Here is a 57,671-nt window from a genome sequence, read left to right on the forward strand (position 1 = left end):
CAGTACTCGGAGAACCAGCGGATAGTACTGGGCGGCAACACTTTCCGGGTCCTCAATGAGCTGCTCGACCAGCCGTTGCCGGAGAACAGCGATCGATGGATCGCGAAGTTGCTCTCGAGCCCGACCACGGTCGTGTCGGACACCGCAACGGTTGGGCAGACCGAGTTCGAATCCGTCGAGGTCGTCGGGGGTGACGCGGTCGATGTGGTCGCACGCCTCAAGGCAGAGTCGGCACCGGCGCCACCGGTGCTGACCCGCTGTTCCGTGGACTGGGCGATTTCGACCTCGATCTGATCTCCGCCACGACCTTCGACGGGCGGATCCACGAACTCGTGTACCGACCGCACGCCCACGGGTGACGTGCGAATCCTCGTCCGCCGCCGACGACCTTCGCATGTGTGCGCCGTCACGAGGCGCCCCGGTGTAGTCTTCTCGCGAGGAAAGACATCCTTTAACGATCCGTCCGGTGAGGCGGAGAAGGAGGTCGGCTTTGACCAGCGCTGCCCCCAGGGTATTGCTCGATGCCGCCGATGTGTCCCGGACGATCGCTCGGGTCGCTCATCAGGTGATCGAGAAAACAGCCCTCGACTCCGCCGATGCCCCTCGTGTGGTGCTCATCGGGATCCCCACGCGCGGGACGACTCTCGCCAATCGACTCGGCGCGAAGATCAACGAATTCGCCGGCACCGACATCCCGGTCGGCTATCTCGACATCACGCTGTACCGCGATGACCTGCGCGCCAAACCGCACCGCCCGCTGGAACGGACGCTGGTGCCGGCCGGTGGCGTCGACAACGCCATCGTGATCCTGGTCGACGATGTGCTCTACTCCGGCCGGACGGTCCGCGCCGCCCTCGACGCGCTGCGCGATCTGGGTCGCCCGGCGGCCGTGCAGCTGGCGGTGCTCGTCGACCGCGGCCATCGCGAACTGCCACTGCGCGCCGACTACGTCGGCAAGAACATCCCGACCGCCCGTGACGAGACGGTGTCGGTGCATCTGGACGAACACGACGGTGTCGACGAGGTCGTGCTCAGCGGCCGCGGCGAGGCAGAGGGAGAACGTTGATGCGGCATCTGCTCTCCACGCAGGATCTCAGCAAGGATGAGGCGACCGAGATCCTCGACGAGGCGGAACGGTTCGAGCAGGCGCTCACCGGCCGCGAGGTGCGTAAGCTCCCGACGCTGCGCGGCCGCACCGTGATGACGGTCTTCTACGAGAACTCCACCCGCACCCGTGTCTCCTTCGAGGTGGCGGGCAAATGGATGAGTGCCGACGTCATCAACGTCAGCGCGTCGAGTTCCTCGGTCAATAAGGGGGAGTCGCTGCGTGACACCGCCAAGACGCTGCGCGCGGCGGGTGCCGACGCGCTGATCATCCGGCATCCGGCATCGGGTGCGCCCGCGCAGATCGCCGACTGGACCACCGACTCCGACGGCACCGGACCGGCGATCATCAACGCCGGTGACGGCACCCACGAACATCCCACCCAGGCGCTGCTCGACGCGCTGACCCTGCGGCAGCGCCTCGGCTCGCTGGAGGGCCGCCGCATCGCCATCGTCGGCGACGTCGTGCACTCGCGGGTGGCACGCTCCAACGCCCACCTGCTGTCGACACTCGGCGCCGAGGTCGTCCTCGTCGCACCGCCGACCCTGTTGCCGGTGGGTGTCGAGCAGTGGCCGGTCACCGTGTCCGGCAACCTCGACGCCGAACTCGCCGCGGTCGACGCGGTGATGATGCTGCGGGTGCAGGCCGAGCGCATGAACGGCGGCTTCTTCCCGAGCACGCGTGAGTATTCGGTCCGGTTCGGTCTCAGCGACCGGCGCATGAAGCTGTTGCACGACGACGCGATCGTGCTGCACCCCGGACCGATGCTGCGCGGCATGGAGATCGGATATTCCGTCGCCGACTCACCCCAGGCCGTCGTACTCGATCAGGTGCGCAACGGTGTCCACGTCCGGATGGCAGTGCTCTTCCGCCTGCTGGTCGGAACCGAATCGTCAGGAGCTCAACTGTGACCGGGTCCGTGCTGATCAGCGATGTCCGTCCCTACGGCGAAGGTGACGCCGTCGACGTGCTGGTCGTCGACGGGTCGATCGCCGAGATCGGCCCTGGACTGACCGCACCCGACGGCGCCGACACCGTCGACGGCCGGGGCGGGGTGCTGCTGCCCGGCTTCGTCGACCTGCACACCCATCTGCGCGAGCCGGGCCGCGAGGACACCGAGACCATCCGTAGCGGGTCGGCCGCCGCGGCCCTCGGCGGCTACACCGCGGTGTTCGCGATGGCCAACACCAACCCGGTCGCCGACAACTCGACCATCACCGACCACGTGTGGCGCACCGGGCAGGAGGTCGGCCTGGTCGACGTCCACCCGGTCGGTGCGATCACCGTCGGCCTGCAGGGCAAACAGCTCGCCGAGATGGGCATGATGAACGCCGGTGCCGCCGGGGTGCGGATGTTCAGCGACGACGGCAAATGCGTCGACGACCCGCTACTCATGCGCCGGGCACTCGAGTACGCGAAGGGCCTCGGCGTCCTGATCGCCCAACATGCCGAGGAGCCCCGGCTGACCGTCGGCGCCGTCGCCCACGAGGGCCCGAACGCCGCACGGCTGGGCCTGGCCGGGTGGCCACGGGCAGCCGAGGAGTCGATCGTCGTGCGCGACGCACTGCTGGCGCGCGACGCCGGCACCCGCGTGCACATCTGCCACGCGTCGACCGCGGGCACCGTCGAGCTGCTGCGCTGGGCCAAGGAGCAGGGCATCGCGATCACCGCGGAGGTCACCCCGCATCACCTGCTGCTCGACGATTCGCGGCTGGCCACCTACGACGCGGTCAACAAGGTCAATCCGCCGCTGCGCGAGGAATCGGACAAGCTGGCGCTGCGGCAGGCGCTGGCCGACGGGATCGTCGACTGCGTGGGCACCGATCACGCGCCGCACGCCTCGCAGGAGAAGTGCTGTGAATTCGCGCAGGCCCGACCGGGCATGCTCGGCCTGGAGACCGCGCTGCCGATCATCGTCGACACGATGGTCACACCGGGGCTGCTGGACTGGCGCGGAGTTGCTCGGGTGATGAGCGAACGGCCCGCACAGATCGTCGGCCTCACCGACCAGGGTCGCCCGATCGAGGTCGGCGAGCCGGGCAATCTCACCGTCGTCGACCCGGAGACCTCCTGGGTGGTACGCGGCGCGGAACTGGCCTCACTCTCGGACAACACGCCGTATGACGCGATGACGATGCCGGCGACCGTGGCCGCCACGGTGCTGCGCGGTGTCGTCACCGCCCGGCAGGGGAAGGTCACCCGGTGACCCGAATCGCGATCCGCATCGCCGCGCTGCTCGTCGTCTGCGCGGTGGCCGTCGTGGTGCTGGTCGCCGGTGCAGGCTGGACCGCGGGCAAGGCGATCGGCAATGTCGCCTTCATCGCGGTGATCGCACTGATCGTCGCCGGTCTGGGATCGATGGTCTACCTGCTGCTCACCGGGCGGGCCACGCGGGCGGCAGGGCAGACCGAGCAGGTCGGCGAATTCCCCGCCACCCCCGACGATCTCGGCGAACCGCGACTCCCGGCGGCCACCGGCCTCTACCTCGGCACCACCTTGGCGCCGAGCTGGCAGAACAAGATCACCGTCGGCGACATCGGCGACCGGGCCACCACCACGATGACCGCGTACCCGGCCGGGGTACTGCTGGACCGGCAGGGTGCCAGCGACATCTGGATCCCACAGACCTCGATCACCGCGGCGCGCACCGAACGCGGACATGCGGGCAAGGTGATGACCGCCGACGGCGTGCTGGTGATCCGGTGGCTGCTGCCCAACGGCACCGAGGTCGACACCGGCATCCGCGCCGACGACAAGACCATCTACACCGACTGGGTGCGAGTGATCGCCCCACCGGCCGACAATCCCGAAGAAAGTGGACAGGGGACGCATCGATGAACACAGCGGTACTGGTACTCGAGAACGGTCAGGTGTTCACCGGCCGCGCGTGGGGTGCCGTCGGCGAGACCCTGGGCGAAGCGGTGTTCTGCACCGCGATGACCGGATATCAGGAGACCCTGACCGATCCCAGCTATCACCGGCAGATCGTGGTCGCCACGGCGCCTCAGATCGGCAACACCGGTTGGAACACCGAAGACGGTGAGTCCACCGGCAGCGCGGGCAGTGCCGACGAGACCGGCGACAGCGGCAAGATCTGGGTCGCCGGGTATGCGGTGCGCAACCCCACCCGACGCGTCTCCAACTGGCGCGCGACCACCAGCCTCGACGACGAACTGGTGCGCCAGGGGATCGTCGGTATCGCCGGGATCGACACCCGCACCGTGGTGCGCATCCTGCGCGACCACGGTTCGATGAAGGCAGGCGTCTTCTCGGGTGCGGCCCTCGCCGACCATGACGAACTCATCTCCCGGGTGCGCAATCAGCCGAGTATGAAGGGGGCGAACCTCGCAGGCGAGGTGACCACCGACAGCGGCTATGTGGTCGAGCCGGCGGGCGAGACCCGGTTCACCGTCGCGGCCCTCGATCTCGGCATCAAGACGAACACCCCGCGCATGTTCGCCGAACGCGGTGTGCGCGTGCATGTGCTTCCGTCCTCGGTGGACCTGGCCACGATCCGCGACCTCGACGCCGACGGTGTCTTCCTGTCCAACGGTCCCGGTGACCCGGCCACCGCGGACGCGATGGTGAATCTGACCCGCGAGGTGCTCGGCGAGAACATCCCGCTGTTCGGCATCTGCTTCGGCAACCAGATCCTGGGCCGGGCGCTGGGCCGCAACACCTACAAGATGAAGTTCGGGCATCGCGGTATCAATATCCCGGTCATCGACCACGCCACCGGCAAGGTGTCGATTACCGCGCAGAACCACGGCTTCGCCCTCGAAGGCGAGGCGGGCGAGGAATTCGACACCGACTTCGGCCGGGCCCGCGTCAGCCATGTGTGCGCCAACGACGGCACCGTCGAGGGAGTGGAACTGCTCTCCGGCCGGGCCTTCTCCGTCCAGTACCACCCGGAAGCGGCGGCCGGCCCGCACGACGCCGCCTACCTGTTCGACAAATTCGTCACTCTCCTCGAGGGTGACCGCGCGCAAGGAACGAGGGCCTGATGCCACGCCGTACCGACATCTCCCACGTCCTGGTCATCGGCTCCGGGCCGATCGTGATCGGCCAGGCCTGTGAATTCGACTATTCGGGCACACAGGCCTGCCGGGTGCTCAAAGCCGAGGGTCTGCGCGTCAGCCTGGTCAACTCGAATCCGGCGACCATCATGACCGACCCCGAGTTCGCCGACGCCACCTACATCGAGCCGATCACGGCCGAGTATGTGGAGAAGGTCATCGAGGCCGAGCGCGACGCCGGACATCCGATCGACGCCGTGCTGGCCACTCTCGGCGGCCAGACCGCCTTGAACACCGCCGTCGCCCTGCACGATCGCGGATCGCTGGAGAAGTACGACATCGAACTGATCGGCGCCGACTTCGACGCCATCCAGCGCGGTGAGGACCGGCAGATGTTCAAGGACATCGTGGCCAAGGTCGGCGGCGAGAGTGCCCGCTCCCGCGTGTGCCACACCATGGACGAGGTGCGTGACACCGTCGCCGAACTCGGCTACCCGGTGGTCGTGCGTCCGTCGTTCACCATGGGTGGTCTCGGCTCGGGCATGGCCTACGACGAGGCCGACCTCGAACGGATCGCCGGTGGCGGCCTGGCCGCGTCGCCGACCGCGAACGTCCTCATCGAGGAGTCCATCCTCGGTTGGAAGGAATACGAACTCGAGCTGATGCGCGACAACCGCGACAACGTGGTGGTCGTCTGCTCGATCGAGAACCTCGATCCGGTCGGTGTGCACACCGGCGACTCGGTGACCGTCGCACCCGCGATGACTCTCACCGACCGCGAGTACCAGATCATGCGTGATCTCTCTATCGACATCCTGCGCGAGGTCGGCGTCGACACCGGCGGCTGCAACATCCAGTTCGCCCAGGACCCACGCGACGGCCGACTCGTCGTCATCGAGATGAATCCGCGCGTGTCGCGGTCGTCGGCGCTGGCGTCGAAGGCCACCGGCTTCCCGATCGCGAAGATCGCCGCGAAGCTGGCCATCGGGTACAGCCTCGACGAGATCGTCAACGACATCACCAAGGAAACCCCCGCCTGCTTCGAGCCGACACTGGACTACGTCGTCGTCAAGGCGCCGCGGTTCGCCTTCGAGAAGTTCCCCGGCGCCGACGACACGCTGACCACCACGATGAAGTCGGTCGGCGAGGCGATGAGCCTGGGCCGCAGCTTCTCCGAGGCGCTCGGCAAGGTGATGCGGTCGCTGGAGACCAAGGCGGCCGGCTTCTGGACCGAAGCCGACCGGCCCGATCCGTCGACCGTCGACCTCGACGCACTCCTGCAGACGCTGGCCACCCCGAAGGACGGCAGGCTGTACGGCCTGATGCTCGCCTTCGATGCGGGCGCCACCATCGAGCAGCTCTACGAGGCGACCGCCATCGACCCGTGGTTCCTCGCCGAGATCGCTGGGATCGGTGCACTCGGTGCCACCATCCGCGACGCCGACGAACTCGACGAGGCGCTGTTGCGCGAGGCCAAGAGCTCCGGCTTCTCGGATAAACAGCTGGCCGCTCTGCGCGCAGACTTCGACGACGAGGCCGCGGTGCGGGCGCACCGGCTCTCGCTCGGAGTGCGTCCGGTCTACAAGACGGTCGACACGTGTGCCGCCGAGTTCGAGGCCCGCACGCCGTACCACTATTCGAGCTATGAGCTCGACCCGGCGGCGACCAGCGAGATCGCGCCGCAGACCGAACGTCCCAAGGTGCTGATCCTGGGATCGGGGCCCAACCGCATCGGGCAGGGCATCGAGTTCGACTATTCGTGTGTGCATGCGGCGCTGACGCTGTCGGAGGCCGGCTATGAGACGGTCATGGTCAACTGCAACCCGGAGACTGTGTCCACCGACTATGACACCGCCGACCGCCTCTACTTCGAGCCGCTGACCTTCGAGGATGTGCTGGAGGTCTACCACGCGGAGTCCGAATCGGGGACCGTCGCCGGGGTGATCGTCCAGCTCGGTGGCCAGACCCCGCTCGGACTGGCCCACCGGCTGCAGGCGGCCGGGGTGCCGATCGTCGGGACCTCACCCGAGGCCATCGACCTGGCCGAGGACCGCGGAGAGTTCGGCAAGGTGCTGACCGAGGCGGGGCTGCCCGCGCCCGCCTTCGGCACGGCGACCAGCTTCGACGAGGCGCGCGACACCGCGGCCCGCATCGGCTACCCGGTGCTGGTGCGCCCGTCCTACGTGCTCGGCGGGCGCGGCATGGAGATCGTCTACGACGAGGACTCCCTGCGCGACTACATCTCCCGGGCCACCGAGCTGACCCCCGACCATCCGGTGCTCGTCGACCGCTTCCTGGAGGATGCGGTCGAGATCGACGTCGACGCCCTGTGCGACGGCGACGAGGTCTATATCGGCGGCGTGATGGAACATATCGAGGAGGCCGGAATCCATTCCGGCGACTCGGCGTGTGCGCTGCCGCCGGTCACGCTGGGCCGTTCGGACCTCGCGATGGTCCGTGCTTCCACCGAGAAGCTGGCCAAGGGGATCGGTGTGCGCGGACTGCTCAATGTGCAGTACGCGCTCAAGGACGACATCCTGTACGTCCTGGAGGCCAACCCGCGTGCCAGTCGAACGGTGCCGTTCGTGTCCAAGGCCACCGCGGTCTCGCTGGCCAAGGCATGCGCCCGGGTGATGCTCGGCGAGTCGATCGCCGAACTGCGCACCCAGGGTCTGCTGCAGGCGGAGGGCGACGGCGGTGACGCGCCGGTGCATGCGCCGATCTCGGTCAAGGAGGCGGTGCTCCCGTTCAACCGCTTCCGACGCGAGGACGGCACCGGGGTGGATTCGCTGCTGTCCCCGGAGATGAAGTCGACCGGTGAGGTGATGGGGATCGACGCCGATTTCGGCCGGGCCTTCGCCAAGTCGCAGACCGCCGCCTACGGTTCGCTGCCCACCTCCGGGGCGATCTTCGTCTCGGTCGCCAACAAGGACAAGCGTGCGCTGCTGTTCCCGGTGAAGCATCTCGCCGACCTCGGTTTCGAGATTCTGGCCACCGAGGGCACCGCAGATGTCTTGCGTCGCAACGGTATCGAATGCCGGACGGTGCGTAAGCACTTCGAGGCCGCACCCGACGAGCCGACTATCGTCGACCTGATCCGGGCTGGTGAGGTGGCGATGGTGATCAATACCCCGTACGGCAACAGCGGCCCCCGCGTGGACGGCTACGAGATCCGCAGCGCGGCGGTGTCCCAGAACATCCCGTGCATCACCACGGTCCAGGGCGCGAGTGCGGCGGTGCAGGGCATCGAGGCCGCATTGCGCGGGGATGTGTCCGTGCGGTCGTTGCAGCGTCGTCACGCGGCCCTGGTGAACGAGCGATGACCTCGTCGCCGGCACACGGCTTCGCCGCCCGCTATCGCGCCGTCGTCGGTGCGCGCGGCCGGTTGTGTGCCGGCATCGACCCCCATCCGCCGCTCCTGGAGCAGTGGGGGCTGCCGGTGTCCGCGGAGGGCGTCGCCCGGTTCGGGGAGATCTGTGTGGAGGCGCTCGGACCGACCGCCGCCGTGATCAAACCGCAGGTCGCCTTCTTCGAGGCGTTCGGCTCGGCCGGTATCGCGGCACTCGAGTCGGTGATCGCCGGTTGCCGGGCAGCCGGCGCGATCGTCATCGCCGACGCCAAACGCGGCGACATCGGTTCGACGATGGCCGCCTACACGACCGCCTGGCTCGACGACACCTCGCCGCTCTGTTCGGATGCGGTGACGGTGTCGCCGTATCTCGGTTTCGGCGCGCTGGCGCCCGCGCTCGACGCGGCCCAGGCCACCGACCGGGCGATCATCGTGCTGGCCCGCACCAGCAACCCCGAAGGCGCACCCGTGCAGTTGGCGCGGGGTGAGGATGGTCGGGTCGTCGGCCAGCACATCGTCGACGAGGCGGCGGCGGTCAATGCCGACGGCCGGGGGAGTGTCGGGGTCGTCGTCGGAGCCACCCGGGCCCACGGGCTGGACCTGTCCGCGCTGGCCGGACCGATTCTGGCGCCCGGACTCGGTGCCCAGGGTGCGACCGCGGCCGATCTGGCGGACGTCTTCGCCGACGCCGACACCTCGTGGCTGCTGCCGGCGAGTTCGCGCGGCGTGCTCGGCGCCGGTCCCGATGTCGCGGCGCTGACCGCGGCCTGCGAATCCACCCGCGACGAGATCGAGGCCGCCCTCGGCTGACAGGTGGGGCCTGTCGGGTGAGGATTGCGCGCGAGCCTACGGGTCGATCATCGGTGCGCTGGAGTAGTCGCCGGAGGACCCCGACGTCGACGTGCCGTAAGAGGCGAGGTAGTGCTCGTGCCATTGCGGCCACGCCATGAACTTCTCACCGGCATCGGCGCGGTAGCGGCGGTACTGGCGCTTTGCGGTGAGTGTCAGTGACCCTTGCGCCTCGGTGGCCGCGCGGCGCGCCAGGCGGATGGCTCGGTTGCGCTCGGCACGATCGAGTTCGGGTCCGGCGTCGGTGAAGATGGCCTTGCGTGCGTTGCCGAACATCGAGTTGCCTCCCCGTGAATTCGTGTGCTCCCCGTCGGGCACACCCTACTGTGCGTGCGGGACGTCAGGGCATCGCGAAGGCGTGGTTGGGCAGGGACTCGACGCGATCGGTGCCGACACGGTCGCCCAATGATGCGACGATCGTCTCCCGAACCAGCGGATCGGTGTGGTCGGCGTAGGCGACGACCAACTGCACCGCGGGCGGTTGTGGGGCCCCGGGTAACCGGATCAGGCCGTCGGGTACCCGGTCGAGAACGGGCACCAGCATGGTGCCGACCCCGCCGCGCACCGCGTCGAGTCCGGTGGCGAGATCGTTGATCTCGGCGGCCACATGCCACGAGCGGCCCACGCTGCTGTGCGAGTCGAAGCTCGGCTGGCGCAAGGTGCACGGCGGGGTGAACACGACGAGCGGGATGTCGTCGTCGGGTGCCGGCGGGTCGATCGCCGCCGACCACAGCCAGTCCAGACGGAAGCCGTCGGTACGCGCCATCAGCTCGGGCGCCACCCGGGTGGTGACCGCGACGTCGACGTCGCGGGCGTCGACCATCTGCCGGACGGTGGCGTTGCGGTCGAGCCGGAAGCGCACCTCGCGATCCGACAAGGTGGCGCGGAGTTCGGCCATCAGCGTCGGGAGGACCACCCCCGCGCAGTTCTGCGCGGCACCGATGGTCACGACCGAAGCGGAATCCTTATCGAATCGGTGGACCGCGGCATCGTGGGCCGCGAGGATCGCCCGGGCGTGGGCGAGGAGTTCCTCGCCACCCGGGGTGAAGGCGATCCGCCGGCCGTCCCGGGTCACCAGCGCGGTACCCGCCTCGCGTTCGAGTTTGCGAAGATGCTGGCTCACCGCCGATTGGGTGAGCGAAAGCGACTGCGCGGCGCGATGCACGCCGCCTGTCGTGGCGACGGCCACCAGCGAGCGCAGGGGAGTGATGTCGAAGGTACGCGGCACCCTCTCAGCGTAGGACTCCGGCAGCCAGCCTGCCAGAATGATCATGAATACTGAACGGTTACACGTAGGAAATTCATTAGACGCGGCAACGACGTGCACCCGACGATGGTGGACATGAGGCTTTCGCCGACGCTGGCAGCGTCTACCGCGTTCTTCTTCGCCCTCGGCTATCCGATCGGGGCCAGTGCCGTCCATGCTGCTACCCCAGGGCTGGTGCTGGTCGCCCGGTTCGGGCTGTCGGCGGTGATCCTGGCCGTGATCGCGATCGTCCGGGGCCTGAGCTGGCCGCGCGGGCGGCAGCTCGGCCACGCTGCGGTCGTGGGCTTCCTCTCGCAGGGGCTGCAGTTCGTCGGCTGCTACGAGGCGATGTCCCAAGGAGTGTCTCCAGTGCTCGTGGCCCTGGTCATCGCGATGAACCCGGTGGTGACGGCGGTGGCCGCGAGTCTGGTCCTGGGGGAGCGGCTGACGGTCCGTCGGGCGGTGTCGGTGTTCCTGGCGGTCGTCGCGGTGGCGACCGCGTTCGCGGGACGGGTGGTCGAGGTCGGCCACCTCGATCTCGCGGTGGTCTGGGTCGTCGTGGCCGTGCTCGGCCTGGCTCTCGGCGGGGTCTACCAGCAGCGGCACCTCACCACCGGCGATCCCATCGCGATCAACGCCGTCGGCGTCACGGTCGCCCTCATCCCGGCCGGCATCTTCGCCCTGGTGACCGAGCAGCACGTCGCCGATCCGCGGCAGGCCGTGATCAGCATCGCGGGTTTGGTGATCGCCAACTCGGTGATCGCGGCCAGTCTGTATCTCGCGGCCATCAAGCAGGCCGGTGCGTCGGCGGTGTCGCTGCTGTTCGGGGTGATCCCGTCGATCGCTGCGCTGTTGACGTGGGGCATCCTCGGTGAGCGCCCCGACGTCGGGGTCGTGATCGGGCTGGCCGTCGGAGCACTGGCATGTTTCATCGGGAACTCGCGGTCGGCCCGCGGCGCCGTGACCCCCTCACCCGAACCGGTGGCACCGCGGATGGATTCGCCCGAGGTCGTCACCTGTTCGGGGCCCGCGCAGGTGCGAACGACGGCCGCGACACGCGGAGACTGAAAAATTGTCGCTGACCACCATTTTCGTCGCCGACGAACACCACTGGTCACATCAGTTCCAGCCCGAACGGTCGGCTCGGCCGCGGTTTTAGTGCATCTACCTGGGAAAACAGTGGTTGTCGACGTCACCGGCCCGGGCATCGGGTGCGGTGAAGCCGCAGGACGCTACAGCACCGCGCTAGCAGCGTTTTCGCGGGGTGGCCCTCGAATTGCCTGCTCAGGTTGGGTACGGTCGACCGCGCGCCGTAATCCACACGGCCAAGCCGCTCGCCCCGGCGAGTGCGACAGACCTAGATTCAAACGAAATACGGAGGAACCCCGTGGCACTTCCCCAGTTGACGGACGAGCAGCGCGCTGCTGCATTGGAGAAGGCAGCTGCCGCTCGCCGTGCCCGCGCCGAGCTCAAGGAGCGCCTCAAGCGTGGCGGCACCGACCTCAAGCAGGTGCTCAAGGATGCCGAGAACGACGAGATCCTGGGCAAGATGAAGGTCTCGGCTCTGCTCGAGGCGCTGCCGAAGGTCGGCAAGGTCAAGGCGCAGGAAATCATGACCGAGCTGGAGATCGCTCCGACCCGTCGCCTGCGTGGGCTCGGCGACCGCCAGCGCAAGGCTTTGCTCGAGAAGTTCAGCTCCTGAGCGAGCAGCGCACCGAACGTGCGAGGGGTCGACTGGTAGTTCTGGTCGGCCCCTCGGCCGTCGGTAAGTCCACCGTGGTGGCCCGCCTGCGTGCGGCGCTGCCGCAGCTGTACTTCAGCGTGTCCGCGACCACCCGTGATCCGCGTCCGGGTGAAGTCGAGGGCCGCGACTACTACTTCGTCGACGCTGCCGAGTTCGATCGCATGATCGCCGACGACGAACTGCTCGAATGGGCGGAGATCCACGGCGGACTGCAGCGTTCGGGCACGCCGCTCGCGCCGGTCGAGCAGGCCCTGGAACAGGGTTTGCCGGTCCTCGTCGAGGTCGACCTGGTCGGGTCCCGCAACGTGGTGACCCGCCTTCCAGAGGCGATCAGCGTCTTTCTGGCGCCGCCGAGCTGGGAGGAACTGGTGGCCCGGCTGACCGGCCGAGGCACCGAATCCCCGGAGGCGATCGAGCGCCGACTGCAGACCGCGCGCACCGAAATGGCCGCACGTGACGAGTTCGACCACGTCATCGTGAACAGCGAAGTCGACCAGGCGGCCGATCAGTTGCTATCCTTGCTGGTCGGACCCTCCCAGCCCGCCACCGATCAATCGCACAACGCAGGAGTTTGAGTGAGCACCCAGACCAATTTCGACGTCACCGAGATCGCCGACGCACCGGCATACGACACCCCGCTGGGCATCACCAACCCGCCGATCGACGACCTGCTCGACCGCGCGTCGTCGAAGTATGCGCTGGTCATCTATGCGGCCAAGCGTGCCCGCCAGATCAACGACTACTACAACCAGCTCGGCGACGGCATCCTCGAATATGTCGGCCCGCTGGTCGAGCCGGGACTGCAGGAGAAGCCGCTGTCCATCGCCATGCGTGAGATCCACTCCGACCTGCTCGAGCACACCGAAGGCGAGTAGGAACCTCGGGCGGTCGGTCTCGAATGAGCAACTCGCGAGGTGCGCGTCGGCGCATCCTGATCGGTGTGGGTGGCGGGATCGCCGCCTACAAGGTCTGTTCGGTCATCCGGCACTACACCGAGGCGGGCCACGAGGTCCGGGTGGTGCCGACGCGTTCGGCATTGAGATTCGTCGGCGCGGCCACCTTCGAGGCGCTGAGTGGACATCCGGTGTCCACCGAGGTCTTCGACGACGTCGACGAGGTCGCGCATGTGCGTCTCGGCCAGGAAGCGGATCTGGTGATCATCGCGCCGGCCACCGCCGACCTGATGTCGCGCGCCGCGGCCGGACGAGCCGATGACCTGCTCACCGCGTCGCTGCTGACCGCGCGCTGTCCGGTGTTGTTCGTGCCTGCCATGCACACCGAGATGTGGGAGCATCCGGCCACCGCCGCCAATGTCGAGACGCTGCGCCGACACGGTGCGACTGTGATGACCCCGGCTTCTGGCCGGTTGACCGGTACCGATTCCGGCGCGGGCAGGTTACCCGATCCGCAGGAGATCGCACTGCTCGGCGAGCTGCTGCTCGAACAGGCCGACGCCCTGCCGCACGACCTCAGCGGCCTGCGTTTCGTGATCAGTGCCGGTGGCACCCGGGAGTCCATCGATCCGGTGCGGTTCCTGGGCAACCACAGTTCCGGGAAGCAGGGTTTCGCGCTGGCCCGGGTGGCCGCCCAGCGTGGCGCCCGGGTGACGCTGGTGGCCGGGTCCACCTCCGATCCCGGCGATCCGGCCGGCGTGGACATCGTGCGGGTGGGCGATGCCCGCGAACTGGCCGACGAGATGACCAAACGGGCCGCCGAATCCGACGTCGTGATCATGGCCGCCGCAGTCGCCGACTTCCGGCCGCTCGCCGTCGCCGATGCCAAGATCAAGAAAGGCGCCGACGGTCCGGCACCGATCGAACTCACCACCAACCCCGACATCCTGCGCGGACTGGTGCAGGCCCGCGATGCGGGGGATATCCCCGCGTCGACGGTGATCGTCGGGTTCGCCGCGGAGACCGGTGACGAGACCGGTGGTGTGCTCGACCACGGTCGCACCAAGCTGACCCGCAAGGGCTGCGATCTGCTGGTCGTGAACGCCGTGGGCGACGGCAAGGCCTTCGGCACCGAGGACAACGCAGGCTGGTTGCTCTCGGCCCAGGGGTCGGAGACGGCGCTGCCACTCGGATCGAAAACCCTCATGTCGAGTCGAATACTTGACGAAGTCCGCACTTTGGTGCCTGATAACAGGCAGCCGTGACTCTGCGAGTCACGTCACAAGGGCTGATCTGCTGTTCGTAGGTTTGCCTGTGTAGTTTGGTCTGGAACACGTTCACTTTTGGGTCCTGGGGAATCACGAGACCAGGGCTGGCACCTGTCTCTTGAGAGGATCCGATGTCCACCTCCGCGTCCCGCCTGTTCACCAGCGAATCCGTCACCGAGGGGCACCCCGACAAGATCTGTGACGCGATCAGCGACTCGGTTCTCGACGCCATCCTGAGCGCCGACCCGAAGGCACGTGTGGCCGTGGAGACCCTGGTCACCACCGGTCAGGTCCATGTCGCGGGTGAGGTCACCACCACCGCCTATGTCGACATCCCGGGCATCGTCCGCGAGAAGATCCTGGAGATCGGCTACGACTCGTCGACCAAGGGCTTCGACGGTGCGTCCTGCGGTGTCAATGTGGCCATCGGCGCCCAGTCGCCCGATATCGCCGGCGGTGTCTTCAACTCCCATGAGAGCCGCAGCGGCATCTCCGAGGACGAGATCGACAGCCAGGGCGCGGGCGACCAGGGCCTCATGTTCGGCTACGCCACCAACGAGACGCCCGAACTGATGCCGCTGCCGATCGCGCTGGCGCATCGCCTGTCGCGTCGCCTCACCGAGGTGCGCAAGAACGGCACGCTGCCGTACCTGCGCCCGGACGGCAAGACCCAGGTCACCATCGAATACGACGGCGACAAGCCGGTCCGCCTGGACACCGTGGTGCTGTCCACCCAGCATGCCGCGGACATCGATCTCGAGAACATGCTCGCCCCCGACATCCGCACCCATGTCGTCGAGACGGTGCTGGCCGAACTGGGCGAGGGGCTCCTGGACATCTCCGACTACCGGCTGCTGGTCAACCCGACCGGCAAGTTCGTGCTCGGCGGCCCGATGGGCGACGCCGGACTGACCGGCCGCAAGATCATCGTCGACACCTACGGCGGCATGGCGCGCCACGGCGGCGGTGCGTTCTCCGGCAAGGATCCGTCAAAGGTGGACCGCAGCGCCGCCTACGCGATGCGCTGGGTCGCCAAGAACGCGGTCGCCGCCGGCCTGGCCGACCGCATCGAGGTGCAGGTCGCCTACGCCATCGGCAAGGCCGCCCCGGTCGGCCTGTTCGTGGAGACCTTCGGCACCGAGAAGGTCGACCCGCAGATCATCCAGCGGGTCATCTCCGAGCACTTCGATCTGCGTCCGCTCGCGATCATCCGCGACCTGGATCTGCTGCGCCCGATCTATGCGCCCACCGCGGCCTACGGACACTTCGGCCGCACCGATGTGGACCTGCCGTGGGAGCGCACCGACCGGGCGGACAAGCTCCGGGCCGCCGCGGGCCTCTGACCGCGACATCCGAGGGTTCCGCGTCACCCAAGGGGACGCGCACTCCGGCATCGACCCGGCCGGTGGCCCAGGTGCTGCCACTGCTGGGGCTCACCCATCTCGATCGGCCCTTCGACTATCTCGTCGACGCCGACCAGGATGCGGTCGCGATACCGGGTGTGCGCGTACGCGTTCGGTTCGCGGGCAGGCTGGTCGACGGGTTCTTGCTCGACCGCATCGAGCGCAGTGACCACAAAGGCAAACTCGGCTGGCTGGACAAGGTGGTCTCGGCCGAGCCGGTGCTGACCCCGGAATTGGCGCGATTGTGCCGGTCGGTGGCCAACCGGTACGCGGGTACCACTTCGGATGTGGTGCGGCTGGCCATCCCGCCGCGCCATGCCCGCACCGAGAAGGAGATCACCCCCGAACCCGAGTCGGTGGTCGGGGAGTGCGACCGATCGGCGTGGCGTGCCTACGGTTCCGCCGATTCCTTCCTGGATTCGCTGGCGACCGGTCAGCCGCGGGCGATCTGGCAGGCGCTGCCGGGTGAGGACTGGCCGAAGCGGTTGGCCGAACTCGCGGCGCTGACCGCGGCCGCGGGTAGGGGCGCGATTATCGTCGTCCCGGACCAACGCGATCTCGATCGGCTGGAGGCGGCGTGTGCGCCGCTGCTCGGCGACCGCTGCGTTACGCTGGCCGCAGGTCTGGGGCCGACCGCGCGCTATCGGCGATGGCTGGCCGTGCGGCGCGGCGCGGCTCAGGTCGTCCTGGGTACGCGCAGTGCGATCTTCGCCCCGGTCGCCGACCTCGGCCTTGTCGTGGTGTGGGACGACGGCGACGACAGCCTCGCCGAACCCCGTGCGCCCTACCCGCATCCGCGGGAGGTCGGCGTGCTGCGGTCACATCTGGAGCAGGCTGCGCTGGTGGTGGGTGGGTTCGCCCGGACCGCCGAGGCACAGGCGCTCGTCGGTGCGGGGTGGGCGCACGATCTGGTCGCCGACCGCGCGGCGGTACGTGCGGCCGGCCCGCGTGTGCAGGCCATCTCCGACGATGACGTCGTGGTGGCCCGTGATCCGCTGGCCCGCTCGGCGCGGATTCCGGCGCTCGGTTTCGACGCCGCCCGCAAGGCGCTGGCCGCCGATCATCCGGTGTTGTTCAGTGTGCCGCGGCGCGGGTACATCCCGTCGTTGGCGTGTACGCGCTGTCGGGAACACGCGCGGTGCCGGGCCTGTCACGGTCCGCTCGAACTCGATGCCGCCGGCGCACTGTCGTGTCGGTGGTGTGGACGCGGGGAACGCACCTTCCGCTGCCCCAACTGCGGTGGCACCCAGGTTCGGGCACTGGTCACCGGCGCCCGCCGAACCGCCGAGGAACTCGGTCGGGCCTTCGCCGGGGTTCCGGTGGTGACCAGCGGAGGCACGAGCGTCGTCGACGAGATTCCCGGTGGTGCCCGCGTCGTGGTGGCTACCCCGGGTGCCGAACCGGTGGCCGACGGCGGCTACGGCGCCGCGATCCTGTTGGACACCTGGGCACAGCTGGACCGCGCCGATCTGCGTGTCGAGGAGAACGCCGTGCGGCGCTGGATGGCCGTCGGCGCCCTGGTGCGTCCGCATGCCGACGGCGGACGGATGGTCATCGTCGCCGATGCGGGGCTGCCGCCGGTGCAGGCGATCGTGCGTTGGGATCCGATCGGATTCGCCGGAATCCAGCTGGCACAGCGCGCCGAATTGGGATTTCCGCCCGCGGTCACCATGGCCTCGGTCGACGGTCCGCGCAGCGTCATCACCGATTTCGTCGACCATCTCGAACTGCCGGACGGGGCCGACGTACTAGGACCGGTGCCGTTGCCGCCGGGGGTACGACCGCCTGCTGGCAGTGCCGAATGGGAGGTCGCCGACGACGATGTCGATCGTGTGCTGCTGCGGGTGGACCGCGGCCATGGGCGGCTGTTGGCCGACGCGTTGATCGCCGGGCAGGTGCGGCGCAACACACATCGGGAGACCGGACCGATCCGCGTGCAGATGGACCCGCCTACGATCGGTTGATCGGTGTCGTCTGTGTCGACCCCGAAAGCCCTGCTCGACCGACAACCCTGCTCGACAGCAGCCATCAGGAGGATCCACCCGTGCACATCGTCTTCGCGGGCACACCGGAGGTCGCCGTCCCGTCGCTGCGGGCGCTGATCGACTCGCCCGATCACGAGGTGGTCGGCGTGATCACCCGACCCGACGCGGTGTCCGGGCGGGGCCGCAAGGTGATGCGGTCGCCGGTGGGACTGCTCGCCGACGAGCACGGCATAGAAGTGATCACCCCACGGCGGCTGCGGGATCCCGAGGTGACCGATGTGCTGCGCCGGTGGAATCCGGACTGCGCGGCGGTCGTCGCCTACGGTGGGCTGGTTCCACCGGAACTGCTCGAGCTGCCGACTCATGGCTGGATCAATCTGCACTTCTCGGTGCTGCCCGCCTGGCGTGGTGCGGCGCCGGTGCAGGCCGCGATCGCGGCGGGTGACGAGGTCACCGGCGCGAGTACGTTCCGCCTCGAAGAAGGATTGGACACCGGCCCCGTCTACGGCGTACTGACCGAGACCATCGCACCCACCGACACCAGTGGCGACGTCTTGGCACGCCTGGCCGAGGCCGGTGCCGGACTGCTGGTGCGCACTCTGGACGGCATCGCGGCAGCCGAATTGTCGCCGGTGCCGCAGCCGGCCGACGGCGTCAGCCACGCCGCCAAGATCACCGTCGAGGACGCGCGGGTGCGCTGGGAGTTGCCCGCGCATATCGTCGACCGGCTGATCCGGGCGCACACCCCGGCGCCCGGCGCGTGGACGGCACTCGACGACGCGCGCATCAAACTCGGTCCGGTGGTTCCGGTGTCGGCCGACGACCCGGCCCTGCCCGTCGCAGGTCTGGCACCCGGGGCGCTCGCGGTCACCAAGAAGGCGGTCTTCGTCGGGACCGGCACCACGCCTGTCCGGTTGGGTACCACCCAGCCGCCGGGTAAGAAGCCGATGCCCGCCGCCGACTGGGCGCGCGGCGCCCGCATCTCCGATGGGACGGTCCTGCAATGAGTTACGGAAACCAGCACCGCGGTGGTCGGGACAGCAACCGCCGGGACAACGATCGGCGTCCGCCGCGCCGCGGCGGTCCGGCCGATGGGCGTGGTGCGCAGGCGAAGTTCCGGCAGAAGGAGCAGGACGCACCGCGCACCGCGGCCCGCGACACCCTGCGTGCGGTCCGCGAACGTGACGCCTACGCGAATCTGGTGCTGCCGAAGATGTTGCGGGAGCGGCAGATCACCGGCCGCGACGCCGCCTTCGCGACCGAACTGACCTATGGCACGGCCCGCGCCCAGGGCACTCTGGACGCGATCATCGCGGCCGCCGCCGGACGTCCGGTCGGCGAGATCGACGGCAGCCTGCTCGACGTGCTGCGGCTAGGCGCCTACCAGTTGCTGCGGACTCGCACCGGATCGCATGCGGCGGTGTCCACTTCGGTGGACCTGGTGCGCGCCGAGAACGGTCAGGGTCCGGCCGGTTTCGTCAATGCGGTGCTGCGCAAGGTATCTCAGAAGTCCGAGGATCTGTGGGTCGATCAGCTCGCGCCGTCGATGGCCGATGACATGGTCGGCCACCTGGCCTTCCAGTACGCGCACCCGAGGTGGATCGCCGAGGTGTTCCTGGCCGCACTCGGTGGGTCCGTGGGACAGTTGCAGGCCGCGCTGGCCGCCGATGACGACCGTCCGCCGGTGCACCTGGTGGCCCGGCCCGGGCTGATCACCGCCGAGGAACTGGCGCTGACCAGTGGGGGAGACGAGGGCGCCTATTCGCCGTATTGCGTCTACCTGCCCGGCGGCGATCCCGGCGACGTCCCGGCGGTGCGTGAGGGATACGCCGGTGTACAGGACGAGGGCAGTCAGCTCGTCGCCCGTGCGGTCACCGTCGCCGAACTCGACGGCGACGACACCGGACGCTGGCTGGACATGTGCGCCGGCCCCGGCGGCAAGGCGGCGCTCATCGGTGCCCTGGCCGACATCGATGGCGCCCACCTCGACGCCATCGAGGTCTCCGAGCATCGCGCCGACCTGATCCGGAAGGTCGTCGCGGAGATGCCCGTCGAGGTCCGGGTCGCCGATGCCCGGGACGCCGGTCTGGAACCCGGCTTCGACCGGATCCTCCTCGACGCCCCCTGCTCGGGATTGGGCTCGTTGCGGCGCCGTCCCGAGGCCCGCTGGCGTCGCAGTCCCGCCGATGTTGTCGAACTCGTTGTGCTGCAACGAGAATTGCTGACCGAGGCGCTGCGGCTGGTCCGTCCCGGTGGCATCGTCGTGTACTCGACCTGCTCGCCGCATCCGGCCGAGACGCTCGAGGTCATCGCATCGGTGGTCGCCGACGTCGACGGCGCCCGACAGATCGATGCCCGGCCACTGGTCACCGTCGGTGCGCTGGGCGAGAGCAATCTCGGCGACGGCCCGCATGTGCAGCTCTGGCCGCATCTGCACGGCACCGACGCCATGTTCCTCGCGGCGGTTACCCGGGACTGATCCCGCGACTGGTCCGCACAATAGGTGGCGCCCTACACTTGTGAGCCATGTGTAAAGCCGGTACCGCGCCCATGATCGCCCCGTCCATCCTGTCTGCGGACTTCGCGAATCTCGCCGCCGAGGCGGCCGCGGTCGCGAACGCCGGTCCGACCCGTGCGGATTGGTTGCACGTCGATGTGATGGACGCCCATTTCGTGCCGAATCTGACGCTGGGACTGCCGGTGGTGGAGAGCATCCTGCGGTCGACCGACATCCCGATCGACTGCCATCTGATGATCGAGGATCCGGCCCGTTGGGCGCCGCCCTACGCCGAGGCCGGCGCCTACAACGTCACCTTCCACGCCGAGGCGACCGACGACCCGATCGGCGTCGCCCGCGACATCAAGGCGGCCGGCGCGAAGGCCGGTCTGTCGCTCAAGCCGGGCACCGCACTCGAGCCGTACCTGGAGATCCTCAAGAGCTTCGACACGCTGCTGATCATGAGCGTCGAACCGGGTTTCGGCGGGCAGAAGTTCATGCCCGAGGTGCTGGCGAAGGCGCGCGCCATCCGCAAGTACATCGACGCCGAGGAGTTGCAGCTGCTCGTGGAGATCGACGGCGGAATCAACGCCGACACCATCGAGGAGGCCGCCGAGGCCGGGATCGACTGCTTCGTCGCCGGTTCGGCGGTCTACGGCAAGGGCGATCCCGGCGATGCGATTGCCGCGCTGCGGGCGCAGGCCACTGCCGCCCAGGAACGCGTCGCGGGCTGACCGGATCGGACCCGGTGGACGAGCGCATGGACATCGATGACCTGATGCGTCGGGCCATCGACGCCTCGTGTGCCGCGCAGGGCATCAGCTCGCCGAATCCACCGGTCGGGGCGGTCATCGCCGATGCCGGTGGTGCGGTCGTCGGCATCGGGCACACCCAGCCGCCGGGCGGCCCGCACGCCGAGGTGATGGCGCTGCGGGCAGCCGGGGCAGCGGCCCACGGCGGTACCGCGATCGTCACCCTCGAACCGTGCAATCACACCGGGAGGACCGGGCCGTGTGCGCAGGCGCTCATCGAGGCCGGTGTCGCGCAGGTCTTTTACGGTGCGCCAGACCCGAATCCGAGTGCGGCGGGGGGCGCGGTCACCCTGCGGGCCGCGGGCGTCGAGGTGCACGGCGACGTCGCACTGGCCGCGGTCGAGGCCGGGCCCCTGCGGCCGTGGCTGCATCGGCAACGGACCGGACGTCCCTACGTCACCGTCAAACTCGCGGCCGGCGTCGACGGCCGGGTCGCGGCCCCCGACGGCACCAGTCAGTGGATCACCGGGCCCGCCGCCCGCGCCCACGCCCACGAACGCCGGTCCCGGATCGACGCGATCGTCGTCGGGACGGGCACCGCCCTCGCCGACGATCCGTCGCTGACCGCCCGTCGCCCCGACGGCACCCACCTCGACCATCAGCCGGTACGTGTGGTCGTCGGCCATACCGACATCCCCGACGGGGCGGCCGTCCGCGACGATGCGGCACCGTTCGTACAGGTACGTTCGCACGACCCGGCGGATGTGTTGGCCGCCCTCCCGGACGCACTGTGGGTCGTGGTGGAGGGCGGTCCGCAACTGATCGGAGCCTTCTTCGACGCCGGGCTCGTCGACGCGGTCGACACTTACCTCGCGCCGATGGTGCTCGGGGCGGGACGATCGGCCGTGGAGCGTACCCAGGTCACCACGCTGGCCGACGCCGACCGGTTCACCATCGGCGAGGTGCGCGTACTCGACGGCGGCGACGTCTTCCTCGGACTGACGCGCTGACCGATGCCGACTCATGGCCTTATCGGGTCTGTCCGGGTGGATCAAGCTCAGCGCGGTTGCACTCAGCGGGAGTTCAAGACGACCCTGCCGAACGCGCGTGCTAGCGTCGAAGTACCAGTTCTCGGGGCGGGGTGTAAGTCCCCACCGGCGGTAATGAGGGCGCGGGAGACATCCGCGTCGTTGAGCCCGCGAGCGCCTGCCAAGTCAGGGTCAGCAGATTCCGGTGTGATTCCGGAGCCGACGGTCATAGTCCGGATGCGAGAGAACAGGCGACACAACGCCGTCCTGTCTGCTCCGAGCGAGCAGGAGGATTGCGTGTTCACCGGAATCGTGGAAGAGCTCGGCGAGATCGCCGCCCGCGAAGAACTCCCGGATGCCGCTCGGATCACCGTCCGCGGCCCCCTCGTCACCAGCGATGCGTCCTACGGCGACTCGATCGCGGTCAACGGCGTCTGCCTGACCGTCGTCGAACAGGGTCCCGACACCTTCACCGTCGACGTCATGGCCGAAACCCTGCGTCGCAGTTCGCTGGCCGAACTCGGCGTCGGAAGCCGGGTCAACCTGGAACGCGCGATGCCCGCGACCGGCCGATTCGGGGGCCATATCGTGCAGGGCCACGTCGACGGAACGGGTGAGGTCATCTCGGTGTCGCCGTCGGAGCACTGGACAGTGGTAAGGATTGCGGTGCCCGCGGCGTTGACCCGCTATCTGGTGGAAAAAGGATCGATCACCGTCGACGGCGTGTCCCTGACCGTCGCCGCGGTGGGTGACGGCGATCCGTCGTGGTTCGAGATCTCACTGATCCCGACGACGCTGTCGGAGACGAATCTCGGTGCGGCGACGCCGGGTACCGTCGTCAACCTGGAAGTCGACGTCATCGCGAAGTATGTGGAGCGGATGCATCCCTCCACGCGCGGCGTCCTGGAAGCGAAGTGAGTGGTGATGAGTAAGAGTCTGGCGGATGCGACAGCCTCCGATGCGGCGGCTTCTGAGACTGCCGCTACCGAGTCGGGCACCGGGGTGGTGTTCGACAGCATCGAGCGTGCGATCGCCGACATCGCCGCAGGCAAGGCCGTGGTCGTCGTCGACGACGAGGACCGCGAGAACGAAGGCGACCTGATCTTCGCCGCGGAGATGGCGACCCCCGAACTCGTCGCGTTCATGGTGCGCTACACCTCGGGCTACCTCTGTGTGCCGCTCGACGGCGACACGTGTGACCGTCTCGGTCTGCCCCCGATGTACTCGATGAACCAGGACAAGCACGGCACGGCCTACACCGTGACCGTGGATGCCCGGGAGGGGGTCGGGACCGGTATCTCGGCCGCCGACCGCGCGACCACCATGCGCCTGCTCGCCGATCCCCAGGCCGGCGCCGACGACTTCACCCGGCCGGGCCATGTGGTGCCGCTGCGCGCGAAGGAGGGTGGCGTGCTGCGCCGCCCCGGCCACACCGAGGCGGCCGTCGACCTGTCCCGGCTGGCCGGACTGAACCCGGCAGGCGTGATCTGCGAGATCGTCAGCCAGAAGGACGTCGGGTCGATGGCTCAGACCGACGAACTGCGGGTCTTCGCCGACGAACACGATCTGGCGCTCATCTCGATCGCCGATCTGATCGCGTGGCGCCGTCGCAACGAGAAGCATGTGATCCGGGTGGCCGACGCGCGCATCCCGACTCGGCACGGTGCCTTCCGCGCGGTGGGCTACTCGACCGTCTACGACGATGTCGAACATGTGGCGCTGGTCCTCGGTGACATCACCGGACCAGACGGTGGCGGACACGACGTCCTCGTGCGTGTGCATTCGGAATGCCTGACCGGCGACGTCTTCGGTTCGTTGCGTTGCGACTGCGGTCCGCAACTCGACGCCGCGATGGAGATGGTCGCTGCCGAGGGGCGCGGCATCGTGCTCTACATGCGCGGCCACGAGGGGCGCGGTATCGGTCTGCTGCACAAGCTGCAGGCCTACCAGTTGCAGGACGCCGGTTCCGACACCGTCGACGCCAACCTGGAACTAGGCCTGCCCGCGGATTCGCGCGACTACGGTCTGGGTGCCCAGATCCTCGTCGACCTCGGTGTCTCGTCGATGCGGCTGCTGACGAACAACCCGGCCAAGCGTGTCGGCCTGGACGGCTACGGGCTGCAGATCGTGGAGCGTGTACCGATGCCGGTGCGCGCCAATGCCGAGAACCTGCGCTATCTGCGGACCAAGCGGGACCGGATGGGTCATGACCTGGTCGGGCTCGACGGGGAGTTCCCGGACGGCGACTTCCGCGAAGGTGACTTCGGGGCGCAGACCGGTCCGGCGGCCTCCGCCACCATCGCACCGGCCACCGGAGAGGGGAACCCCGCATGAGCGGCCACGGAGAACCGACGCTCGAACTGGCCGACGCGGGTGCGCTGAAGCTGGCGATCGTCGCGTCGCAGTGGCATGAGACGGTGTGCACCGCACTGCTCGACGGCGCGTTGCGGGCCGCACGGGAGAACGGTGTCACCGACCCGACGGTGGTTCAGGTCGCCGGTGCCATCGAACTGCCCGTCATCGTGCAGGCGCTGGCCCGCACCCATGACGCGGTGGTCGCGCTCGGCGTTGTCATCAAGGGTGAGACCCCGCATTTCGACTATGTCTGCGACGCGGTGACCGCCGGTCTGACCCGGGTTTCACTGGATGAGTCCACCCCGGTCGGCAACGGCGTCCTCACCGTACTCACCGAGGAACAGGCCATCGCGCGCGCCGGGCTGCCCGGATCGTCCGAGGACAAAGGCGCGCAGGCGACCACCGCGGCCCTGGCGTCCGCGCTGACGCTGCGTTCGCTCGCCGGTGACGTCGCCGTGGCTGGGCAGGCGTGAGCAGGAACCGCGTCGTCGTGCGTGGGGCGAGAGGCTCGCGGGCCGCCGGTGACGACGGCACTTGGGAACTCGTCTACCGGCCGACCCGGATGCGCTGGTATGCGGTCGCCGCGGCGATCGTCACGCTGGCTATCCACATCACCTTCGGTGCGCTGCTGACCATCCGCGACACCGGCGTCGCCCGCGTCGGCACACCCGATCAGATCGCCCTCGTGCTGGTCGGCGTGGTGATCTGCGGTGCCATCCTGCTGTTCCTGCGGCCGCGACTGAGGGTCGGTGCCGCCGGTGTCGAGGTGCGAAACCTGGTCAGCGAACGGATCTTCGGCTGGGACGAGGTGCGCGGGTTGACCTATCCCGACCGTGGTTTCGGCGGCCAGCTCGAACTTCCGCACGACGAGCATGTGCCGGTGCTGGCCGTGCAGGCCGGGGACGGCGATCGCGCTGTCGAGGCGATGAACCGGTATCGGGAGATCGAAGAGCGCTACCGCGGCTGATCTCCAGCGGGCTCGACGCGGTAGTGCTCGGGGTTGTCGGCGGCGGCGACTAACGTGGTGGGCGTGGCCGACCCGACAACCTACCGTCCCGCGCCCGGGACGATCCCCACCGATCCGGGTGTGTACCGGTTCCGTGATCAGCACGGTCGGGTCATCTACGTCGGCAAGGCGAAGAGCCTGCGGTCGCGGTTGACGTCCTATTTCGCCGACATCGCCTCGTTGCACCCGCGGACCCGTCAGATGGTGACCACCGCGGCGTCGGTGGAATGGACCGTCGTCGGCACCGAGGTCGAGGCACTCCAGTTGGAGTACAACTGGATCAAGGAATTCGATCCCCGGTTCAACGTCCGCTATCGCGACGACAAGACGTATCCGATGCTGGCGGTGACCCTCAACGAGGAGTATCCGCGGATCTTCGTCTATCGCGGACCCCGACGCCGTGGTGTGCGCTATTTCGGGCCGTACTCACATGCGTGGGCGATCCGCGAGACCGTCGATCTGCTGACCCGTGTCTTCCCGGCCCGCACCTGCTCGGCCGGGGTCTTCAAACGGCACCGCCAGATCGACCGGCCGTGTCTGCTCGGCTACATCGACAAATGTGCCGCGCCCTGTGTCGAACGGGTGGATGCGGCGGCGCACCGGGACATCGTCGACGACTTCTGCGACTTCCTGGCCGGTCGTACCGACCAGATGATCCGGCGGCTCGAACGCGACATGACCGCGGCCGCCGAGGAACTCGACTTCGAGCGGGCCGCACGACTCCGAGACGACATCAACGCGTTGCGGCGCGCGGTGGAGAAGCAGTCGGTGGTCCTCGGGGATGGCACCGACGCCGACGTCGTCGCGTTCGCCGGGGACGACCTGGAGATGTCGGTGCAGATCTTCCACGTCCGGGACGGGCGTGTCCGTGGACAGCGTGGCTGGGTGGTCGAACGTTCCGACCACGGGTCGGTCGGCGACATGGTCTCGGAGTTCCTCACCCAGTTCTACGGTGAGCAGGCGGATCTGGATTCCACGGTGGCCATCGCCGCCGACCGAGTGCACGGCGAGTCGGTGCCGCGCGAGGTCCTGGTCCCCGAACTGCCCTCCGACGCCGCCGAATTGGAGGAGTGGCTGTCGAGGCTGCGGGGGAGCCGGGTGCGGGTACGGGTGCCCCAGCGCGGGGACAAGAAGGCGCTGTTCGAAACGGTTGAACGCAACGCGGGCGAGGCGCTGACACAGCACAAACTGCGTCGCGCCGGCGACCTCACCACCCGCTCGGCGGCGCTGACCGAACTCCAGGAATCGTTGAGTCTGGACCAGGCGCCGCTGCGGATCGAGTGCATCGACGTCTCGCATGTGCAGGGCACCGATGTCGTCGCCTCGCTGGTCGTCTTCGAGGACGGGCTGCCACGCAAATCCGACTATCGGCATTACGCCATCCGGCACGCGGCCGGTGACGGCCGTTCCGACGACGTCGCCTCGATCGCCGAGGTCACCCGACGTCGGTTCCTGCGGCATCGGGCCGATCAGGAACCGGCCGGGATGTCCCCGGATCCGGTACACGCGAATCCGGTCTCCGCAGAACAGGATCGCGGAACCACGGTGACCGACAACATCGCACCGGCGATCCCCAAGAAGTTCGCCTACCCGCCCAACCTGTTCGTCGTCGACGGTGGCGCACCGCAGGTGCAGGCTGCGGCGGCGGTGCTCGACGAACTCGGGGTGACCGATGTGTCGGTGGTCGGACTCGCGAAACGTCTGGAAGAGGTGTGGATACCCGACGACGACGATCCGGTGATTCTGCCGCGGTCGAGCGAAGCGTTGTTCCTGCTGCAGCGTGTGCGCGATGAGGCACACCGGTTCGCGATCACCTTCCACCGCAGCAAACGCAGCAAACGCATGACGGAGTCGGTGCTCGACGGGGTGCCGGGACTCGGGCGGGCGCGCCGCACCGCACTCGTCACCCACTTCGGCTCGGTGGCGCGACTCCGTGAGGCATCCTTGGAGGACATCTCCGCGGTGCCCGGCATCGGCATCGCCACCGCCCGCGCGGTGGCGCAGGCGGTCCGGGGTGATGACGGTGAGGATGCCGACACCGGGAGCCCAGACACCGGGAGCCCAGACACAGGGAGCACAGACGACACCGAAACCGGCGGTGCGGACACCGCAGCATCCGCATCGCGGCCGACGGGAGAGTAGGGGAGACACGGGTGGTAGCCGATCCAGGGACAGGCGGAACCGGTCCGGCCGGCGCGGATGCGCGCGCGGCGCATGAGGATTCGGGTGGCGACGAGTTGGTTGTGTTGTTCGTCACCGGCATGTCCGGCGCCGGGCGTTCGACCGCGGCCAACATTCTCGAGGACGACGGATGGTATGTCGCCGACAATGTGCCGCCCTCGCTCATCTCGTCGATGGTCGAGATGGTGGGTAACGCCGATCCGTCGGTGAGCAAGCTGGCGCTGGTGGTGCGGGCGTCGGCCCCCGGGCTGGCCAACGAACTCGAGGGATTGCGTGACGGTCTGGAGCGGGGCGGAATCGTCACCAAACTGCTCTACCTCGATGCCACCGACCAGGCACTGGTCCGTCGTTTCGAGCAGGTGCGTCGCCGACATCCGTTGCAGGGACGGGAAACCCTGGTGGAAGGGATTGCGCGGGAACGCGCGATCCTGGCCCCGATCAAGAATGTCGCGGACCTCGTCGTGGAGACGTCTGCGCTGACCGTGGCGAAACTGCGTGACGTGGTGGAGGGCGCCTATCCGAACACGGGCAACCGCCTGTCGATCGCGGTGCAGTCCTTCGGATTCAAGTACGGACTGCCCATCGATTCCGACCTGGTCGCCGATGTCCGCTTCCTGCCGAATCCGTACTGGGTCGACGAGTTACGCGAGCACAACGGCCTCGAGGCACCGGTGCGCGACTATGTTCTCGGGCAGGACGATGCCCCCTCGTTCCTCGATCACTACACCGCCCTCATCGGCATCGTCGGTCGTGGCTACCTGCGAGAGGGTAAGCGCTACATGACGATCAGCGTCGGCTGTACCGGCGGCAAACACCGCAGTGTGGCGATCTCCGAGGAACTCGCACGCCGACTGCGCGAACGGACCGCGGCCGACGGCTCGGCCCACTACGACGTCCGGGTCCTGCATCGCGATCTGGGGCGCGAGTGAGCGGGCCACGGATCGTCTCGCTGGGTGGTGGGCACGGGCTGTTCGCGACGCTGACCGCGATGCGCTACCTGAGCGAGGATGTCACCGCGGTGGTGACCGTCGCCGATGACGGCGGTTCCTCGGGCCGGCTGCGTGCCGAACTCGACATGATCCCGCCGGGTGACCTGCGGATGGCGATGGTGGCATTGATGGCCGCTCCCGCTGTGTTGGAAGAGTTTGCCGAACAAGGAGATTCCGGGTCGGAGGCGGCTCGCCGGCACAGTCTGTGGGCGCAGGCAATGCAGCATCGTCTGGGCGGGCGTGGCGCCCTCGCCGGTCATCCGATCGGCAATCTGCTGCTCGCCGGGCTGGCCGAGATGCTCGGCGACACGGTCGCGGCGCTCGACGAACTGCGGGTGGCCTTCGGGATCGTCGGACGGGTGCTCCCGATGTCGACGGTGCCGCTGGAGATCGAGGCCGACGTCTCCGGTCTGGAGTCCGATCCCCGGATCAGCCGCAACATCCGCGGACAGGTCGCGGTGGCCACTACTCCGGGCAAGGTCCGGCGGGTGCGGGTGCTGCCCGCGGACCCGCCCGCCTGCGCCGATGCGATCGCCGCGATCGAAGCGGCCGACCTGGTCACGCTGGGGCCAGGGTCGTGGTTCTCCAGTGTCATCCCGCACGTCTTGGTGCCGGAGCAGCGAAAAGCGCTGCAGCGTACCAATGCTCGTAAGGTGCTGATCGTCAATCTCGCGCCCGAGCCGGGGGAGACACCGGGGTTCTCGGTCGAGCGGCACCTGCATGTACTACACGCCCATGCCGATCGGGTGAGTGTCGATCACGTCCTCGTCGACGCCGCCTCGGTGCCCGCCGGACGTGAGCGCGATCACCTCGTCCGGGCTGCCGACCTCTTCGGTGCGGAGCTGATCGTCGGGGACGTCGCGGTGCCGGGCAGACAGACCCACGACCCGGCGAAAGTTGCCGCCCTGGTGAAGGAACTGTGCGAACGTGAATCGACCCGATAGGCTTGCCGGGCGACGGGGGCCGATCATCGGCCCCCGCAAATGACAAGTCGCCACGGGTGCTGCCCATGTTTGGCAGGCTTGGTGGATCGGGGTCGCCTTGGACGTTTCGTGTGGAATCGCCCAGGATCTCGCGAGAGTGAGGAGGACCCCAGGTGAAAGGAGGACCGGGACCGGTGGCGATGACCGCGGCGGTGAAAGATGAACTCAGTCGCCTGGTGGTGACGCAGGTGAGTTGTCGGAGGGCCGAGGTGTCGGCGCTACTGCGCTTTGCCGGTGGTCTGCATATCGTGGCCGGACGCGTCGTCGTCGAGGCCGAGGTCGATATGGGCAATGTCGCGCGGCGGCTACGACGCGAGATCCACGACCTGTACGGCTACGGCTCCGACGTCCACGTGTTGCGTGGCGGCGGACTCCGCAAGTCCGCCCGCTACATCGTGCGCGTCACCAAAGATGGTGAGGGGCTCGCCCGGCAGACCGGTCTGCTGGATCTGCGGGGTCGCCCGGTTCGCGGACTGCCCGCCCAGGTGGTCGGTGGCAGTGTCGCCGACGCCGAGGCCGCCTGGCGTGGTGCGTTCCTGGCGCACGGGTCGCTGACCGAGCCGGGCCGGTCGTCGGCGCTGGAGGTCAGCTGCCCGGGACCGGAGGCCGCGTTGGCACTCGTCGGTGCGGCACGTCGGCTCGGGGTGACCGCCAAAGCTCGCGAGGTCCGCGGTGCCGACCGTGTCGTGATCCGCGACGGTGAGGCCATCGGTGCATTGCTCACACGTATGGGTGCCCACGACACCCGCCTGGTCTGGGAGGAACGGCGCATGCGCCGCGAGGTGCGGGCGACGGCCAACCGGCTCGCCAACTTCGACGACGCCAACCTGCGCCGCTCGGCGCGCGCCGCGGTCGCGGCGGCGGCCCGGGTCGAACGCGCGCTGGAGATCCTGGGTGACGAGGTACCCGACCATCTGATCGCCGCCGGACAGCTGCGCATCACCCATCGACAGGCATCGTTGGAGGAACTCGGCCAGCTCGCCGACCCGCCGATGACCAAGGATGCGGTGGCCGGACGCATTCGGCGGCTGCTGTCGATGGCAGATAAGAAGGCGCGGACCGAGGGGATTCCGGACACCGAGTCGGCGGTCACCTCGGAACTGCTCGACGAGGCCTGAGGTCCCCGGGCCTGCGCCTATCCGGACCTCGATATGCCGGTCCGGGATCGGCCTACTAGGCTGGGCGTTGGCGTGCGCGCGACACCCGGTCCACAACGTGGTAAGCGGGCACAACGACTCGGCCACACGGCTTGACGATGAAACCGTTTAAGGAGCACAAACAGTGACTGTTCGGGTAGGCGTTAACGGATTCGGCCGGATCGGCCGTAACTTCTTCCGTGCCGTCGAGGCGCAGAAGGCCTTGGGCACCACCGATATCGAGATCGTCGCGGTCAACGACCTGACCGACAACGCCTCGCTGGCACACCTGCTGAAGTTCGACTCGATCCTCGGTCGCCTGCCGCAGGACGTCTCGCTGGAGGGCGAGGACACCATCGTCGTCGGCGACCAGAAGATCAAGGCACTCGAGGTCAAGGAAGGTCCCGCCTCGATTCCGTGGGGCGACCTGGGCGTCGACGTCGTCGTCGAATCGACCGGCATCTTCACCGCACGCGCCAAGGCCCAGGGTCACCTGGATGCCGGCGCCAAGAAGGTCATCATCTCGGCTCCGGCCTCCGATGAGGACATCACCATCGTGATGGGCGTCAACGACGACAAGTACGACGGCAGCCAGAACATCATCTCGAATGCCTCGTGCACCACGAACTGCCTCGGCCCGCTGGCCAAGGTCCTCAACGACGAGTTCGGCATCGTCAAGGGCCTGATGACCACGATCCACGCCTACACCCAGGATCAGAACCTGCAGGACGGCCCGCACAAGGACCTGCGTCGTGCCCGCGCCGCCGCCATCAACATCGTGCCCACCTCGACCGGTGCCGCCAAGGCCATCGGCCTGGTGCTGCCGGAGCTGAAGGGCAAGCTCGACGGTTACGCCCTGCGGGTGCCGATCCCCACCGGTTCGGTCACCGACCTCACCGCGAACCTGGCCAAGAAGGCCACCGCCGAGGAGATCAACGCGGCGCTCAAGGCTGCTGCCGAGGGGCCGCTCAAGGGCATCCTCAAGTACTACGACGCTCCGATCGTCTCGTCTGACATCGTCACCGACCCGCACAGCTCGCTCTTCGATGCCGGCCTGACCAAGGTCATCGACGATCAGGCCAAGGTCGTCTCCTGGTACGACAACGAGTGGGGCTACTCCAACCGTCTGGTCGACCTCATCGGCCTGGTCTCCAAGTCGCTCTGACGCGCCTGCTACGCGAGGAGAGAACGCAACAATGGGTGTACCCACACTGAATGACCTTCTGGCCGAAGGCGTTTCGGGGCGCGGTGTGCTGGTCCGATCGGATTTCAACGTGCCGCTCGACGGCACCGAGATCACCGATCCGGGCCGCATTCTGGCCTCCGTGCCGACCCTGTCCGCGCTGATCGACGCGGGTGCGAAGGTGATCATCACCGCGCATCTGGGCCGACCCAAGGGCGAACCGGATCCGAAGTTCTCGCTGGCCCCGGTCGCCGCGCGACTGGGTGCCGAACTGGGCCGCAACGTGCAGCTGGCCGGCGATGTCGTCGGTACCGATGCACTGGCCCGGGCCGAGGGCCTGACCGACGGCGATGTCCTCCTGCTGGAGAACATCCGCTTCGATCCGCGCGAGACCTCCAAGGACGAGGCCGAGCGTGAGTCGCTGGCCAAGGCTCTGGTGGAACTGGTCGGCGACGACGGCGCCTTCGTGTCCGACGGCTTCGGTGTGGTGCACCGCAAGCAGGCCTCGGTCTACGACGTCGCGAAGCTGCTGCCGCATTACGCGGGCAAGCTGGTCGAGGCCGAGGTCGACGTGCTCTCCAAGCTCACCACCGAGGTCGCACGGCCCTATGCCGTCGTCCTCGGTGGGTCGAAGGTGTCCGACAAACTCGGCGTGATCGAGGCACTGGCTCCCAAGGTCGACACGCTGGTCATCGGCGGCGGCATGGCCTTCACCTTCTTGGCCGCACAGGGCCATTCGGTGGGAACCTCGCTGCTGCAGGAAGACCAGATCGACGTCTGTAAAGACCTGCTCGATCGGTTCGGCGACGTCATCCACCTGCCGCAGGACGTCATCGTCGCGGACAAGTTCGCCGCCGACGCACAGGCGGAGACCGTGACCGTCGACGCGATCCCCGACGGCTGGATGGGTCTGGACATCGGTCCCGAGTCGGTCAAGCGGTTCGCGGCAGTGCTGTCCGGCGCGCAGACCATCTTCTGGAACGGCCCGTCGGGTGTGTTCGAGTTCGAGAAGTTCGCCGCCGGTACCCGCGGTGTGGCCGAAGCGATCGCCGCGACCACCGGCAACGGGGCGTTCACCGTCGTCGGTGGTGGTGACTCGGCAGCCGCCGTGCGCACCCTGGGGCTGCCGGATTCGGACTTCTCACACATCTCGACCGGCGGCGGCGCGTCGCTGGAATACCTCGAGGGCAAGGAACTGCCCGGGCTGAAAGTGCTGGAGAGTTGATGGCGAGTGCACGTAAGCCCCTGATCGCGGGCAACTGGAAGATGAATCTGAATCACCTCGAGGCCATCGCCCTGGTGCAGAAGATCGCTTTCGCGCTGCCCGCGAAGTACTTCGACAAGGTCGACGTGACGGTGATCCCGCCGTTCACCGACATCCGCAGCGTGCAGACCGTCGTCGACGGGGACAAACTGCTGCTCACCTACGGTGCGCAGGATCTGTCCGCGCACGATTCGGGTGCGTACACCGGCGAGATCAGCGGTGCTTTCCTGGCCAAGCTGGGCTGCACCTTCGTCGTCGTCGGCCACTCCGAGCGGCGCACGCTGCACGGGGAGACCGACGAGGTCGTGCTGGCCAAGACCAAGGCGGCACTCAAACACGGCCTCACGCCGATCGTGTGCATCGGCGAAGGACTCGACATCCGTGAGTCCGGTGAGCACGTCGCCTACAACGTGGCCCAGCTCAAGGGTTCGCTCGCCGGTCTGACCACCGAGGAGATCGCCAAGCTGGTCGTCGCGTACGAGCCGGTGTGGGCGATCGGCACCGGCCGGGTGGCCAGTGCTCAGGATGCGCAGGAGGTGTGCGCGGCCGTGCGCGGCGCACTCGCCGAACTCGCCGACGAGGCCACCGCCGCGTCGGTGCGGGTGCTCTACGGCGGCTCGGTGAACGCCAAGAACGTCGGCGACATCGTCGGCCAGACCGACGTCGACGGTGCACTCGTCGGCGGTGCATCCCTCAAGTCCGACGAATTCGCCACCCTGTCCGCGATCGCTGCGGGCGGGCCGCTGCCCTGATCGCGCGATACCACGCGTACACTGTGGCAGGTTGATCTCCGGGTGACCGGCGATCGGCCTGCCATCAGTGTGAACGGCAACAGACTTCCAACCAGAACAGGACCTTCGACCAGTGTCAGTGGAAACCGGCCTTGATATCGGATTGATCGTGACCAGTGTGCTGACGATCGTGTTGGTCTTGCTGCACCGCGGCAAGGGCGGCGGCCTGTCGTCGCTGTTCGGCGGCGGCGTGCAGTCGAGCCTGTCCGGGTCGAGTGTCGTCGAACGCAACCTGGACCGCCTGACCGTCTTCGTCGGTTTGATCTGGTTCATCCTGATCATCGGCGTCGGCGTCAACATCAAGCTTTCCTGATACCTGCCGGCGTGTGCGCCGGCGAGACGTTCCGCACGAGACCCGGTGGCCGATGGCCGCCGGGTCTCGTCGTGTGTGAGCAGGTAGGCGTCCGCTCCGAGATGCCGGGGCATGGTGAAACCGGGATACTGGACCAATGGGTAACAGCGATGCTTCACGAGGTGCTCCCGGCTGGCGTCCATCGATCTCGATCGTCGACCACCTCGTCGTCGACGACGAGGGGCGGGTGTTGACCGAACCGTTGCGCCAGGACATCCGCGTACTCGGCGGCATCCTCGGCGATGTGATTCGCGAACACTCCGGTGAGGAGGTGTTCGACCTCGTCGAGCAGGCCCGGGTGGCGGCGTTCCGCATTCGCCGGAACGAACTCGACCGCGGTGAACTCGCCGACATCTTCACCGGCGTGCCCATCGAGGTGGCGATGCCGGTCATCCGGGCCTTCTCGACCTTCGCGCTGCTGGCCAATTTGGCCGAGGACATCCACCGGGAACGCCGCCGCGCGATCCATGTGCGCGCCGGCGACCCGCCGCAGGACAGCAGTCTGGCCGCGACATACGCGAAGCTCGCCGCCGCGGGTCTGCGTGACGACGAGGTCGGCGCAGCCCTGGCCGACGCGACGGTCGTACCGGTGATCACCGCGCATCCGACCGAGACCCGGCGCCGCAGTGTGTTCGAGGCGCAGAACCGGATCACCGAGCTGATGCGCCTGCGGGCACGCACCGAACTGACCCCGGACGAGGAGTCCGCCACTCTGGAAGCGATTCGGCGGCAGATACTGACGCTGTGGCAGACCGCGTTGATCCGCCTCGAACGGATGACCATCTCCGACGAGATCCGGTCCGGACTGCGCTATTACGACGCCGCCTTCTTCGACGTCATCCCGAAGATCAACACCGGGGTGCGGTCGGCGTTGCGGACCGCCTACCCCGATGCCGGACTCGCCGACGATCCGATGATCCGGATGGGGTCGTGGATCGGTGGTGACCGGGATGGCAACCCGTTCGTCACCGACGAGATCGTCACGCTGGCCACCACTTTGGCCGCGCGGACCGCGATCGGCCATCACCTGGACGAGCTGAAGAAGCTGGCCGAGGAACTGAGTATGTCGAGCAGGCTGATGGTGCCGGGCAGCGAGCTCGCCGAGCTGACCGGACTCGAGCCGGATGACCCCAAGGCCGACGAGCCGTTCCGGGTTGCGCTGCGCCAGATCAGGTCTCGGCTGGTGGCCACCGCGACGCAGATGTTCGGCGAGGAGGTGATGAAGTCGTCGGATCTGTTCACCGTCGACGGTGCACAGCCCTACGCCGACGCAGGCGAACTGCTCGCCGCCCTCGACGTCGTCGACGCCGCATTGCGTGCCGGTGGCGACGACATCATCGCCGACGACCGGCTGCTGCTGTTGCGTGAGTCGGTACGTACTTTCGGCTTCAACCTGTCCGGGCTGGATCTGCGCCAGAACTCCGACATGCATGAGGACGTGGTCGCCGAACTGCTGGCCTGGGCCGGGGTCCATCCGGATTACCGCTCGCTCGACGAGGCCGAACGCGTTGCCATCCTGTCCGCCGAATTGCAGGCCCGCAGGCCGTTGACCCCGCTCGACGCGAATCTGAGCGAACTCGCGGTCAAGGAACTGAACATCGTGCGAGCCGCGGCGCGGGCGGTGGCGGCCTTCGGTCGGCAGGCGGTACCGAACTACATCATCAGCATGTGCACCTCGGTCAGCGACATGCTCGAGCCGATGATCCTGCTGAAGGAGGCGGGACTCCTCGAAATCGACACCGCCACCGGCACTCTGACGTCGACGGTGCGGATCGTGCCGCTGTTCGAGACCATCGAGGACCTCCAACAGGGGGCCGCCACCCTGCTCGCAGTGCTGGATCTGCCGTTCTACCGAGGGCTGGTGGATGCGCAGGCGGGGATGCAGGAGGTGATGCTCGGCTACTCCGACTCCAACAAGGACGGCGGCTATATGGCGGCCAACTGGGCGCTCTACCGAGGTGAACTCGACCTGGTCGAGGCGGCCCGCAAGGCTGGGATCCGGCTACGGCTGTTCCATGGGCGCGGTGGCACCGTCGGTCGTGGTGGCGGACCGAGCTACGACGCGATCCTGGCGCAACCACCGGGTGCGGTGCGCGGCTCGCTGCGGATCACCGAGCAGGGCGAGATCATCGCCGCGAAGTATGCCGAACCTGTCAGTGCGGAACGGAATCTGGAGACGTTGCTCGCCGCGACGATCGAATCCTCGCTGCTCGACGTCGAGGGACTCGGCACCGACTCCGAAGACGCCTATACGGTGATGGACGAGATCGCCGCACTCGCCCGAGCGGCATATAGCCGCCTCGTACACGAGACGCCCGGCTTCGTCGAATACTTCACCACCTCGACGCCGCTGTCGGAGATCGGCGCACTCAACATCGGGAGCCGGCCGGCGTCGCGGAAACAGACCGAGAAGATCTCCGACCTACGCGCCATCCCGTGGGTACTGTCGTGGACGCAATCGCGGGTGATGCTGCCCGGGTGGTACGGCACCGGATCGGCCTTCGCCGAGTGGGTGGGGGATTCCGACGAGCGGTTGCAACTGCTGCACCGCTACTACGCGGACTGGCCGTTCTTCCGCACCGTGATGTCCAACATGGCACAGGTCCTGGCCAAGTCGGATATGGGCCTGGCCCACCGATACGCCCAGCTGGTCCCGGATGAAGCGTTGCGCGACAAGGTGTTCGGGATGATCGTCGACGAACATGATCGCACCATCGCGATGTATTCGAAGATCACCGGCACCGATGATCTGCTCGCCGACAACGCGGCACTGAAACGGTCGGTGTACAACCGTTTCCCGTACCTGGAGCCGCTGAATCTACTGCAGGTGGAACTGCTACGCCGGTTCCGCGCCGGTGACGACGCTCCGCGTCTGCGTCGCGGGATCCAGCTCACCATGAACGGTCTGGCCACCGCGCTGCGCAACAGCGGGTAGGGTTCCGCGACCGCGTCTGGCCGTCGATCGCCGTCGGGTGGACCGAATCGCCGGTCGATACCGCGCAACCGAGGTAGTGTTTCTCGCGACTGCGACGTGGGAGGCGGTCGCGAGGGTCGTGGGTGGTCGCGGTCGTGACAGACAGGATTCTCCATGACCATCCGGCGGAGTAGGGCAATCCACGCGGCGACGATAGGTGCGGCTGCGGCATTGACGATCGTCTCGACCTCGGTGCTGCCGACCGGCGTGGCGGAGGCGGCCGGTCGGGGACTGGCCCTCACCGGGGTTTCGAGCGGCAACTGTTCGGCCACGATCACGCTGACGAACTACACGAATTCCCGTGCTTACCAGCCGGATTGGTGGTTTGAGCAGGAGAATGACGCGGCCATGGTGAATGCGGTGACGATTCCGCCGACGATGACCCCGCCATGGCGTGAGGTGTCCGGTATCCCGTGGCCGATGGCCCGGTGGGTCGGCAGCCCGCCGTTGCACTCCGAGGTGGCCGACGGCGTGCCGGTCTGGCCGGGTAACCCCTACAACTCGGCGGCTCAACCCGACGGACACGTGACGTCGGCGACCATCAAACTCAAGGAACAGGCCAACGCGCCCGCCGTTCCGAAGAGCGGGTCGTACACGATCTACTTCCGGCTCCGGTCGGGTCCGGTGACCGCGGATCGGTTGCCGACGCCGCAGCGGCTAGAGGTGCCCGGCTGCACATCCAAGGGCAACGGATCAATCGATTGGGGTTCGCTGAAACTGAGCTGATGGCCGGATCGGCGCAGTGCGAGCAGGCTTCAGGCCAGCTGGGCGGCGGCGGCCTCGTCGAGGAACCACAGTGTTTCCTCGGTGCCTTGCGCCCCGGCGCACGGCCAATCGGCCGGGGAGGCGCCCTGGTGGGCGGCGGCGACCGCCTCGGCCTTGTCGGCACCGGCCACCAGGAACCACACGGCACGTGAGCGGTTGACCACCGGCAGGGTGAGCGTGATCCGTCGGGGCGGAGGCTTGGGCGAATCCTGGACCGCCACCACCGACCGGGTTGCCTCGGCGGTCGCATCGGTATGCGGGAACAGCGAATTGATGTGGCCTTCACCGCCCATCCCGAGCAGATGCAGATCGAATCGGGGTGCGACACCGTCGGCGGACCGCGCCGCCAGCACCGCCGCGTAATCGGCGGCCGCAGCGTCGATGTCGTCGCCGAAGGGGCCGTCGGAAGGGGACATCGGGTGCACTCGGTCCGGGTCGAGCGGTACCTGGTCGAGTAGCGCGGTGCGGGCCTGCCCGTAGTTGCGTTCCGGGTCGTCGGCGGGCACGAAACGATCATCGCCCCAATACAGTTCGACCGCCGACCAGTCGATCCCGCCGCTGTCGGCGGCCAGCGCCGCCAGGATCGCGATCCCGTTGCTGCCGCCCGTCAGCACCACGTGTGCGACGCCTCGCTCTGCCTGAGCGCGGGTCACCAGATCGACGAACCGCGTCGCCGCCGTCGACACCAGCTCCGATTTGTCGTCGAAGACCAGGGTTTCGCTGGGCATCAGGCGGCTCCTTCGATGATGACTTCGGTGACACCGCGCAGCGCGTCGGCATAGATCTCGTCGACGTCGAGGCGACGGAGTTCCTCGACCAGGCACAGGGCGAGGTCGCGGCGGCTCATCCCGACCCGGCCGTCGGGTTTGCCAGGCGCGCTCAGGACGGCGTTGTTGTTCTCGTCGACGGCGAGCACCGTCGGCCCCTCATCGCGGTACAGCCGCACCTCGAAACTGCCGGTCCGTCGTGTGGTCGGCACCCGCAGTGCACTGCGCAGCCAGCCTGCGAGCAGGTCGACGGAGGGGGAGTGGTTGGGGCCGGACACCTCGACGGCGGTGATCGGGGTGTGTGGTGGGCGGTCCACAGCCGACGCCAGGATCGCCCGCCAGTGCGTGATCTGCGTCCAGGCGATGTCCGTGTCGCCCGGCGCGTAGGTGGCCAGCCGTTGTGCCAGCACGGATTCGGGAGATGAAGCGCGGGTCGCGTCGAGAATGCGTCGGCGACCGAGGCGTCCGAGCTGGTCGGCCGCCGGATGGTCGGGTGCGGTGCCCGGCCACCAGGTCACCACCGGTGTGTCTGGCAGCAGGAACGGGGTGACGACGCTGTGGGGGTGGTCGGCGAGCTTGCCGTACAGCGACAAGATCACGACCTCGGACGCGCCGGCGTCGCCGCCCACCCGGATCTCGGCGTCGAGCCGATCCCGGTCGGTCCGGTCACCGCGCGCCACCACGATGACGCGACTGGGATGCTCGCGGCTGGCGTGGATCGCGGCCTCGATGGCCCCTTCGGTCGGTTCGCCGTGATCGGCGCAGACAATGAGGGTGAGCACCCGGCCCAGACTGACCGCGCCGCCGGTGCCGCGCATCTTGACCAGCTTCTTCGCGATCTGTTTGGTCGAGGTCTCGGGCAGTTCGACGATCATCAGCGGATCTCCTGTCGAGGTGTGCGGGGGCCGACCGCCATCACGGCCGCCGCCAGCTGCGTCCGGTGCGGGCCATCATCTCGTCGGCCGACTTCGGGCCCCACGTACCCGACTCGTAGGTGTCCGGCGTGCCGTTCGCCGCCCACGAGTTCAGCACCGGATCGAGGATCTCCCAGGACAATTCGACTTCCTCGTTCACCGGGAACAGCGACGGCTCACCGAGCAGAACGTCGAGGATGAGACGTTCGTAGGCCTCCGGCGACGCCTCCGTGAAGGCGCTGCCGTAGCTGAAGTCCATGTTGACGTCACGCACCTCCATGCTGGAGGCGGGCACCTTGGACCCGAACCGCAGCGTGATGCCCTCATCCGGCTGTACCCGGATCACCAGCGCGTTCTGACTCAGTTCCTCGGTCATCGTCTTGTCGAACGGCAGATGCGGTGCTCGTTTGAAGACCAGCGCGATCTCGGTGACCCGGCGTCCCAGCCGTTTTCCGGTACGCAGATAGAACGGGACCCCGGCCCAGCGCCGGGAGTCGACCTCCAGGGCGATGGCGGCGAAGGTTTCCGTCGTCGAATCGGCGGAGAACCCGGCCTCCTCCTTGAGCCCGGCGACCCGCTCGCTGCCCTGCCAGCCGGGACCGTACTGACCGCGTGCCGCATTCGCCTCGATCGGCAGGATGTTGCGGGTCGCGGCCAGTACCTTGATCTTCTCGGCCTGCAACTGCTTGGGCTCGAACGAGATGGGCTCCTCCATCGCGACCAGGGCCATCAGCTGCAGCAGATGGTTCTGGATGACGTCGCGAGCCGCGCCGATGCCGTCGTAGTAGCCGGCACGGCCGCCCAGACCGATGTCCTCGGCCATGGTGATCTGCACGTGGTCGACGTAGTGGCTGCTCCACAGTGGGTCGAACAACTGGTTCGCGAAACGCAGCGCCAGGATGTTCTGCACCGTCTCCTTGCCGAGGTAATGGTCGATGCGGAACACCGACGACTCCGGGAAGACGCTGTTGACGACGGCGTTGAGCTTGCGGGCCGAGGCCAGATCGTGACCGAAGGGTTTCTCGATCACCACCCGCCGCCAGCTGTCCCCGTCGGCGGTGGCCAGCCCCGACCGCCGTAACTGCTCGCACACGGTGGGGAAGGCGTTCGGCGGGATCGACAGATAGAAGGCGTGATTGCCGTCGGTGCCGCGCTCGGCGTCGAGGGCGGCCAGACTGTCGCGGAGCCGGTCGAAGGAGGCGTCGTCGTCGAAGGAACCCTGGACGAAACGGAAACCCTCGGCCAGTCGCTCCCACACATCCTCGCGGAACCCGGTGCGGGAATGGTCCCGGACCGCGTCGTGGACGACGTTGGCGAAATCCTCGTCGGTCCAGTCGCGTCGACCGAACCCGACCAGCGCGAAGGACGGCGGCAGCAAGCCGCGATTGGCGAGGTCGTACACCGCGGGCATCAGCTTCTTGCGGGCCAGGTCGCCGGTCACACCGAAGATGATCAGGCTCGACGGACCGGCGATCCGCGGTAGCCGCTTGTCGCGGCGGTCGCGCAGCGGATTGCGCCAGCGGCCGTCCTCACGCGGCATGGACGTCAGCCCTTCGCTGCGGCGAGCTGTTCGGCGGTCGCGGTCAGCAGCTCGTTCCAGGCGTCCTCGAACTTGCTGACACCTTCGCTCTCCAGGACGGCGAAGACGTCGGTGAAGTCGACACCAAGCGCGGCGATGGCGTAGAAGACGCCCTGGGACTCGGCGCCGAGTCCGACGATCGACTCGGTGTTGGTCCAGCCGTGGTCGGCGAAGGCGTCCATCGTCTTGCCGGGCATGGTGTTGACCGTGTTCGGTGCGACGAGCTCACTGACGTACAGGGTGTCGGGGTAGGCGGGGTTCTTCACGCCGGTCGACGCCCAGAGTGCGCGCTGCGGGCGGGCTCCCTTGGCGAGCAGGTCGGGGAAGCGTGACTCGACCTCGAAGATCTCCTGATAGGCCTGGTAGGCGAGGCGGGCGTTGGCCAGGGCTGCCTTGCCGCGCAGTTCCAGGGCCGCGGGCGTCCCGATGGCCTCGAGGCGGGCATCGACCTCGGTGTCCACCCGCGAGACGAAGAACGAGGCCACCGAGTGGATGGTGGACAGATCATGACCAGCCTCGGCGGCGGCGTCGAGACCGTCCAGATAGGCGTCGATGACCTCCTTGTAACGCTCCACCGAGAAGATCAGGGTGACGTTGACGCTGATGCCCTCGGCCAGCACCTTGGTGATGGCGGGCAGACCGGCCTTGGTCGCCGGGATCTTGATCAGCAGATTCGGCCGGTCGACGATCTTCCACAGCTCGATGGCCTGGGCGACGGTTCCGTCGGTGTCGTGGGCCAGGCGAGGGTCGACCTCGATCGACACGCGGCCGTCGACACCGTCGGACTCCTCGTAGACCCCGGCCAGCACATCGCAGGCGTTGCGCACATCGTCGGTGGTGACGGTGCGGATGGTGGCGTCGACGTCGGCGCCACGGGCGGCCAGTTCGTTGACCTGTGCGTCGTAGCTGGTGCCCTTGGACAGCGCGGCCTGGAAGATCGACGGGTTGGTGGTGACACCGACGACGGACTTGGTGGCGATGAGTCCGGCGAGGTCTCCGGACGAGATCAGGTCGCGGGACAGGTCATCGAGCCACACCGACACACCGGCGGCGGACAGTTCGGCGAGCTTCTCGTTTTGGGTCACGAGCTTCCCCTCTCGGGTCGCGCACGCACCGGCGTGCTGTGGTGGCCGGGATTGCCGGCCCTATGGGTGAAAACGGGCCGGTGATCCGGATGGATCACCGGCCCGATCGATCACTTGTTCTGGACGGCACGTTCGGCGGCCGCGGTCACGGCCTCCGCGGTGATGCCGAACTGCTGGTAGAGCACCTTGTAGTCGGCGGAAGCGCCGAAGTGTTCGAGCGACACGATCTCGCCACCGGCGCCGACGATGCGATACCAGGGCATCGCGATACCGGCCTCGACGACGACACGCGGCACCGACGGGGGCAGCACCGAGTCGCGGTAGCCCTGCGGCTGCTCGTCGAACCACTCGATCGACGGCATCGACACGACGCGGGCCGCGATGCCCTTGGCGGCGAGTGCCTGCTGGGCTTCGACGGCCAGCGAGACCTCCGAACCGGTACCGATCAGGACGACCTGCGGGTCACCGTCGGAGTCGCTGAGCACATACCCGCCTGCCGCGACACCCTCGGCCGACGTACCGGCCAGCACCGGGACATTCTGGCGGGTCAGGGCCAGACCGACCGGACGGTTGCGGCGGCTGAGCAGATGCTGCCAGGCGTAGGCGGTCTCGTTGGCGTCGGCGGGACGGACGACGTCGAGGTTGGGGATGGCGCGCAGAGCGGCGAGATGTTCGACCGGCTGGTGGGTCGGGCCGTCTTCGCCGAGGCCGATGGAGTCGTGGGTCCAGACGTAGATCGGGTCGATCTCCATCAGTGCGGCCAGACGCACAGCGGGCCGCATGTAGTCGGCGAACTGCAAGAAGGTGCCGCCGTAGGCGCGGGTCGGACCGTGCAGTGCGATACCCGAGAGGATCGAACCCATCGCATGCTCGCGGATGCCGAAGTGCAGGGTGCGGCCATAGGGACTCGCGGTCCATTTGTTGGTGCTGATCGACTCCGGGCCGAAGGACTTGGCACCGTCCATCGTGGTGTTGTTCGAACCGGCGAGGTCGGCGGAACCGCCCCACAGCTCGGGCAGCACCGGGGCGAGTGCGGAGAGGACCTTACCCGAGGCCGCACGGGTCGCGACCTCCTTCGAACCTGCTTCCCAAGTGGGCAGTACATCGGTCCAGCCGGCCGGCAGCGCGTGGGCGTGCAGACGGTCGAAGAGGGCCTTGCGCTCCGGGTTGGCGTCCGCCCACGACTCGAAGGCAGTGGTCCACTCGGCCTTGGTCTTCTCGCCGCGCGCGATCAGGTCGCGGGTGTGTCCGATGACCTCATCGGTGACCTCGAAGTCCTTCTCGGGGTCGAAGCCGAGTACCTTCTTGGTGGCCGCGACCTCGTCGGCGCCGAGCGCCGAACCGTGGATACCGCCGGTGTTCATCTTGGTGGGTGCCGGGAAGCCGATGATGGTGCGCACACAGATCAGCGACGGCCGATCGGTGACCGCCTTGGCCGCCTCGATCGCGGCTTCGATGGCGACGATGTCCTCGCCGCCCTCGACGGTCTGCACATGCCAGCCGTAGGCCTCATAGCGTTTGGCGACATCCTCCGACAGTGCGATGTCGGTGTCGTCCTCGATGGAGATCTGGTTCTGGTCGTAGAAGACGACCAGGTTGCCCAGCTGCTGGGTACCGGCCAGCGACGACGCCTCGGAGGTGACGCCCTCCTCGATGTCCCCGTCGGAGGCGATGACGTAGATGTGATGGTCGAACGGGCTGGTGCCCGCCTCGGCGTCCGGGTCGAACAGGCCGCGCTCATAGCGGCTGGCCATACTCATGCCCACTGCGGAGGCCAGACCCTGACCCAGTGGACCGGTGGTGATCTCGACACCCTTGGTGTGGCGGAACTCGGGGTGGCCGGGGGTCAGTGAACCCCACGTGCGCAACGCCTCGATATCGGCCAGCTCCAAGCCGAAACCACCCAGGTACAGCTGGATGTAGAGGGTCAGGCTGGAGTGTCCGCAGGACAGCACGAAACGGTCGCGGCCGACCCACTTGGTGTCGGCGGGATCGTGGCGCATGACGCGCTGGAAGAGCGTGTACGCCAGCGGCGCCAGGCTCATCGCGGTGCCGGGATGGCCGCTGCCGCACTTCTGCACGGCATCGGCGGCGAGGATGCGCGCCGTATCCACCGCGCGGGTGTCGACGTCGGACCAGTCCTCGGGATGGCGGGCGGTGGTGAGTGCGCGGATCTCGTCTGTGTCGACCACGGTGATGGTGTCTCCTGTACCTGCTTGGTGTGCGGTGGACATGCCGACATAGTGGGTTCCCGACATCGGGGGTCGGCCTGCACTGCGTTCCAGAGTAATCGGCGCTGCCGCAACGGTGAACTCGGAGGCACCCAAGCAGCGGAAGACCGGTGCGTGGGGGGAGTGCGGCGAAGCTCACGGCCGTCCGCGACGCCCTCGATTCACAGATCGATATGGCCAACGTCTACCATGCTCTGTAGTAGCCCGCTCGGTCAGATTTCGACCAAGTCCCTCGCATGGAGGCGATTCGGCGTGCGAAGTCGAGCAATCGGGCAGTGACGAGGAGCAAGTGTGCGGATTGGGGAGCGTGTGAGTGGAGACCACGCCACCGGTTCCCGTTCGGGTGGTTTCCATTCCGGGCCGTCTGCGCCGGTCGTCGACCCGAGTGCATCGTGGCCGCATCGGATGCGCGCCACCATCCTCGCCTACATCGCGCTGACCAAGCCGCGGGTCATCGAGCTGCTGCTCGTCGCCACCATCCCGGTCATGCTGCAGGCCGATCGGCATCACGTCGATCTGCCGCTCATCTTGGCCACCCTGGTCGGCGGCTGGCTGGGCGCGGCGAGCGCGAACACCCTCAACATGGTCGTCGATGCCGACATCGACCAGAAGATGAAGCGCACCGCGCGACGTCCCCTGGCGCGTCAGGCCGTCCCCACCCGGCATGCGCTGATCTTCGGCATTTTGCTCTGGATCGCCTCGTTCGCGGTGCTGACCGTCGCCGCCAACCTGCTCAGCGCACTGCTGGTCTCGGCGACGATCGTCTTCTACGTCGGCGTCTACACGATGATCCTGAAGCGGCGGACCTGGCAGAACGTCGTCTGGGGTGGCGCGGCAGGCTGCATGCCGACGCTGGTCGGCTGGGCTGCGGTGACCAACTCGCTGAGCTGGGAACCGATCGTGCTGTTCCTGGTCATCTTCTTCTGGACGCCGCCGCACACCTGGGCACTCGCGATGCGCTACCGCGAGGACTACAAGGCCGCCGGAGTCCCGATGCTGCCGGTCATCGCGACCGAGGAGCAGGTCACCCGCCAGATGGTGGTGTACACCTGGCTCACGGTGCTGGCCTCGCTGGCGCTGATCCCGGCGACCGGTTACGTCTACACCGCGGTGGCCGTTCTGGCCGGTGGCTGGTTCATCAGCCGCGTGCACAAGCTGTACCGCGATACACGGCGCGGCGAAGAGATCACCCCGCTGAAGATCTTCCTGCAATCCAACGAGTACCTCGCGATCCTGTTCTGTGGTCTGGCGGTCGACGCCGTGCTCGGCCTGCAGCCGCTCATCGACAAGTTCTGAACGTCACGACCGGAGAACCGGTGCTCAGTCCGGGATGAGGACGGTCGAACCGGTGGTCGCGCGGGACTCCAGATCGCGATGCGCGTCGGCAGCATCGGCCAGCCGATACCGCTGCCCGACCCGGACATCGACCACCCCGGCGACGACGGCGTCGAAGAACTCACCCGCACGCCACCGCAGTTCGTCGGTGTCGGCGATGAAATGGGCGAGCGTCGGCCGCGTGACCGACAGCGATCCGGCGCCGTTGAGACGTTGCAGGTCGAAGGGGGGAACCGGCCCGCTGGCCGCCCCGAAGACCACGATTGTGCCGCGGATGCCGGTCGCCGCCAGCGATTGTTCGAAGGTGTCCGCACCCACACCGTCATAGGTCACCCGCACACCCGCGCCGCCGGTGATACCGCGAACCTCTTCGACCAGACGGTCGCCGTAGCGAAGCACATGGTCGGCGCCCGCCGCCCGCGACAGCGCTTCCTTGGCGTCGGAGGAGACGGTGGTGATGACAGTCAGGCCGCGCTGTTTCGCCAACTGGGTCAGCACCAGCCCGACCCCGCCTGCCCCGGCATGGATCAACACGGTCTCACCGGACCGGGGGTGGGCGCTGCCGTCGAGTAGATAGTGGGCGGTCAGGCCGCGCAGCAACGTCGAGCCGGCCGCGGCGTCGTCGACCCCGTCGGGGATCGGGACGACGCGAGCGGCGCGCACGGCGACCAGTTCGGCGTATCCGGCCGAGCCGTCGCACCAGCAGACCCGATCGCCGACCGCGACGCCCTCGACGGCGTCGCCGGTGGCCACCACCACGCCGGCCCCCTCCGAACCGGGGATATACGGGGTGGACGACGGGTACAGGCCGCGCCGGAAATAGGTGTCGATGAAGTTCACGCCGACCGCCGTGGTGCGGACGAGTACCTCGTCGGCACCTGGCACCGGGTCGTCGGCGGTGGTCTCGAGCAGAACATCGGGACCGCCGTGGCGGGTCACCTGAATGGCACGCATGTTCCCGTTGTACACGCCTGAACCGTCTCCCGACATCGGGTGGCCACTGATGCGGCGCCACGACTACCGGCCGGTATGCTGACCTCCATGAGTGAGCGCACCGCAGTCGACAGCAATGACCAGGAGCAGGGATCGTCCGGGCCGGCGTCGGCGCCCGCCGATGTCGTTGCCTCGGTGAAGAAGTTCGTCGCCCGCGAGGGTGGTTCGGCGACTGCGGTTCTGCAGGCCGTCGGTGCGGCAGGCGTGCGGATCACCCTGGTGGGTGCTCAGGGCGGCATCCTCGGTGACCGGGTCGTGGCCGATGTGTCGACCGCAGAGGCCGTCGTAGCGGCGGTCCCCGGTCTCGAGATCGGCGAGTGGGACCGCGAACTGACCTCGTCGGCGAATGTCGCGCCGTCGCACTACCGCAAGATGGCCGGGTGGGTCGCCAACCAGAAGCGATTCCCGAAGGCACGCAACTCCGCCATCCTCTGAGCCCATCCGCTGAGCGGCGAACCAGCCTCCGGCGGAGAGTGTCCGGCCCATCGAGTAGCCCGCAGGCCGTACGCGGGCTACTCGAACTGTTCGTGGGCTACTACTGGGCGGGCTGGGTAACCGATACCGGTTCGCCGGCTTCCGCAGTGTCGTCGTCAGTAGTGTCGTCGTCGTCAGCACTGTCGCCGTCTTCAGAAGTGTCGCCGTCTTCAGAAGTGTCGTTGCGACTGGCCGGTGCGAAGTCGATGACCAGCCACGTCGCACCGATCATCAGTAGGGCGCTGGCGAGCATGTGGGTGATGACCAGGGCCACGGGCAGCTCGGTCGCGTACTGCACACCGCCGACGATGCCCTGCAGGGTCAGCAATCCGGCGAACACGATGGTCGTCCGTCGCTGCGGCAGGCGCAGCGCGAGGACGAAGACCAGGAGTGCCAGCGCCAGGCCGACGAGGATGAAGACGGCGTCGGCGTGCAGCTGGGTGACCATACGCGGGTCCAGGCCGTTGCGTTTGGCGCCGTGGTCGCCCGAATGCGGACCCGATCCGGTCACCACGGTTCCGAGATAGATCGTCGCCCAACAGACCAGATACAACGCCCAGGCGAGCAGGCGGCCGACTCGATCGGCCCACTCGACCCGGACCGGTTGCGCGGCGCTGACCGCTCGCGTCCGGTAGACCAGCAGGGTGCCGCCCGAGACCAGCGCCATCGACAGCAGGAAGTGCAGGGCGACGACCCACGGGTTGAGGTCGGTCAGCACCGTGATGCCGCCGATGACGCCTTGGAACGGCACTCCGAGGGCGAGAACGGTGGCCAGCCGGCGATCGCCGCGGGTCGATTGCACACGGCGCCACACCGCCAGCCAGGTCGCGATCGCGATGACGGTGAGCACCCAGGTCAACATGCGGTTGCCGAATTCGATGACCCCGTGGATGCCCATCGCCTGGACCGGGGTGAACGAGTCGTCGGTGCAGCGGGGCCAGGTGGGGCAGCCGAGACCGGAGTCGGTCAGACGCACCGCACCGCCGGTGACCACCAAGGCGGTGTTGGCGGCGAGCAGGGCGATGGCCCATATATGCGTGAAGCGGCGTGTCGGGGAACCGAAGCCGGGCAACCGGTTGAACAGTCCTCGGATACCGCTGGCAGGGGTGGTCGGACCGGTCGCGGCGTCGTCGCGACGCGTCGGTGTCTGTGATGTCGTCATTCGAACCTGAACCACCTCACCGCGAGTGTGGCGCCGACAACGGCCCACACCAGCAAAATACCTACCCCGAAGAAGTCGATGCCCCCGTGCGACGCTCGATCGAGCGCCTCGGTGAGGGCGCCCGACGGGGTGCAGCGCGCAAACCACCACACGGCGTCGGGGATGCTCGAGCGCACAAGCGTGAGACTGCCGATGCCGACGAGCGCGAACCACAGCAGGTTCGCCAGCGCCAGGACGATCTCGGCTTTCAGGGTGCCGCCGAGTAGCAGGCCGAGCGTCGCGAAGCAGGCGGTGCCCAGCGCGATGATCACCGCGCCGATGGCAAGCCCGAGGAGGCTGGGACGCCAGCCGAAGGCGGCCCCGATCGCACCCAGGATGAGCGACTGCAGAATCACCACGGCCAGCACCGCGATGGATTTGCCCGCGATGATGCCCCAACGGGGGATCGGGGTGGCCCCGAGTCGTTTGAGCGCCCCGTATCGGCGGTCGAAACCGACGGCGATGGCCTGCCCGGTGAACGCCGTGGACATGATCGCGACGGTGAGAATGGCCGGCACGAAGTTGGCGGCACGTTCGGCGGTGCCCGATCCCAGCCCGGTGTCGACGGGCAGCAGACACAGACCGATCAGCAGCGTGATCGGGATGAACATCGTGAGCAACAACTGTTCGCCGTTGCGCAGGAGAAGTTTGAGTTCCAGCGCCGACTGGGCGGCGATCATGGTCACCAGGCGGGCCGGCTGCGGACGGGGTGCGAAGGTGCCGGGCGGGAAGAGTTCGCCTGCCTGGCGTCGGGTGCTGGTGGTGTCGGTCATGCGCGCAGGGCCCGTCCGGTCAGGTCGAGGAACACGTCTTCCAGGCTGCGGGTCTCCACGCGCAGGTCGGTGACCAGCACATCGATCTCGGCGCACCATGCGGTCAGGGTGGCGATCACCGCCGGTGTCACCTGGCCGGCGATCAGATAGTTGCCGGGAGTGGACTCACTGCAGCGGTAGCCCGACGGCAGCGTGGTTTGCAGCGACGTCAGGTCGAGTGCCCGCGGCGCGGTGAAACGGAGTTCGTTCTCGGCGCCGCGGCGGGTCAAGTCGGCGGGTGTGCCTGCCCCGACACACCGTCCGCTGTCGATGATGACGACCTGGTCCGCGAGTTCTTCGGCCTCGTCCATGAGATGGGTGGTCAGCAGGACGGAGACGCCGTCGGCGCGCAACCGGTCTACCAGTTCCCACACGACGAGGCGTGCGTGGGCGTCCAGTCCGGCGGTCGGTTCGTCGAGGAAGACCAGTTCGGGTCGGCCGACGATGGCGCAGGCCAGTGACAGGCGCTGCTGCTGGCCGCCGGAGAGCCGCCGGAAGGAGGTGCGCCGGACGCCGGACAATCCCAGCGCCTCGAGGAGCCAGTCCGGGTCGATCGGGTCGTCGGAGTAGGCGGCCACCAGGCGCAGCATCTCCTCGGCGCGGGCGCCGGGGTAGGCGCCGCCACCCTGCAGCATCACACCGATACGTCGGCGTAGCTGGTCGTTGTCGGTGCGCGGGTCGAGGCCGAGGACCTCGACGGTCCCGGCGTCGCGGGTGACGAATCCCTCGCAGATCTCGACGGTGGTGGTCTTGCCCGCACCGTTCGGGCCGAGCAGGGCGAGGATCTCGCCGCGACGCAGGTCGAGGTCGAGGCCGTCGACGGCGGTGCGATCGCCGTATCGCTTGATCAGGCCCCGGACGCTGAGAGCGACGTCGTCGGGTCGTGCCGACGGGACCGCGACGCGACGATCGGTCACCGGATCGTCGTTGTTCAGTCGCTCGGAAGTCGTGCCTCGCACACTGGTCAGACTAGGCGGTCGGGGGCCTCGGACGAAAAACGCGTGCTCGCCGGGTTCTCCTCGTCCGCGGGGGTGTCGGCGGCGGCGATCTCCGCTTGCCGACGTCGACGTCGACGCGTGAACGGATCTTCTTCGAAGAAGATGGCGGTCAGGACCGCCACCATGATGACGCCCGCCAGAACGCCTTGTGCGAGTACGACTCCGCTGGTGTTGGAACTGGTGGGCATCACGACGATCGCGATGATCGCCGACGCCGCGATCGTCAGCAGCCGGAACCAGGGGCGGGTCGCCCAGGCGGCCAGCGGGATGACCGCCCACAGCAGATACCAGGCCTGCACGAAGGGGAAGAGCAACACGATTGTGGCCATTGACACACCGAGGCCGCCGAGCGGGTGTAGCCGTCCGCCCAGGGTCGCCAGCATCCAGCGCAGCACGATGATCGCCGCTACCAGCTGGGCGAACGGGCGTGCCACCTCGAGGATCGCGTCGGTGTGGTCACCGAGACCGAGGAAGACGCCGACGTGGCCGGTACTCACCGACAGCAGGGTCGGCATGGACATCCACGACCGGACGATCTCACCGGTCGTCAGCGTGCCGGTCCAGCCGAAGCCGAGTCCGGTACCGAGGCAGATCACGACGGTGACGACGCCCAGCACGATGGCGTAGAACGCCGCCGATGCGCACAGCGCCCCGACGGTCCTACTCGACCGTTGCCACCATTGCCGGATGGGCGCGTGCCGAAGTGCGGGCAGGGTGGCGCCCCAGCGCATGGCCAGGGCGATCCCGACGAAGCCCAGGGCGAGAACCGCGGTGAACTTGACCATCGCCGAGGCGGACAAGATTGCCGCGCCGCCGATCAGGATCCAGCCGCTGCGGCTGGGCATGAAGGTGCCCGGCTTCCGGAGTCGGTCGCTTCCGTAGATCGCGCGGAAGCTGAACTCCAGGCCGACCAGCATCATGCCGAGCATGAGCGCCTCGTTGTGGATGCCGCCGACCAGATGCAGGATCAGGATCGGATTCATGGCACCGAGCCAGATCGCGGCCACCGACGAGACACCGCAGCGCCGGGCCAGCCGGGGCAGTGCCCACACGATCAGGGCCACCCCCACGAGCGCGATGAGGCGGTGTAGGAAGATCGCGGCCGTGATGTTACTGCCGGTGACGGCCGTGACACCCTCGCCGATCCACAGGAACAGCGGGCCGTAGGGGGCCGGGGTGTCGCGCCACAGATTGGGTACCGATCGGGTCAGGATGTGTTCGACCCCGAGTCCGCGGACCGGGCTCACCGAGTAGGGGTCCTGGCCCTGATAGGCGATCGCGCTCTGTGCGAGGTACGAGTACACGTCCTTGCTGAGCAGTGGTGGCGCCAGCACGATGGGCGTGATCCACAGGAGCAGGGTGCGGTCGGCCTGGCCGCGACTCATCCGCCGTTCGGGACTACGGCCTTGACGTACCTCTACCGACAGCCGCCCGATCGCGAATCTGCCCAGCAGGAGCCAGGCCACCACGAGGGTGATGGTGCCGCCGATGGACAGGGCCAGTGCGGTCCCGAACATCCGGGACGGCAGGGAGAGGACACGCATACCGGCGACCGGGTTCTGCAACACCGGGATGGCGCCGGTGCCGAGCGAGCCGATCAGGATCAAGACCGATCCGGTGGCGCCGAACAGTTTGATACGACGGAGGCGGCGGGACTCTTCGGCGTTGAGCGGGCCTACCTCACGCTCGTCGTCGTGGAGACGTGCAACGGTCTTGCCGTAATCGCCGGGCCGGTCGGTCGCGTCGTCGTCGGTGGCGGCCGGTGTGGACTTGCTCAGTCCGAAGTAGTCCAGCGTCCGCCGCAGGACTGTGGTTTCGGGCACAGGGAGACTCTAATCGGCGCAGAACAGAAAGCCGACATCGCCCTGCGACGCGTCGTCGGATTCGATGGGTGGAGTGTGGATAAGGGCACCCTTGCTGGATCGGCGGAATCAATTACGACACACTTGTGTTGTGAAAACCATGCGGACCGACGATGCGCTACCCACTGGCGTGGGTACCCGCATGTCGAATTCCGCCGAGAATGCGGCCGCCGATCCCGGCGCGGCGATCAATCACGACGGTCAGACCCGTGCTGCCGTGGTGACTCTGCTCGTCGAGGACGGCCCGCTGACCGCCGGTGAGATCGCCGAGCGGCTCGGGATCTCCGCTGCCGGGGTGCGTCGCCACCTGGAGGCGCTGGTCGATGCGGGTGACGTGGAGACGTCGTCGTCGGGGTTCGGCCAGCGTGGCCGTGGCCGGCCGGCGAAGTGGTTCCAGTTGACCGCGCGAGGCCGGGGCAAATTGCGTCACGCGTACGACGACCTGGCCGGCGCGGCGATGCGGAAGCTTCGCGACGTTGCCGGTGAGGACGCCGTCTACGAGTTCGCCCGGGAACGGGTGGAACGCATCGTCGCCGGCGTCGAGCCCTCCGACGGCACCGGGGACGTGGCCGCGACGGTGGGTCAGATCGCCGACGCACTGACCGTCGCCGGGTACTCGGCGAACACCCGCGAGGTGGGTACCGGCGTCCAGATCTGCCAGCACCACTGCCCGGTCGCCCACGTGGCGACGGAGTTTCCGGAGCTGTGCGAAGCCGAGACCGAGGTCTTCACCGAACTTCTCGGCACCCACGTCCAGCGGCTGGCGACCATCGCCAACGGCGACTGCGCCTGCACCACCCACGTACCGCTACACCCGGCGATGCCACCGGTCGGTGGTGCGCCGACTCCCGGCCCCGACACGGGGACGGACCAGCACGACCGGCCCGAGCGCGACACGCAGCCCGCGTCCGCTCGACTCCCGAAACCCCAGCAGGGGACGACCCGAAAGGTCTCGCGATGACAGTCACCGATCCCACCGTGACGAACCCGCGCGACGGCGCGCCGAAGCCGGCCGCGCTGTCGCAGGAGGAAACGATCGCCTCGCTCGGCAACTACGGCTACGGCTGGTCGGATTCCGACGTCGCCGGCGCCAGTGCGCAGCGTGGCCTGTCCGAGGCGGTCGTCACCGACATCTCCGGCAAGAAGAATGAGCCGGAATGGATGCTGGAGCAGCGCCTGAAGGCGCTCAAGATCTTCGATCGCAAGCCGATGCCGCACTGGGGTGGCGAACTCGACGGCATCGACTTCGACAACATCAAGTACTTCGTGCGGTCCACCGAGAAGCAGGCCGCGACCTGGGACGAGTTGCCCGAGGACATCAAGAACACCTACGACCGGCTGGGCATCCCGGAGGCCGAGAAGCAGCGGCTGGTCGCCGGTGTCGCGGCGCAGTACGAGTCCGAGGTCGTCTACCACCAGATCCGTGAGGACCTGGAGCAGCAGGGCGTCATCTTCCTCGACACCGACACCGGTCTCAAGGAGCATCCGGAGATCTTCCAGGAGTACTTCGGTTCGGTGATTCCGGCTGGCGACAACAAGTTCTCCGCGCTGAACACCGCCGTGTGGTCCGGCGGCTCGTTCATCTATGTCCCGCCGGGTGTGCACGTCGATATCCCGCTGCAGGCCTACTTCCGGATCAACACCGAGAACATGGGTCAGTTCGAGCGGACGCTGATCATCGTCGACGAGGGTGCGTACGTGCATTACGTCGAGGGCTGTACCGCACCGATCTACAAGACCGACTCGCTCCATTCCGCGGTCGTCGAGATCATCGTGAAGAAGGGCGGCCGCTGCCGCTACACCACCATCCAGAACTGGTCGAACAACGTCTACAACCTGGTCACCAAGCGTGCCAAGGCCGAGGCGGGCGCCACCATGGAGTGGATCGACGGCAACATCGGTTCCAAGGTGACCATGAAGTACCCGGCCGTCTGGCTGACCGGTGAGCACGCCAAGGGCGAGGTGCTCTCGGTGGCGTTCGCCGGGGAGGGACAGCATCAGGACACCGGCTCGAAGATGGTCCACCTGGCACCCAACACCTCGAGCAACATCGTGTCGAAGTCGGTCGCCCGTGGTGGCGGTCGCGCCTCCTACCGTGGCCTGATCAAGATCAACCCGGGTGCACACGGAAGCCGTTCGACGGTGAAGTGTGATGCGCTGCTGGTCGACACGATCTCGCGCAGTGACACCTACCCGTACGTCGACATCCGCGAGGACGACGTGACGATGGGCCACGAGGCCACCGTCTCCAAGGTCTCCGACGATCAGCTGTTCTACCTGATGAGCCGCGGTCTGACCGAGGATGAGGCGATGGCGATGGTGGTGCGTGGCTTCGTCGAGCCGATCGCCAAGGAACTGCCGATGGAATACGCGCTCGAGCTCAACCGGCTGATCGAACTCCAGATGGAAGGAGCTGTCGGCTGATGGCTGACCCCACACTCCCGGCGCCCGGCGCCGCCGCTCTCGCTGTCAACAAGGGCGAGATGTTCACCTCCTTCGATGTCGAGGCCTTCGAGGTCCCGGCTCCGCGCGAGGAGGCTTGGCGGTTCACGCCGTTCCGCCGCCTGCGTGGTCTGCACGACGGTTCCGCGGTGCGCAGCGGTGACGCGCGGGTCGTCGTCGAGGGTGTCACCGACGGGGTCACCGTCGACACCGTCGGACGCGACGACGAACGACTCGGCCAGGGCGGTGTTCCGTTCGATCGGGTCGCGGCACAGGCATACTCGTCGTTCACCCAGGCCACCGTCGTGACCGTCGCCAAGGAGACCGAGCTCGCCGAGCCGGTGATCGTTCGGATCGACGGACCGGGCGTCGGCGAGGTGGCTTTCGGTCATCTGCAGATCCGGCTCGAAGCCTTTGCCCGCGCGGTCGTCGTCATCGACCAGAAGGGCAGCGGCACCTTCGCCGAGAACATCGAGTTCGTCGTCGGGGACCAGGCGTCGCTGACCGTCGTCAACGTCCACGACTGGGCCGACGACACCGTGCACGTGGCCGCCCATCACATCCGGGTCGGACGTGACGCGGTGGTCCGCCACTTCGCGATCAGCCTGGGCGGCGACCTGGTCCGTCTGTCGCCGGTGGTGCATTACGACGCGCCGGGTGGCGACGTCGAACTGTGGGGTCTGTACTTCGCCGACGCCGGCCAGCACCTCGAGCAGCGTCTCCTCGTCGATCACAGCCAACCGAACTGCCGTTCCAACGTCGTCTACAAGGGCGCACTGCAGGGCGACAATTCCGGTGACCGCAGCCGCGAGGCGCACACCGTGTGGATCGGCGACGTGCTGATCCGTCCGGCCGCCGAGGGCACCGACACCTTCGAGCTCAATCGCAACCTCGTCCTGACCGATGGTGCGCGCGCCGATTCGGTGCCGAACCTGGAGATCGAGACGGGCGAGATCGTCGGCGCCGGGCACGCCAGTGCCACCGGACGTTTCGACGACGAGCAGCTCTTCTACCTACAGGCGCGCGGTATCCCCGAGGATCAGGCCCGCCGCCTGGTCATCCGTGGCTTCTTCGGCGAGGTCATCGCCAAGATCTCGGTACCCGAACTTCGCGAGCGCCTCGAGGCGGCCATCGAGGCCGAACTCGAGAACGCCGGCGCCTGACGCCCACACCACCACAGCCCACCAGCTAGTACGAGGAACCAAACGTGACCACACTCGAAATCCGCGACCTGCACGTGAATGTCGCCCAGTCCGACTCCGAAGCGGAACCCATCAACATCCTCAAGGGTGTCGATCTGACCGTGAAGTCGGGGGAGACGCACGCCATCATGGGGCCGAACGGGTCGGGCAAGTCGACGCTGTCCTACGCCATCGCCGGCCATCCGAAGTATGAGGTCACCCAGGGGACGATCACCCTCGATGGTGAAGACGTACTGGAGATGAGTGTCGACGAGCGGGCGCGCGCCGGACTGTTCCTGGCGATGCAGTATCCGGTCGAGGTGCCCGGTGTCTCGATGTCGAACTTCCTGCGCACCGCGGCCACCGCCGTGCGTGGCGAGGCGCCGAAGCTGCGTCACTGGGTCAAGGAGACCAAGGAGGCGATGAGCGCGCTGGAGATCGATCCGGCCTTCGGTGAGCGCAGCGTCAACGAGGGATTCTCCGGCGGTGAGAAGAAGCGGCACGAGATCCTTCAGCTCGACCTGCTCAAGCCGCGGATCGCGATCCTCGACGAGACCGACTCTGGTCTCGACGTCGACGCGCTGCGCGTCGTCTCCGAGGGTGTGAACCGCTACAAGGAGCGCGAGAACGGCGGCATCCTGCTGATCACGCACTACACGCGGATCCTGCGCTACATCAAGCCCGATTTCGTGCACGTCTTCGTCAACGGGCGAGTCGTCGAGTCGGCGGGACCCGAACTCGCCGACGAACTCGAGGAGAACGGCTACGTGCGGTTCACCTCGGCCGCCAAGGCGGGCTGAGTCCACTTCCGGGACGACCATCGAAGGAGGTGTCGTCGGTGACACTCTCATCGCAGACGACCTCAGCGTCATCGAGTATCGCAGCGTCATCGAGTATCGCAGCGTCATCGAGCACCGCAACCTCATTGAGCGCAGTGGGGTCGGCGGGCGGTTTCGACGTCGAGGCCATCCGTGCCGACTTCCCGATCCTGTCGCGCACCGTGCGTGACTCGAAGCCGTTGGTGTATCTCGATTCGGGGGCCACCTCGCAACGGCCGGTCCAGGTGCTGGACGCGGAGCGGGAGTTCCTGACCACCCACAATGCGGCGGTCCATCGTGGTGCGCATCAGCTGGCCGAGGAGGCCACCGATGCCTTCGAGGACGCCCGCGAGACCATCGCGCGCTTCGTCGGTGTCGGTGCCGATGAGTTGGTCTTCACCAAGAACGCCACCGAGTCGCTGAATCTGGTCGCCTACACGCTCGGCGACGACCGCAGCGCGGACCTTCTCGGCGGCAAGCCGTTGGGCGCCGGCGACACGATCGTCATCAGCGAACTCGAGCATCACGCGAATCTCGTCCCGTGGCAGGAGCTCTCGCGCCGCACGGGGGCCACGCTGCGTTGGTATGCGGTGACTGAGGACGGTCGCGTCGATCTCGACTCGCTGGAACTCGACGACACCGTCAAGATCGTGTCGCTGACCCACCAGTCCAATGTGACCGGCGCGGTCCTCGACGTCCCCGAGGTGGTTCGACGGGCGCGGGCGGTCGGTGCACTGGTGGTGCTCGACGCCTGCCAGTCGGTGCCGCATATGGCGGTCGACTTCGCTGCCCTGGGTGTCGATTTCGCGGCCTTCTCCGGGCACAAGATGTTCGGTCCGTCGGGTGTCGGCGCACTCTACGGTCG

51 protein-coding genes, 1 pseudogene and 1 riboswitch (1 of these 53 running past the window's edge) are annotated in these 57,671 nt (G+C 67.9%); of the genes and pseudogenes, 40 read left to right on the forward strand and 12 right to left on the reverse strand.

Annotated features, from left to right (window positions below; genetic code table 11):
- The 8 genes and pseudogenes from QSJ18_RS03400 to pyrF all read left to right on the forward strand — a co-directional run.
- Positions 1 to 294, forward strand: a pseudogene (locus tag QSJ18_RS03400) (hypothetical protein); the annotation flags it as partial.
- Between the two features lie 196 nt (positions 295 to 490).
- Complete coding sequence (pyrR, locus tag QSJ18_RS03405) at positions 491 to 1,066, forward strand: bifunctional pyr operon transcriptional regulator/uracil phosphoribosyltransferase PyrR (RefSeq protein ID WP_286324846.1); 576 nt, start codon at positions 491 to 493, stop codon at positions 1,064 to 1,066.
- On the forward strand, positions 1,066 to 2,016 hold the full coding sequence (locus tag QSJ18_RS03410; RefSeq protein WP_286324847.1) for an aspartate carbamoyltransferase catalytic subunit: 951 nt from the start codon (positions 1,066 to 1,068) through the stop codon (positions 2,014 to 2,016). Before pyrR ends, QSJ18_RS03410 begins: the two co-directional genes overlap by 1 nt.
- Entirely contained in the window at positions 2,013 to 3,311 is a 1,299-nt protein-coding gene (locus QSJ18_RS03415; RefSeq protein WP_286324848.1) for a dihydroorotase, read from the forward strand. The genes QSJ18_RS03410 and QSJ18_RS03415 overlap by 4 nt, the downstream gene beginning before the upstream one ends.
- Complete coding sequence (locus tag QSJ18_RS03420; RefSeq protein WP_286324849.1) at positions 3,308 to 3,943, forward strand: PH-like domain-containing protein; 636 nt, start codon at positions 3,308 to 3,310, stop codon at positions 3,941 to 3,943. The genes QSJ18_RS03415 and QSJ18_RS03420 overlap by 4 nt, the downstream gene beginning before the upstream one ends.
- Positions 3,940 to 5,109: a glutamine-hydrolyzing carbamoyl-phosphate synthase small subunit gene (carA, locus tag QSJ18_RS03425; RefSeq protein ID WP_286324850.1), complete on the forward strand. Its 1,170-nt coding sequence runs from the start codon at positions 3,940 to 3,942 to the stop codon at positions 5,107 to 5,109. Before QSJ18_RS03420 ends, carA begins: the two co-directional genes overlap by 4 nt.
- Positions 5,109 to 8,444 carry a carbamoyl-phosphate synthase large subunit gene (carB, locus tag QSJ18_RS03430; protein ID WP_286324851.1) on the forward strand — a complete coding sequence of 1,112 codons (3,336 nt, stop codon included), beginning with the start codon at positions 5,109 to 5,111 and terminating at the stop codon, positions 8,442 to 8,444. Before carA ends, carB begins: the two co-directional genes overlap by 1 nt.
- A complete protein-coding gene (pyrF, locus tag QSJ18_RS03435; protein ID WP_286324852.1) occupies positions 8,441 to 9,280 on the forward strand; it encodes an orotidine-5'-phosphate decarboxylase in 840 nt (279 codons plus the stop codon). Before carB ends, pyrF begins: the two co-directional genes overlap by 4 nt.
- Before the next feature lie 36 nt (positions 9,281 to 9,316).
- On the opposite strand, the gene QSJ18_RS03440 is transcribed toward pyrF, so the two are convergent.
- Together QSJ18_RS03440 and QSJ18_RS03445 are read right to left on the reverse strand one after the other, a co-directional pair.
- On the reverse strand, positions 9,317 to 9,595 hold the full coding sequence (locus tag QSJ18_RS03440; protein ID WP_286324853.1) for a hypothetical protein: 279 nt from the start codon (positions 9,593 to 9,595) through the stop codon (positions 9,317 to 9,319).
- Between the two features lie 64 nt (positions 9,596 to 9,659).
- Positions 9,660 to 10,547, reverse strand: a complete 888-nt coding sequence (locus QSJ18_RS03445; protein ID WP_286324854.1) for a LysR family transcriptional regulator — start codon at positions 10,545 to 10,547, stop codon at positions 9,660 to 9,662.
- 114 nt (positions 10,548 to 10,661) lie between these two features.
- On the opposite strand from QSJ18_RS03445, the gene QSJ18_RS03450 reads away from it, so the two are divergent.
- The 25 genes from QSJ18_RS03450 (at position 10,662) to QSJ18_RS03570 (ending at position 38,075) form a co-directional block, all read left to right on the forward strand.
- The gene (locus QSJ18_RS03450) at positions 10,662 to 11,633 is read left to right on the forward strand and encodes a DMT family transporter (RefSeq protein WP_286324855.1); all 972 of its coding nucleotides are present in this window, start codon (positions 10,662 to 10,664) and stop codon (positions 11,631 to 11,633) included.
- Positions 11,634 to 11,952: 319 nt separating this feature from the next.
- Positions 11,953 to 12,267 (forward strand): integration host factor, actinobacterial type, encoded by a 315-nt coding sequence (gene mihF, locus QSJ18_RS03455; protein ID WP_012834141.1) that lies wholly within the window; start codon positions 11,953 to 11,955, stop codon positions 12,265 to 12,267.
- Positions 12,264 to 12,884 (forward strand): guanylate kinase, encoded by a 621-nt coding sequence (gmk, locus tag QSJ18_RS03460; protein WP_286325048.1) that lies wholly within the window; start codon positions 12,264 to 12,266, stop codon positions 12,882 to 12,884. Before mihF ends, gmk begins: the two co-directional genes overlap by 4 nt.
- Positions 12,885 to 13,184 carry a DNA-directed RNA polymerase subunit omega gene (gene rpoZ, locus QSJ18_RS03465; protein ID WP_286324856.1) on the forward strand — a complete coding sequence of 100 codons (300 nt, stop codon included), beginning with the start codon at positions 12,885 to 12,887 and terminating at the stop codon, positions 13,182 to 13,184.
- A 23-nt stretch (positions 13,185 to 13,207) separates the two neighbouring features.
- Positions 13,208 to 14,467, forward strand: coding sequence for a bifunctional phosphopantothenoylcysteine decarboxylase/phosphopantothenate--cysteine ligase CoaBC (gene coaBC / locus QSJ18_RS03470; protein WP_286324857.1), 1,260 nt, complete (start codon positions 13,208 to 13,210; stop codon positions 14,465 to 14,467).
- Between the two features lie 134 nt (positions 14,468 to 14,601).
- Positions 14,602 to 15,813: a methionine adenosyltransferase gene (gene metK, locus QSJ18_RS03475; protein WP_286324858.1), complete on the forward strand. Its 1,212-nt coding sequence runs from the start codon at positions 14,602 to 14,604 to the stop codon at positions 15,811 to 15,813.
- Positions 15,814 to 15,875: 62 nt separating this feature from the next.
- Positions 15,876 to 17,837 carry a primosomal protein N' gene (locus QSJ18_RS03480; RefSeq protein WP_286324859.1) on the forward strand — a complete coding sequence of 654 codons (1,962 nt, stop codon included), beginning with the start codon at positions 15,876 to 15,878 and terminating at the stop codon, positions 17,835 to 17,837.
- Between the two features lie 80 nt (positions 17,838 to 17,917).
- Entirely contained in the window at positions 17,918 to 18,865 is a 948-nt protein-coding gene (gene fmt, locus QSJ18_RS03485) for a methionyl-tRNA formyltransferase (protein ID WP_286324861.1), read from the forward strand.
- Positions 18,862 to 20,337: an RsmB/NOP family class I SAM-dependent RNA methyltransferase gene (locus QSJ18_RS03490; RefSeq protein ID WP_286324862.1), complete on the forward strand. Its 1,476-nt coding sequence runs from the start codon at positions 18,862 to 18,864 to the stop codon at positions 20,335 to 20,337. Before fmt ends, QSJ18_RS03490 begins: the two co-directional genes overlap by 4 nt.
- Positions 20,338 to 20,384: 47 nt before the next feature.
- Positions 20,385 to 21,089, forward strand: a complete 705-nt coding sequence (gene rpe / locus QSJ18_RS03495; RefSeq protein WP_286324863.1) for a ribulose-phosphate 3-epimerase — start codon at positions 20,385 to 20,387, stop codon at positions 21,087 to 21,089.
- Positions 21,090 to 21,115: 26 nt separating this feature from the next.
- On the forward strand, positions 21,116 to 22,117 hold the full coding sequence (gene ribD, locus QSJ18_RS03500; RefSeq protein WP_286324864.1) for a bifunctional diaminohydroxyphosphoribosylaminopyrimidine deaminase/5-amino-6-(5-phosphoribosylamino)uracil reductase RibD: 1,002 nt from the start codon (positions 21,116 to 21,118) through the stop codon (positions 22,115 to 22,117).
- Between the two features lie 113 nt (positions 22,118 to 22,230).
- Positions 22,231 to 22,388, forward strand: a riboswitch (FMN riboswitch).
- Between the two features lie 44 nt (positions 22,389 to 22,432).
- Complete coding sequence (locus QSJ18_RS03505) at positions 22,433 to 23,053, forward strand: riboflavin synthase (protein WP_286324866.1); 621 nt, start codon at positions 22,433 to 22,435, stop codon at positions 23,051 to 23,053.
- Between the two features lie 6 nt (positions 23,054 to 23,059).
- The gene (locus tag QSJ18_RS03510; protein WP_286324867.1) at positions 23,060 to 24,469 is read left to right on the forward strand and encodes a bifunctional 3,4-dihydroxy-2-butanone-4-phosphate synthase/GTP cyclohydrolase II; all 1,410 of its coding nucleotides are present in this window, start codon (positions 23,060 to 23,062) and stop codon (positions 24,467 to 24,469) included.
- Positions 24,466 to 24,963 (forward strand): 6,7-dimethyl-8-ribityllumazine synthase, encoded by a 498-nt coding sequence (ribH, locus tag QSJ18_RS03515; RefSeq protein WP_286324868.1) that lies wholly within the window; start codon positions 24,466 to 24,468, stop codon positions 24,961 to 24,963. The genes QSJ18_RS03510 and ribH overlap by 4 nt, the downstream gene beginning before the upstream one ends.
- 89 nt (positions 24,964 to 25,052) lie before the next feature.
- The gene (locus QSJ18_RS03520; RefSeq protein WP_286325049.1) at positions 25,053 to 25,457 is read left to right on the forward strand and encodes a PH domain-containing protein; all 405 of its coding nucleotides are present in this window, start codon (positions 25,053 to 25,055) and stop codon (positions 25,455 to 25,457) included.
- Positions 25,458 to 25,520: 63 nt separating this feature from the next.
- A complete protein-coding gene (gene uvrC, locus QSJ18_RS03525) occupies positions 25,521 to 27,638 on the forward strand; it encodes an excinuclease ABC subunit UvrC (RefSeq protein WP_286324869.1) in 2,118 nt (705 codons plus the stop codon).
- Positions 27,639 to 27,733: 95 nt separating this feature from the next.
- Positions 27,734 to 28,606, forward strand: coding sequence for an RNase adapter RapZ (rapZ, locus tag QSJ18_RS03530; protein WP_286325050.1), 873 nt, complete (start codon positions 27,734 to 27,736; stop codon positions 28,604 to 28,606).
- Positions 28,603 to 29,610 (forward strand): gluconeogenesis factor YvcK family protein, encoded by a 1,008-nt coding sequence (locus QSJ18_RS03535; RefSeq protein ID WP_286324870.1) that lies wholly within the window; start codon positions 28,603 to 28,605, stop codon positions 29,608 to 29,610. Before rapZ ends, QSJ18_RS03535 begins: the two co-directional genes overlap by 4 nt.
- A gap of 179 nt (positions 29,611 to 29,789) precedes the next feature.
- On the forward strand, positions 29,790 to 30,767 hold the full coding sequence (gene whiA, locus QSJ18_RS03540; protein ID WP_286325051.1) for a DNA-binding protein WhiA: 978 nt from the start codon (positions 29,790 to 29,792) through the stop codon (positions 30,765 to 30,767).
- A gap of 163 nt (positions 30,768 to 30,930) precedes the next feature.
- Positions 30,931 to 31,950 carry a type I glyceraldehyde-3-phosphate dehydrogenase gene (gene gap, locus QSJ18_RS03545; protein ID WP_286324871.1) on the forward strand — a complete coding sequence of 340 codons (1,020 nt, stop codon included), beginning with the start codon at positions 30,931 to 30,933 and terminating at the stop codon, positions 31,948 to 31,950.
- Between the two features lie 31 nt (positions 31,951 to 31,981).
- Positions 31,982 to 33,193: a phosphoglycerate kinase gene (locus QSJ18_RS03550; RefSeq protein WP_286324872.1), complete on the forward strand. Its 1,212-nt coding sequence runs from the start codon at positions 31,982 to 31,984 to the stop codon at positions 33,191 to 33,193.
- Positions 33,193 to 33,984 carry a triose-phosphate isomerase gene (tpiA, locus tag QSJ18_RS03555; RefSeq protein ID WP_286324873.1) on the forward strand — a complete coding sequence of 264 codons (792 nt, stop codon included), beginning with the start codon at positions 33,193 to 33,195 and terminating at the stop codon, positions 33,982 to 33,984. Before QSJ18_RS03550 ends, tpiA begins: the two co-directional genes overlap by 1 nt.
- A gap of 118 nt (positions 33,985 to 34,102) precedes the next feature.
- Positions 34,103 to 34,336: a preprotein translocase subunit SecG gene (gene secG / locus QSJ18_RS03560; RefSeq protein ID WP_286325052.1), complete on the forward strand. Its 234-nt coding sequence runs from the start codon at positions 34,103 to 34,105 to the stop codon at positions 34,334 to 34,336.
- Between the two features lie 136 nt (positions 34,337 to 34,472).
- Entirely contained in the window at positions 34,473 to 37,310 is a 2,838-nt protein-coding gene (ppc, locus tag QSJ18_RS03565; protein WP_286324874.1) for a phosphoenolpyruvate carboxylase, read from the forward strand.
- A gap of 153 nt (positions 37,311 to 37,463) precedes the next feature.
- Complete coding sequence (locus tag QSJ18_RS03570; protein ID WP_286324875.1) at positions 37,464 to 38,075, forward strand: hypothetical protein; 612 nt, start codon at positions 37,464 to 37,466, stop codon at positions 38,073 to 38,075.
- 29 nt (positions 38,076 to 38,104) lie between these two features.
- Here the strand turns inward: QSJ18_RS03570 and pgl are convergent, their stop codons facing one another.
- The 5 genes from pgl to tkt form a co-directional block, all read right to left on the reverse strand.
- Positions 38,105 to 38,842, reverse strand: coding sequence for a 6-phosphogluconolactonase (gene pgl, locus QSJ18_RS03575; protein WP_286324876.1), 738 nt, complete (start codon positions 38,840 to 38,842; stop codon positions 38,105 to 38,107).
- Positions 38,842 to 39,756 (reverse strand): glucose-6-phosphate dehydrogenase assembly protein OpcA, encoded by a 915-nt coding sequence (locus QSJ18_RS03580; protein ID WP_286324877.1) that lies wholly within the window; start codon positions 39,754 to 39,756, stop codon positions 38,842 to 38,844. Before QSJ18_RS03580 ends, pgl begins: the two co-directional genes overlap by 1 nt.
- Positions 39,757 to 39,796: 40 nt before the next feature.
- Positions 39,797 to 41,335: a glucose-6-phosphate dehydrogenase gene (gene zwf / locus QSJ18_RS03585; protein WP_286324878.1), complete on the reverse strand. Its 1,539-nt coding sequence runs from the start codon at positions 41,333 to 41,335 to the stop codon at positions 39,797 to 39,799.
- Between the two features lie 5 nt (positions 41,336 to 41,340).
- Positions 41,341 to 42,459 (reverse strand): transaldolase, encoded by a 1,119-nt coding sequence (gene tal / locus QSJ18_RS03590; RefSeq protein ID WP_286324879.1) that lies wholly within the window; start codon positions 42,457 to 42,459, stop codon positions 41,341 to 41,343.
- A gap of 110 nt (positions 42,460 to 42,569) precedes the next feature.
- Positions 42,570 to 44,651, reverse strand: coding sequence for a transketolase (gene tkt / locus QSJ18_RS03595; protein ID WP_286325053.1), 2,082 nt, complete (start codon positions 44,649 to 44,651; stop codon positions 42,570 to 42,572).
- A 348-nt stretch (positions 44,652 to 44,999) separates the two neighbouring features.
- On the opposite strand from tkt, the gene QSJ18_RS03600 reads away from it, so the two are divergent.
- Positions 45,000 to 45,986, forward strand: coding sequence for a heme o synthase (locus tag QSJ18_RS03600; RefSeq protein ID WP_286324880.1), 987 nt, complete (start codon positions 45,000 to 45,002; stop codon positions 45,984 to 45,986).
- A gap of 24 nt (positions 45,987 to 46,010) precedes the next feature.
- On the opposite strand, the gene QSJ18_RS03605 is transcribed toward QSJ18_RS03600, so the two are convergent.
- The gene (locus tag QSJ18_RS03605) at positions 46,011 to 46,979 is read right to left on the reverse strand and encodes a quinone oxidoreductase family protein (RefSeq protein ID WP_286324882.1); all 969 of its coding nucleotides are present in this window, start codon (positions 46,977 to 46,979) and stop codon (positions 46,011 to 46,013) included.
- Between the two features lie 87 nt (positions 46,980 to 47,066).
- On the opposite strand from QSJ18_RS03605, the gene QSJ18_RS03610 reads away from it, so the two are divergent.
- Positions 47,067 to 47,453 (forward strand): hypothetical protein, encoded by a 387-nt coding sequence (locus tag QSJ18_RS03610; RefSeq protein WP_462475976.1) that lies wholly within the window; start codon positions 47,067 to 47,069, stop codon positions 47,451 to 47,453.
- Positions 47,454 to 47,553: 100 nt separating this feature from the next.
- Here the strand turns inward: QSJ18_RS03610 and QSJ18_RS03615 are convergent, their stop codons facing one another.
- From QSJ18_RS03615 to mptB, 4 genes are read right to left on the reverse strand one after another with little or no spacing between them, the layout of a single operon-like run.
- Positions 47,554 to 48,654 carry a COX15/CtaA family protein gene (locus tag QSJ18_RS03615; RefSeq protein WP_286324883.1) on the reverse strand — a complete coding sequence of 367 codons (1,101 nt, stop codon included), beginning with the start codon at positions 48,652 to 48,654 and terminating at the stop codon, positions 47,554 to 47,556.
- Positions 48,651 to 49,466 carry an ABC transporter permease gene (locus tag QSJ18_RS03620; RefSeq protein WP_286324884.1) on the reverse strand — a complete coding sequence of 272 codons (816 nt, stop codon included), beginning with the start codon at positions 49,464 to 49,466 and terminating at the stop codon, positions 48,651 to 48,653. The genes QSJ18_RS03615 and QSJ18_RS03620 overlap by 4 nt, the downstream gene beginning before the upstream one ends.
- The gene (locus QSJ18_RS03625) at positions 49,463 to 50,464 is read right to left on the reverse strand and encodes an ABC transporter ATP-binding protein (protein WP_462475977.1); all 1,002 of its coding nucleotides are present in this window, start codon (positions 50,462 to 50,464) and stop codon (positions 49,463 to 49,465) included. Before QSJ18_RS03625 ends, QSJ18_RS03620 begins: the two co-directional genes overlap by 4 nt.
- 5 nt (positions 50,465 to 50,469) lie before the next feature.
- The gene (gene mptB / locus QSJ18_RS03630) at positions 50,470 to 52,326 is read right to left on the reverse strand and encodes a polyprenol phosphomannose-dependent alpha 1,6 mannosyltransferase MptB (RefSeq protein WP_286324885.1); all 1,857 of its coding nucleotides are present in this window, start codon (positions 52,324 to 52,326) and stop codon (positions 50,470 to 50,472) included.
- A gap of 139 nt (positions 52,327 to 52,465) precedes the next feature.
- On the opposite strand from mptB, the gene QSJ18_RS03635 reads away from it, so the two are divergent.
- The 5 genes from QSJ18_RS03635 to QSJ18_RS03655 form a co-directional block, all read left to right on the forward strand.
- Positions 52,466 to 53,326, forward strand: coding sequence for a helix-turn-helix transcriptional regulator (locus QSJ18_RS03635; RefSeq protein ID WP_462475984.1), 861 nt, complete (start codon positions 52,466 to 52,468; stop codon positions 53,324 to 53,326).
- Positions 53,323 to 54,789, forward strand: coding sequence for a Fe-S cluster assembly protein SufB (gene sufB / locus QSJ18_RS03640; protein ID WP_286324886.1), 1,467 nt, complete (start codon positions 53,323 to 53,325; stop codon positions 54,787 to 54,789). The genes QSJ18_RS03635 and sufB overlap by 4 nt, the downstream gene beginning before the upstream one ends.
- The gene (gene sufD, locus QSJ18_RS03645) at positions 54,789 to 55,970 is read left to right on the forward strand and encodes a Fe-S cluster assembly protein SufD (protein ID WP_286324887.1); all 1,182 of its coding nucleotides are present in this window, start codon (positions 54,789 to 54,791) and stop codon (positions 55,968 to 55,970) included. The genes sufB and sufD overlap by 1 nt, the downstream gene beginning before the upstream one ends.
- Before the next feature lie 44 nt (positions 55,971 to 56,014).
- The gene (sufC, locus tag QSJ18_RS03650) at positions 56,015 to 56,788 is read left to right on the forward strand and encodes a Fe-S cluster assembly ATPase SufC (RefSeq protein WP_286324888.1); all 774 of its coding nucleotides are present in this window, start codon (positions 56,015 to 56,017) and stop codon (positions 56,786 to 56,788) included.
- Positions 56,789 to 56,913: 125 nt separating this feature from the next.
- Positions 56,914 to 57,671, forward strand: the 5' portion of a protein-coding gene (locus QSJ18_RS03655) for a cysteine desulfurase (protein WP_286324889.1). It continues 517 nt past the right edge of the window; the window shows 758 of its 1,275 coding nt (coding positions 1-758); its start codon is at positions 56,914 to 56,916; the stop codon falls past the right edge of the window.

It is taken from the genome of Gordonia heveisoli (assembly GCF_030315745.1).
Taxonomy (GTDB): Bacteria; Actinomycetota; Actinomycetes; order Mycobacteriales; family Mycobacteriaceae; genus Gordonia.

What these genes read in the sequence shown, in the direction of transcription:
- QSJ18_RS03410 (WP_286324847.1), top strand. Translation starts at nt 1,066, where the DNA reads ATGCGGCATCTGCTCTCCACGCAGGATCTCAGCAAGGATGAGGCGACC.
- carA (WP_286324850.1), top strand. Translation starts at nt 3,940, where the DNA reads ATGAACACAGCGGTACTGGTACTCGAGAACGGTCAGGTGTTCACCGGC.
- carB (WP_286324851.1), top strand. Translation starts at nt 5,109, where the DNA reads ATGCCACGCCGTACCGACATCTCCCACGTCCTGGTCATCGGCTCCGGG.
- pyrF (WP_286324852.1), top strand. Translation starts at nt 8,441, where the DNA reads ATGACCTCGTCGCCGGCACACGGCTTCGCCGCCCGCTATCGCGCCGTC.
- QSJ18_RS03440 (WP_286324853.1), bottom strand. Translation starts at nt 9,595, where the DNA reads ATGTTCGGCAACGCACGCAAGGCCATCTTCACCGACGCCGGACCCGAA.
- QSJ18_RS03450 (WP_286324855.1), top strand. Translation starts at nt 10,662, where the DNA reads ATGAGGCTTTCGCCGACGCTGGCAGCGTCTACCGCGTTCTTCTTCGCC.
- coaBC (WP_286324857.1), top strand. Translation starts at nt 13,208, where the DNA reads ATGAGCAACTCGCGAGGTGCGCGTCGGCGCATCCTGATCGGTGTGGGT.
- metK (WP_286324858.1), top strand. Translation starts at nt 14,602, where the DNA reads ATGTCCACCTCCGCGTCCCGCCTGTTCACCAGCGAATCCGTCACCGAG.
- QSJ18_RS03490 (WP_286324862.1), top strand. Translation starts at nt 18,862, where the DNA reads ATGAGTTACGGAAACCAGCACCGCGGTGGTCGGGACAGCAACCGCCGG.
- rpe (WP_286324863.1), top strand. Translation starts at nt 20,385, where the DNA reads ATGTGTAAAGCCGGTACCGCGCCCATGATCGCCCCGTCCATCCTGTCT.
- ribD (WP_286324864.1), top strand. Translation starts at nt 21,116, where the DNA reads ATGGACATCGATGACCTGATGCGTCGGGCCATCGACGCCTCGTGTGCC.
- QSJ18_RS03510 (WP_286324867.1), top strand. Translation starts at nt 23,060, where the DNA reads ATGAGTAAGAGTCTGGCGGATGCGACAGCCTCCGATGCGGCGGCTTCT.
- ribH (WP_286324868.1), top strand. Translation starts at nt 24,466, where the DNA reads ATGAGCGGCCACGGAGAACCGACGCTCGAACTGGCCGACGCGGGTGCG.
- QSJ18_RS03520 (WP_286325049.1), top strand. Translation starts at nt 25,053, where the DNA reads ATGCGCTGGTATGCGGTCGCCGCGGCGATCGTCACGCTGGCTATCCAC.
- whiA (WP_286325051.1), top strand. Translation starts at nt 29,790, where the DNA reads ATGACCGCGGCGGTGAAAGATGAACTCAGTCGCCTGGTGGTGACGCAG.
- QSJ18_RS03550 (WP_286324872.1), top strand. Translation starts at nt 31,982, where the DNA reads ATGGGTGTACCCACACTGAATGACCTTCTGGCCGAAGGCGTTTCGGGG.
- tpiA (WP_286324873.1), top strand. Translation starts at nt 33,193, where the DNA reads ATGGCGAGTGCACGTAAGCCCCTGATCGCGGGCAACTGGAAGATGAAT.
- ppc (WP_286324874.1), top strand. Translation starts at nt 34,473, where the DNA reads ATGGGTAACAGCGATGCTTCACGAGGTGCTCCCGGCTGGCGTCCATCG.
- QSJ18_RS03570 (WP_286324875.1), top strand. Translation starts at nt 37,464, where the DNA reads ATGACCATCCGGCGGAGTAGGGCAATCCACGCGGCGACGATAGGTGCG.
- pgl (WP_286324876.1), bottom strand. Translation starts at nt 38,842, where the DNA reads ATGCCCAGCGAAACCCTGGTCTTCGACGACAAATCGGAGCTGGTGTCG.
- QSJ18_RS03580 (WP_286324877.1), bottom strand. Translation starts at nt 39,756, where the DNA reads ATGATCGTCGAACTGCCCGAGACCTCGACCAAACAGATCGCGAAGAAG.
- zwf (WP_286324878.1), bottom strand. Translation starts at nt 41,335, where the DNA reads ATGCCGCGTGAGGACGGCCGCTGGCGCAATCCGCTGCGCGACCGCCGC.
- QSJ18_RS03605 (WP_286324882.1), bottom strand. Translation starts at nt 46,979, where the DNA reads ATGCGTGCCATTCAGGTGACCCGCCACGGCGGTCCCGATGTTCTGCTC.
- QSJ18_RS03610 (WP_462475976.1), top strand. Translation starts at nt 47,067, where the DNA reads ATGAGTGAGCGCACCGCAGTCGACAGCAATGACCAGGAGCAGGGATCG.
- QSJ18_RS03615 (WP_286324883.1), bottom strand. Translation starts at nt 48,654, where the DNA reads ATGACGACATCACAGACACCGACGCGTCGCGACGACGCCGCGACCGGT.
- QSJ18_RS03620 (WP_286324884.1), bottom strand. Translation starts at nt 49,466, where the DNA reads ATGACCGACACCACCAGCACCCGACGCCAGGCAGGCGAACTCTTCCCG.
- QSJ18_RS03635 (WP_462475984.1), top strand. Translation starts at nt 52,466, where the DNA reads ATGCGGACCGACGATGCGCTACCCACTGGCGTGGGTACCCGCATGTCG.
- sufB (WP_286324886.1), top strand. Translation starts at nt 53,323, where the DNA reads ATGACAGTCACCGATCCCACCGTGACGAACCCGCGCGACGGCGCGCCG.
- sufD (WP_286324887.1), top strand. Translation starts at nt 54,789, where the DNA reads ATGGCTGACCCCACACTCCCGGCGCCCGGCGCCGCCGCTCTCGCTGTC.